The organism is Flavobacterium hibernum (assembly GCF_000832125.1).
GTDB lineage: Bacteria > Bacteroidota > Bacteroidia > Flavobacteriales > Flavobacteriaceae > Flavobacterium > Flavobacterium hibernum.
Genome location: NZ_JPRK01000011.1, coordinates 288,358 through 346,028, shown reverse-complemented (window position 1 = coordinate 346,028; position 57,671 = coordinate 288,358). Strand labels below are relative to the sequence as shown.

Sequence of the window (57,671 nt, the reverse complement as noted above, 5' to 3'; positions counted from 1 at the left end):
AAAATCAAAACAAAATCTCAAAACATTATCAAGCATCTTATTCATAATTATGCTGCTTTTGATATTTCGACCATTGATAAGTTTACGCATAAAGTGATACGGGCTTTTGCGCATGATTTAAATTTACCAATGACTTTTGAGGTGACTTTAGATACCGAAAATTTATTAATAGAGGCTGTTGATGCAATCATTGCGCAAGCCGGACAAGACGAAACGTTAACGAGGTTGTTGATTGACTTTACGATGGAAAAGACCGACGATGACAAGAGTTGGGATGTTTCGCGTGAAATTCTTGAAACTGGAAGGTTAGTTTTGAATGAGAACAATCGAAATGAGATTTTGCATTTTCAGGATAAGTCTATTGAAGAGTTTGTAGAGATAAAAAAGAAAATGTTGGCTCTTTGTAAAGATCTTGAGTCGGAAAATGAGAAGTTGGCTGTTGAATTGCTTGAGGTAATTGATAAAAACGGGATTGATTTAAAGTCGTTTTCGAGAGGAACTTTTCCAAATCATTTAGAAAGTATCCGTGATGGGAAATTTAATCCGCGAAATAAAACTTTTCATGAATTTGATGATATTGCAATTAATAAAACGGCTAAAGATCGGGCCTTAATTGAAAATTTAATTCCAGACTTGCTTAAAACTCTGGAAAAGATCTATAAAAACTTTGAAAAAAGAGATTTCTATAAGGCATTCTTAAAAAATATTACGCCGCTTTCCCTGTTAAATACAGTTAGTAATGAGTTGGCAAAAATTCAGTCAGAACAAAATATTTTGTCGATTTCAGAGTTTAATGCCATTATACATCGCGAAATTCAAAATCAGCCTGCGCCTTTTATTTATGAAAGATTAGGAGAGCGATATCGTTATTTTTTTATAGATGAGTTTCAGGATACTTCAGAGATGCAATGGCAAAACCTAATTCCTTTAATCGATAATTCTCTTTCTGGTTTAGATGATTTCGGAAACAAAGGAACCTTGATGATTGTAGGTGATCCGAAGCAATCCATTTATCGTTGGCGAGGTGGAAAAGCAGAGCAATTTATAGAATTAAGTAAAGATGTGAATCCGTTTAATAATCCGGATAAACAAATCAAACATCTAAATACAAATTACAGAAGTTATAGTGAAGTAATTGATTTTAATAATGCCTTTTTTAAGTTGATCTCGACGGAATTTTCTAATGAAGATTATAAAGATTTGTACGAGAATCATAGTTTTCAAAATTCAAATTCGAAGAAAGGTGGATATGTCAATATTTCTTTTCTTCCGATAATTGAAAAATCAGATTTTGCAGATGAAGAAGATGTTGTCGAAAAATCAGATTTGTATGTTTTAGCAACTTTAAATACAATTCAGAAAGTAGTTCGTGAAGGTTTTGAATATAAAGATATTGTAATTTTGACTCGAAAACGAGATCAGGGAATTGCAATTGCAAATTACTTAACAGAGCAAAATATTCCACTTTTGTCATCTGAAACCCTGATGATTCAAAATGCTACAGAAGTTCGTTTGATTGTTCACTTGCTTAAATATTTAAACAATAGTGCCGATTTAGAGTCGAAAGCTAATTTCTTGCATTTTTTGGCTACAAATATGGTAATTGAGATGCCGATTCATGATTTCATCGCACAGGGAATGGCGCAAAAACTTGAGGCTGATTTCGAAAAATGGCTCTTAACTTTCGATGTCTCGCTTTATTTTGAGGATGTTCGTAAAAAGTCATTATATGAGGCGGTAGAAATTATTATATCAAAGTTTGTTCTTCCTTCGGAAGGTAATGCATATGTGCAGTTTTTTCTGGATATCGTTTTAGAGAGAGATATTAGAAATCAAGCAGGAATTGCAGATTTTTTGAGCTATTGGGATAAAAATGGAGAGAAATTTAGTATTCCGTCTCCTGAAGGAAATAATGCGGTTCGTATAATGACCATTCATAAATCAAAAGGATTAGAATTTCCCGTTGTAATTATGCCTTTTGCAGAAGAGGATTATAATCGAAAGCCAAAAGATAAATTATGGCTCGATGCAGAAGATGTTGATTTAGGTGTTCCAAAGGTATTGGTAGATAATAGTAGTGCGGTTGAAGGTTTTGGTGAAAGTGCTTCGGCGGTTTTTAATCTTAAAAAACAAGAGGAATTACTTGATAATATAAACGTTTTGTATGTGGCGCTAACGCGTGCAGAAGAACAGTTATATGTTATCTCTCAGTCTTTAAAGGAAAGAAAAGACGGTGAATTTCCTAGTAATATGGCGTCGTTCTTTATTAAATATCTAATGCATGAAGGTGTTTATGATGCAGAAAAACTTGAATATGAATTTGGAAATAGTGCCAGACTTTCAGAAGTAACGAAATCGGTAAACTTGGTAAAAACAATACCAGTCGTAGGAGAGGTATTAGAGCCTAAAAATATAAAAATTGCACAGCGCGAAGCTTTAATGTGGGGTACGCACCAACAAGAAGCGATTGCTTATGGAAATATTGTTCATGAAATTTTGGCCTTCGTAAAAGATAAGTCTGATGTAGATCTGGCAATTACAAAAGCAATTGAAAATGGTTTGATAAAGCTTGATCAGGTAGATTTGGTTTTGAAATCATTACAAGAAATTGTGAATCATCCGGAATTGAGTATGTGTTTTAATGGAGGTTATACTGTTTTAAATGAACAAGCAATTGTTCAAAAAGAAGGGCGAATATTGAAACCGGATAGAGTTGTTTTGACTCAAAATAAGGAAGCTTATCTTTTGGATTATAAAACCGGAGCAATAAACTCAAAATACGCAAAGCAAATTCAGGAATATCAAGATGCAATTGAGGATTTGGGATATAAAGTGTTAAAAAAGGCATTGGTGTATATAGGAACAGAAATCGATGTAGTAAATTTGTGAAAAAATTAATCAGATGTTAAGGGTTTAACTTGAATTTTTGAGTTTAAGTTGTTAATATTTAACGTTTTAAATAGATAAACATGTACGGTAAAATTAAAGAGCATTTGCAGAACGAATTGCAAACTATTGAAGACAACGGAATTTTTAAAAAGGAACGTATTATAACTTCAGCGCAAGATGCTGAAATTACAATTTCGACAGGAGAAAAGGTTTTGAACTTTTGTGCTAATAATTATTTAGGGCTTTCATCTCATCCTGAGGTTGTTCAGGCGGCTAAAGATGCTATGGATACTCATGGTTTCGGAATGTCATCAGTTCGTTTTATTTGTGGGACTCAGGATATTCATAAAACTTTGGAGAAAAAAATTGCTGATTTTTACGGAACAGAGGATACTATACTTTATGCCGCGGCTTTCGATGCTAATGGTGGAGTTTTTGAGCCTTTGTTGGGTGAAAATGATGCTATTATTTCAGATAGTTTAAATCATGCTTCTATTATTGATGGTGTTCGTTTGTGTAAAGCGGCGCGTTATCGCTATGAGAATAGTAACATGGAAGATTTGGAGCAGCAGTTAATTAAGGCAAATGAAGCTGGAGCACGTTTCAAGTTAATTGTTACAGATGGTGTTTTCTCTATGGATGGTTTAGTTGCTCCTTTAGATAAGATTTGTGATTTGGCTGATAAATATGATGCAATGGTGATGGTTGATGAGTGCCATGCTGCTGGATTTATTGGTGCTACTGGAAAAGGTACCCTTGAAGCAAAAGGAGTTATGGGTAGAGTTGATATTATAACAGGAACATTGGGTAAAGCTTTAGGTGGTGCAATGGGAGGGTATACAACTGCTAAAAAAGAAATCATAGAATTGCTGCGTCAACGTTCAAGGCCTTATTTGTTTTCAAATTCATTGGCACCTGCTATTGTAGGAGCGTCTATTAAGGTTTTTGAATTATTAGAAAAAGATACTTCTTTAAGAGATAAATTAGAATGGAATACTAATTATTTTAAAGAAGGAATGAAAAAAGCAGGTTTTGACATCATTGACGGTGATTCTGCTATTGTGCCGGTTATGTTATATGATGCAAAATTATCTCAAACAATGGCTGATGAGCTTCTAAAACAAGGGATTTATGTAATCGGATTCTTCTTTCCAGTAGTGCCAAAGGAAAAGGCTAGGATAAGAGTTCAATTATCGGCTGCACATACAAAAGAGCACTTAGATACAGCGATAGAGGCATTTATATCAGTTGGAAAAATGTTAAAAGTTATATAATTCCCACTTCGGCGAAATTTTTGTAGGTTTTTTTTAACATTTCATTTTGTATTTAAAAAATTTGGTGTTACTTTTGCTTGTAATTAACTAAATTGTAATTAAAAAAATTAAGTATGAAACATCTTAACAAACTTTTAGTTGCTGTGATGATGGTGATGGGTTTAAGCTCTCACGCACAAGACAGTAACAATCCATGGGCTATCTCTTTTGGAGTTAATGCCGTTGACACTAGGACTAGTTCTGGTTCAGGAAGTGGTTTCTTTGATCAACACTTTTCTCAGCCATTCGCTGCAAAAGACAACTGGAACATTCTTCCATCTTTATCTTACATTGGTGTGTCTAGATATGTTGGTAGTGGTTTCTCGGTTGGTTTACAAGGTTCTGTAAACAAAATTGATAAATATGTTACTTTTAAGCCAACTGCTGCAGGGCATGATTCAAGAGGTAACGTTGTTACTAATCCTGGTGATTTGATGTATTATGGAATTGATGCTACTATTAAATATAGCTTCCAAGAATTAATCAAATCTAAAGTAATCGATCCTTCGTTATCTGTTGGTGGAGGTTATACTTTCTTTGGTGATAGTAGCTATGGAACAGTTAATCCAGGTGCTGGAGTAACTTTCTGGTTTACAGATGCAATTGGTCTTGAGCTTGCTACAAGATACAAATGGTCAGTTAGTGGTGATAGACAAGATGCTGCTGGTGTTCCAGACGCTCCATCTCATTTCCAACACACTGCTGGTCTAGTTTTCAAATTCGGAGGTAAAGATACTGACGGAGACGGAATCTACGATAAAGATGATGCTTGTCCAGATGTTGCTGGTTTAAAACAATTCAACGGATGTCCTGATACTGACGGAGACGGAATCGTTGACGCTAGTGATGCTTGTCCAACTGAATTTGGTTTAGCAGCATTAAACGGATGTCCTGATAGAGACGGAGACGGAATCGCTGATAAAGATGATGCTTGTCCAGATACTCCAGGATTGAAACAATTCAACGGATGTCCTGATACAGACGGAGATGGTGTTCCAGACAAAGATGACAAATGTCCTACAGTTGCTGGTCCTAAAGAAAATGGTGGTTGTCCTTTCTTAGACGCTGACAAAGATGGTGTAGCTGATAAAGATGATGATTGTCCTACAGTTTACGGTCCTGCTTCTAACAGAGGTTGTCCTGAAGTAACTAACGAAGCTTTAGAAGATCTTAAAGTTCAAGCAAGAGCAGTTTACTTTAACTCAGGTAAAGCTACTTTCAAAACTGGTGACAAAGAAACTCCAGCTAGATTAGATGCAATTAAAGAAATTCTTAAAAACTATCCAAACGCGAAATTCTCTATTGAAGGACACACAGATAGTACAGGTTCTGCTAAATTGAATCAAAAACTTTCTGAAGAAAGAGCAAAAGCTGTATTAGATGCTTTAGTTCAAAGAGGTGTTAATCCAGAAAACTTAGAGTCTAAAGGATTCGGAGCTTCTCAACCAGTTGCAAGTAACAAAACTGCTGCAGGTAAAGCACAAAACAGAAGAACAGAAATTAGACACATTGGTTCTAAATACCAAGGTAAAATCTAATTTACTTTCTAAATAAATACTAAAAGCCATTCTTAATTGAATGGCTTTTTTTATTTTTATCAAATGATAAATATTTCTTTTCTCGAAAAAATTGCAAAGGTTATAATTCAGGATTATTCTGCTAGACTTACTGAAACTACTATCATCTTGCCCAACAAAAGAGCTAAAGTTTTTTTAATAGAAGCTTTAAAGAATGAAACAAAAGAAACAATTCTTTGTCCCGAAATCATTAGTATTGAAGATTTTGTGCAAGATGTAGCCTCAATTAGATCCATTGATTCTATTGAGCTTTTGTTTGAATTTTACGAAGTTTATTTATCGGTAACAGAAAAACAAAATCAACAGTCGTTTGAATTGTTTGCCAATTGGGCAAAGACGCTTTTGCAGGATTTTAATGAAATTGATCGCTATCTTTTAGATCCTTCTCATGTGCTGTCATACCTGAAAGATATTGAAGACATTAAAAAATGGGGAATTGAAGTCGAGAATAAAACAAAACTTTTAGAAAATTATATTGATTTTTGGAAGCTTTTGCCGTTGTATTATGATGCGCTCTATAATCACTTGCTAAATAAATCTATTGGTTATCAAGGATTAATTTATAGAGAGGCCGTAAATAACTTAAATCATTTCTCGAATACAATTTCCAACAAGACTTTTGTTTTTGCAGGATTTAATGCTTTAAATGCTGCCGAAGAGAAAATTGTACAACATCTGTTAGCATTAGACCAAGCTAGAATTTATTGGGATGTAGATCAAACTTTTCTAAATGATCCTTATCATGATGCGGGGCTTTTTGTTCGACGTTTTAAGGAAAACTGGAAACATTATAAGTCAAACCCTTTTGAGTGGATTGTAGATGACTTCTCGCAATCTAAAAATATTCAGGTTATTGGAACTCCTAAAACGATTGGACAGGCAAAATTGGCTGGTAGTATAATTGAAAATATAATCTCAGAAAATCCAACAACAGCTCTTGATAAAGTAGCCATTGTACTAGGTGAAGAAAATTTATTGATGCCGGTTTTATATTCATTGCCGTCTTCTGTTGGAAGTTTAAATATTACAATGGGGTATTCTGGAAAAAATAATCCCTCTCAAATATTGATTGCCAAATTGTTTAAAATGCATACTAATGCCCTTTCGCGAAAAGGCGAGAGTTATGTATTTTATTATAAAGATGTTTTAGATATACTAACGCATCCGTTGGTTGAGCCTTATGCAAATGCTAATAAATTGGTGAGGATTATTAAAGAGAATAATTATACTTTTATTACTCATAGCCGAATTATTGAACTCAATTCAAGCCCGTCACAATTATTTCAAATGTTATTTCAGAAATGGGAAAGTGGATCGATTGCAGTTCTTGAAAATGTTTCGGCGCTTTTACTTTTGATAAAGCAAAATTTTAGTAATGACAATGAAGATGAAAAAATTGCTAAAGCTTTTGTTTATGCCGTTTTTAAAGTAATTAATAAGCTGATTAATTATTATTCACAGCACAATCATATTGATAATACTGATACTTTGCATGCAATTTATAAGCAAATTATAGATGTTGCAGAAGTCTCATTTGAGGGTGAACCATTGCGTGGATTACAGATTATGGGAGTTCTCGAGAGTCGTGTTTTAGATTTTGATACAGTAATTGTGACTTCTATGAATGAAGGGAAATTTCCAGCTGGAAAATCTCAGAATTCTTTTATCCCTTATGATGTTAAGAGAGAGTTAGGATTGCCAACTTTTAAAGAGAAAGATGCTATTTACACCTATCACTTTTATCATTTACTGCAAAGAGCAAAAAATATTTATTTGATTTATAATACAGAAAATGATGGTTTGGATGCCGGTGAACGCAGTCGTTTTATCACGCAGTTAGAAGTTGAAAAACAGCGAAAACACAATTTAACTTTTGATATTTACAATCCTGTTTTGCCAACAACAGCAAATCAGCCTATGGTTGTTCCAAAATCTGAAGCTGTTATGGAGCGTTTAAAAGAAATTGCTTCCGTTGGGTTTTCTCCGTCGGCGTTGACAAGTTATATTAGGAACCCGATAGATTTTTATTTTCAGAAGATACTTCGAATTAGAGAAGTAGAAGAAGTCGAGGAAAATATTGCTTTAAATACTCTGGGAACTATAATTCATGAAACTTTAAAAGCTTTGTACGAACCATTTATTGGTAAATTTATCTCTCAAGCTGATCTCGAAAATTGTTTTAAATTGTTGGATAACGAAGTTTTAAAACAATTTAAGGTCGTTTACAAAGAAGGAGAAATTAAGAAAGGGCGTAATCTTTTGGCTTTTGAAGTTGCAAAGCGAAATGTTTCTAATTTTCTGAGAATGGAGCTAGAGCTAATAAAAAATGGTGATGCCGTTAAAATTATTGCTTTAGAGGAAACATACGAGCGCCAATTGAATCATCCGGATTTGCCATTTCCTGTTTTGATAAAAGGGAATGTCGATCGAATTGAATTGCGCAACGGGAAGATAAGAATTATCGATTATAAGACAGGTAAAGTCGAAAAGACTAATGTTGTGCTTAAATCTTGGAATGGTTTAACACAAGAGCTTAAAAACGATAAAATCATTCAGGTATTGGCATATGCTTTTATGTTTGAAAAAATAGCAGGCGATATTCCTATTGAGGTTGGAATTATTTCATTTAAAAATCTAAAATCAGGCTTTTTACCTTTTGGCTTTAAGGAAGACAAAGAATTGAATATTACAGTTACCAATGAGATTTTAAGAAGTTATCTGGAGGAAATTGTATTGTTGTTAAAAGAAATTTTTGATGTAAATATTCCTTTTGAAGAAAAAATAAATGATTAGAAAACTATCCAATATATTCGAATTTTTTAAAACAACATTAGTGGTTAATCTAATAGTTTGTGCAATTGCTGTCTTACTCGGTGGTTTTGATTATTTTTTTATAATGTTCTTGAGTTTCGGTTTTTTGATGAGTATAGGATTTAAAGAATTATATCGAAAAAACGATTATCTTTTTTACGCAAACAACGGAATTTCGAAAATACAGCTTTTGGTTTTGAGTTATTTTTTGACTTTTTGTACAACAGTTTTAATTGGTTTAGTAACTTTTTTATCTAGTAGAATATTTTGAAAAAACACATTCTGGAAGTTGATGGAATTCGAAAGAAATTTAATGAAAGAGTTGTGCTTTCTGATGTTTATTTGAAATGTGAAACCTCTGAAATTATTGGTTTATTGGGTAGAAATGGCTCCGGAAAATCTACTTTACTCCGTATTATTTTTGGGATTGAGGCGGCGGCAGATAAATGCATTCGAATAGATTCTGTTTCAAAAAACAATAAGAATGTTTTACTGAATGAAATTAGCTATTTGTCGCAAGAGCAATTTCTTCCAAATTATTTGTCTGTACAAAAAGCAATTTCATTATCGATCGACAAAGAAAGTAGAAAAGCCTTTTGTGAAGATGAATTTGTAAAATCTCTTTTAGACAAAAAAATAAGTCATCTTTCTGGCGGTGAATTGCGTTATCTCGAAATTAAAATTGTTCTCTCGAATCCCTCAAAGTTTGTTTTGCTAGATGAGCCTTACAATGGGCTTTCGCCTTTGATGGTAGATAAAGTAAATGAAATGATTAAAGCCAATTCGAATAAAAAAGGAATTATTATCACCGATCATAATTATCAAAACGTAATTAAAATTTCGTCTCGAATTATTCTAATTAAAGAGGGAAGAACACATACGATTGAAAATAATACTGAACTTGTTGAGAAAGGCTATTTAACAAGTTTTTCGGCTTTATAAAGGATTTTATTGTTCAAAAAAGTTCAATAGAATAATTTTTAATTCTTCTTTGTTTTCAATATGGCTCATGTGCCCATCTTCAAACGAAACCAATTCTCCGGTTGTATCTTCGATTTGAGAGATGCTGTCTTCGTAGTTTAAAACAGGATCTTTTTTTCCTAAAATTAATAATACCGGAAATAGATTTTGTTGTAAAAGCGATTCGCGATCTTTTCTGATTTTCATTCCTTCGAGAGAAGCTATAATTCCTTGCAAAGGTGTTTTTAAAGCTTCTATTTTTACATTTTCGATTTTATCGGCTAATCTTGTTCTGTTGTTTTCGCTGAATAAATTTGCAATTGCCAAACTCACAAAACCTACATAGTTCTGTTTTACCGCTTTTATCGCGCGTGTTCGATTTAATTTTTTCTCGGCACTGTCTTCTCTGGAAGTCGAGTTAAGTAAGACTAATTTTTGAATGCTTTCTGGGAATAATTCGGCGAAAGCCAAACTAACATAACCGCCCATAGAATGACCAAGGATTGTTGCTTTCTCTATTTTTAAATGTTCTAACACTTCGTGAACAACATTTGCATTTTCTTCCATAGAATGCACATATCCCAAAGGTTCAGATTTGCCATGACCTAATAAATCGATTGTAATAATGCGATGTTTATCTGAAAATAAAGTAACATAATCCAGCCACATTTTTTTGTTTTCCAGAAAGCCATGAAGTAGTACAATTACAGATCCTGCGCCCGAATCAGTAAAAGAGATTTTGGTGTTTTTATAGAGAATATTTTTCAAAATGATGTTTTAAATTTATTGACGTGAACTGAAAATTTTTGCCACGAATTGCACAAATTTACACGAATCAAATCAACTTCAAAAGTAGAATTCAGCGAAATTTATTTATTTGTAAAATTTATAGATAGAATAATTAGTGAAAATTTGTGCAATTCGTGGCAGCATTTTTAGTGAAACAAAAACGGCCTCCATTTCTGAAAGCCGTTTAGTTTTATTATTTTAAAAAGGAATTTACTTCCGAGAAATATTTTTCTTTAGCATCAAGCCAACCATAATGTCTGCAATTTTCGAGCAGAATTAGTTTTGAGTTTGGAAATGTTTTATGAGCCAATTCTCCAATTTCATTGCTAATAACATCTTGTTTTCCCTGAATAATTAAAACCGGATTTTTAAAAGACTTCAATTTGGGTTTACAATCAAAATTAATCTTTTGCATATCGTCCCAAAGTAAACCGTTTATTTTTGAGTTTCCTTGAGTTAATCTTTCGGCAATTATTGGAACATATTTTTGATCGTAAACATACGCAGGCGCCAATGCTCTACCGCGTCCTAAACGCGTTTCGTGCGAAGTGTCGCCTTTTTCAATTTTAGCATTCCAATAATTTAGTGAATCTTTCTCGGCTTTAGTTAAATTTCTTTCAATAAGATTCTCTGTTTTTAGCAAAGTCAAATCGACTCCGCCAGAAGATGATAAAACCAATTTATTAATGCTATTTGGGTAAACCGTAGCATAATAAGAACCTAACATTCCTCCAAAAGAATGACCCAGAATACTCCATTTTTGTATTTTCAGATGTTTTCTTAACGACTCAATATCATCGGCCATTATTTTCATCGAAATAGTTTTAGAATTCAAGTCCTTTAACTTCGATTTCCCCGTTCCTCTTTGATCGTAAATAATCGTTTCTTGGCTTTCGGCTAGAGTTTTGGCCAAATCTTCAAAGCCATTACTATTCATTCCGGGACCGCCATTAATGATTAAAAGCGGTTCGCCTTTTCCGAATGTTTTGTAATAAGTTTTGCTTCCATCGCTGTTTGTCGAATAACCTTCGGTTTGAGCGAAGGTATTTCCTAAAACCATCAAAAAGACTAATAGAAAAATCTTTTTCATCTCAGAATTACGAGTTCATTAAACTTTCAATTTCGTCAACTTCAACAGGAATATTGCGCATTAAGTTAAAAGGTTCACCTTTTTCCTGAACCACAACGTTATCTTCTAAACGAATTCCGAATTTTTCTGCCGGAATATAAATGCCTGGTTCAACCGTAAAAACCATATTGGCTTTCATTGGTTCGTGAAGCAATCCGTAATCGTGCGTGTCAAGACCCATATGGTGAGAAGTTCCGTGCATGAAATATTTTTTATAAGCAGGCCATTCTGGATTTTCGTTCTGAACATCGGCTTTGTCAAGCAAACCTAAACCAAGCAATTCTGATGTCATTATTTTACCCACTTCAACGTGATATTGTTTCCAAAGCGTTCCTGGAGTCAACATTTTAGTTGCTTCGTTTTTAACATTCAAAACGGCGTTGTAAACTGCTTTTTGACGATCAGAAAAACGTCCGGAAACTGGAATTGTTCTTGTCATGTCGCTAGAATAATTAGCATATTCTGCCGCAACGTCAAGCAAGATTAAATCTCCGGCTTTACATTGTTGGTTGTTTTCGATATAATGTAAAACATTTGCATTGTTTCCCGAAGCAATAATAGGTGTATAAGCAAAACCTTTAGAACGGTTACGGATAAATTCGTGAGCCAATTCGGCTTCGATTTCATACTCAGTAACATTTGGTTTTACAAACGACAATAATCTACGGAAACCTTTCTCAGTAATATCACAAGCTTGCTGAATCAAATCGATTTCTTCGCTTTCTTTTACAGAACGAATACGTTGCAAAATTGGGTTACTTTTGGCAACTTGGTGTGCAGGATAACGTTCTTTCCACCATTTTACAAAACGAGCTTCGCGAGTTTCAGTTTCAACACTTGCGCGATAATGTTCGTTTGTATTAATGTACATCGTATCTGCATACGTCATCATTTCGTTCAAAACTTTATGAAAATCCTGTAACCAATAAACAGTTCTAATTCCCGAAACCTGAAAAGCACGTTCTTTACTAAGTTTTTCACCTTCCCAAACTGCAATATGATCGTTGGTTTCTTTTAGGAAAAGAATTTCTTTTTGATTTTCATAAGGCGCATCTGGAAACAAAAGCAAAATACTTTCTTCCTGATCAACACCACTTAGATAAAAAATATCTCTATGTTGTGCAAACGGCAAAGTACTATCGGCACTAATTGGGTAAATGTCATTTGAATTGAAAACGGCAACAGAATTAGGTTTCATTTCTGCCGTGAATTTTTTGCGGTTTTTTACAAAAAGAGCGCTGTTTATTTGATGATATTTCATAATAACTTGTTTTTTGAACTTCGAATTTCAAAATTACTAATTTTTAGAGAAGTAATACAAAATTGAATTATTAAAGTTTTCTTATTTGTAGAAGATTTTTTCTCTCGCAGATTTGGCAGATTAAGCAGATCTTTTTTTGAACAATTTTGTCATCCTGAGGAACGAAGGATCACACAAGGAACTCGACAAAGATTTGAAAAAAAGACTTTTAGAGTCTTAGCAACTTAGAGCCTCAGATCCTTAGAATCTTAGTAATGGCGTGTCCCTTCGGGTCGGGCTTTCGGCTATATCTTTTGCTCCGTTTCACTTCACAAAAGGATACCGCCTCTATCCCTCACGCAAAGTAGATTGTTTGATATTTTTTAGTTTTAGTAAACCCGACAGGTTTTTAAAACCTGTCGGGTTTGTAGACGTTAAATTATAGACGCAAAAAAAACCGAAGTTTTAGGACTTCGGTTTTTCTATAAATATATCTTTCTCGAAAATTATTTATCACTTAACAACTTTTCTAAAAGAGCAACTTTCTCTCTTTCAGTCTCAACCAATCTTTCATAAAGTTTTTCATTCTTATCAAAAGCTTCCAAAAGTTTATCTAATGGGTTAAATGTACAACTATGATTCACGGAAGTTGAACCATTATCATAAGTATTCCCAATAATATTAAAAACAGCTTCTTCAGAAAAGTTTCTTATTACTTCGGCAGGCACGCCCAAAGCATCGGCAATTGCTTTTAGTTTTTCGTCGTCAACACTTTCGCTTCCTTCAATAATCGAGATAGATTGTTGTGTAGTACCAATTGCTAGTGCAAGAGCTTCCTGCTTCATGTCTCTCAGTTCTCTAATTCGGCTAATGTTTCGACCTATATGTCTTGGTTTTATTTCTGTGCTCATAGTTCAAAGATATTTAAAATTCTTTTACGTTTTTGGTTTTGGTAGAAAACAAGTGTCGGTATGTGAGATACATTTTGTAAATCGTTAACCAGTTTGTAAAAATACAATTTTTCTTACTATTAAGCTATGCTTTTACAAAAGTTGAGAAATTTTTCAAAGGTTTTCTAAACGTAAAGTATGTCTTCCTGAGCGAAGTCGAAGGACACGCAAAGAGCTTGATAAAGATTTTAAAATTTGTTTGCAAAATTACTAGCAAATCCTTCGAATTCGCTCACGATGACAAGATTGTGAAATAATGACAATATTGTGTAATATTGTTTTTAAAAATAACCACAAGTTATGACAATAGAAAAAGCAAATACAATCGATCACGAAATACTCACAGAAATAACCAAAAAGGCAAAAGCATATTGGGGATATTCTGATGAGCAACTTGTAAAATGGAGTAATAATTTAACCATAACTCAAGATTATATAAAACGTAATGATGTTTTTAAATTAGTAAATAACAATATAATTGTTGGTTACTATTCCTATTTTTCTGAAGAAGAAAAGAGTATGAAACTTGATAACTTGTTTGTATTGCCAGAATATATTGGGAAAGGATTCGGGAAATATTTAATGACCGATTTTTTGAATCGTATGAAAGAAATTAAAATCGAAAAAATAACATTGGATTCAGAACCCAATGCGGAGCTTTTTTATTCAAAAATGGGATTTGTAAAAATTGGCGAATTCGAAACCTCAATAAAAAATAGATTTATGCCAATTATGGAGATGAATCTCATTTAAGGTTAAATTTGAAAGTGTAAATTTTATGAAATCAAACGTTCAAATTAGAAAAGTAGAAAAACAAGACTTAGATTTTGTCTATAAAGCGATTTGCGAACTAGAAAATGAAATTTTAAATTTCGAAGTTTTTAAAGAAATATTCGAGGAAAACATTTCGAACCCAAAGAATCTTTACTTAATGGCAGAAAACGAAAACGAAGGTTTAGGATTTATTAGTTTTCATACTCAAAATCTTCTTCATCATTGCGGATTAGTAGGTGAAATTCAGGAGTTTTTTATTTATCAAAATTATCGTAGTCAAGGTGTTGGTCGACAATTAATAAGTGAGGTATTAGATTATGCGAATCAAAATAATCTAAAAAGCATTGAAGTGACAACCAATAAAAGGAGAGTAGAGAATGTTGCGATTTATGAAAATCTTGGTTTTACTTTATCGCATAATAAGTTTACGATTAATAGAATCCAATAATAATGAAGCAACTAAACACATCTATAAAGCAAAATCTAATTATAGGTTTACTTTTTAGTTTATGGATTTTTATTTTCGCTTTTATTATTCGGCCTTTTGACGATGGAACTATAAATTTTCGCGACTGGTTTTTAATCAGTATTGGTTTTAGTGTGTTGGCTTTTTTTTGTTATGGTATTTTGACGTTAGTCCAAAAACTAATCTACAGAAAAATTTCAAAGTGGAACATTGCTTTAGAAATTGGATGTATTGCTTTTTTTTATCTTATCTATTTAATTGGAATTTATACGTTTTATAAAAGTCCGATTTTAAACGGAGGATATCGCTTTTCAGAATTCTTTTCGATCATATTTACTAAAGTTGCTTTGATTTTGACGCCCGTAATTATTCTCGCCAGAAGATATTTAATAAAATTGATTCCGATAAAAGAAGAGGTTTTAATTCTTAAAGGCGAAAATCGATTAGATATTTTAAAAATCAACAAGGCTGATTTAGTTTGTATTTCAAATGCCCAAAATTATGTCGAGGTTTTTTATATTGAAAATGGTAGACTTACTTCAAAATTACTACGAACTTCGCTTAAGAGTATGCAGAAAGATTTTAGTTTTTTACTGCAAATTCATCGTTCACATTTAATAAATCCATCACATTTTAGATCCTGGCGAAATTCGACTACAATTATTCTAACGCAAATTGAGCTTCCGGTTTCTAAAAATTATAAGGAAACTTTATTAGCATTATAATTTCGTACCTAAAACAATGCATTTTGTACCTAAACCTTTAAACTAGGCGTTTAAGCGGGTTTTTCATTTTAGTTTTGCTTTCTAAATTTCAAATAAAATATGAAAACAAAACACCTTTGTCTCCTCGGATTATTATTTTTCCTGATCAGTTATTTATTCTTTTCTAAAGTTTTGCCCAGCTTTCAAATACCAATTGATTTTGCACATTGGTTTAATTTAATTGGAGCTTGTTTGCTGTTGTCATTTAATAATGTTTTTTCAAAAACCACTTGGAGTTTTGTAGCTTCCATTGCAACAAATTTTGGCGTTATTGCGCACATTGGTCTTTGTACAATTGATTTTGTAATGTCGAGTTATGGAAATGACGAAATTTCCAAAGCGGCATTAAGCCATCAGATTAGTAATAGTCCTTTTGTTTTTTATCCCTTTATTGCTATTGGTCCTTCTTTGCTTTTTATTGGTTTAACCTTGCATACTTTGCGCTTTATCAAAACAAATTTCATCATTGTTTTATTGATTGTTTTGAGTTCAGCAGCAATCGGGTTTTCATTTTTTGTTTTGAAAAATGGAATTTACATGCTTTTAAGCTGTTTGGTTTTTGTTTTTGGATTGGGTTTTTTGCTTTGTAAAAAAGGAGTTAATAATTAAAAACAAGCTGTTTGTACGTAAGGTTAACTTGAATGTCTTGTTTTAATTTGTATTTTCGTTTTTCTGAATAACTTAAATCAAAAGATGAATAAATATCTAAAATATCTCCTTTCGCTTATTCTGGTTTTTGCCATGATTGCGAATGATGGTGTTTTGGGTTCTCAATCAAAATCGGCAGATTATTATCAATCTTCATTTGTAATTACAAAGAGAGAATCAGATTTTAAAGCTTTTCGTTTATACAAGTACAATCGATTTGCTTATCGCATAAAAACAATATTCTCAATTGTTTTAAATTATCTGAATGACGAAGATGTTTTTAGTTTTCAGATTAATATAGTTTTCAAATTTCGAAAAGTACTTTATCAAAAAATAAATTCATTTATAAATCAGTCTGTTTTTTTAAATGAAATAATCATTTCCAATAATTTTAAAACAGGTTTATACAGAGCTTAAGTTTTTAAGCTTTTATGCGCTTCAACGCATAACATGATAAAGTAATGTCTAATCATTTATCATTTGTAAAATGTATAAACAAAAAAATAAAACACGTTTAGAGAAATCTAAGCGACCACTTCATTGGATTAAAAGAAAAATGCTTTTAATAATTACGGCTTTTATGTTAGGAATGGCAAACGGAATGAATGCCGAAGAACGGTCTTTTAACGGGACTTTTGTGCAAACGGAACAACAGGATAAAAAGGATTTATTTTTTTGATTGGTGTTTAGCCTTTGTCAAATTTTAAAGCTTTGACAAAGGTTTGTTGCTCAAAATGAGAAGCTTTGTGTTTATGGGAATATTTTGATGATGGTTATTATCTGTTCTTTAACGGTTGTATATCTAAAAAATGAATGCTAAAGCGAAACTTATTTTTACCCTAATTTATTACAAAAGAAGCTTCTAGGGGGTTAAATCTTCTTCGTTCCCTGAGTACTTTTGCGTTTTATTTCGAGTAGTATGAAAATTTTGTCTCGTATATGAGACAAATTAACTTTTAAATGTTCTAAAAAAGAAACGAATAATACGATTCATTTAAAGGTGCTTAAGAAACTGGATAATAAAATACATCAAGAAAAAGAATCAAAAATGAGAAAAATTACATTCTTGCTGTTAGTAATTCAAAGTGGAATTATGATGGCGCAAACCAAAACGGTAGTTACTCCAAATGGTGAACGAGTAACTATAAATCCTTATGCTAATAATGGTTTAACTCTCAACAACGGGTTTGTACAACTTGGGGGAAGTTTAACAAAACCTACTACTATTAAAACGTCTGATGTTAACACTTTGGCAATAAGTGGATTGCTGGGGGGGCTGTTACAGATAATTTGATGATGGTAAATCCAGGAGGAGTCTTAAATATGTTGCCGTCAAGTTCATTATCTATGTGGTCTTTGGGAGGAAATAAAAATGGGGTATTGCAAACATTAGGTACAAATAATGCTTTTGATTTACCGTTTCAAACTAAAAATGCTGAATGGATGCGCATTACGTCAGGTGGAAAAGTTGGTATGGGAACAAGTGCTCCTGCTAACAACCTTGAAGTTAATGGGGCAAATGGAACAGGTTCAGGATTAAAGCTTCCAACAGGAGCCAGTTCAGGAAAAATGTTAACTGCTGATGCTAGTGGTAATGCTTACTGGCAAAGTTCGGCAATTCAATTGCAATTGACTGTCACCTCGATTGGTGCTGCAAGAGCATTTCAAAATACTACAAAAACAGATTGGAAATTGATTGATTTCTTTTCGGTAGTTGATACTGATGGTGCTAAAACAATTTATGGATCATCTTTTGGATGGGATACGGCAACAAGTTCATATAAAGTTGCAAGATCCGGGAGTTATCGCCTTTTAATTAATATGTATGCTTTAGGAACTGTGAGTGCTATAAGTAACGGATTAACAGCTACTGCTGGAGACGATTGGCGTGTAGCTGCAATTCTTAATAATAATAATACACAGTCTAGTGTTATTTCTATGCCATTTATTTCGGTAATAGTTGGGGCAAATGATCAATCAGTATTTGTTTCTGGAGTTGCGAATTTAAAAGCAGGAGATGTGCTTAGTTTTAAGACTGTTAATAATTCAAGTACTACCAGACCAGCTATATTTTATGCGGGGCCTGGTCACTCAATAATAACTATTGAATCATTATAATCTGATTTATAGATATTTAAGAAGGTGCAAGGTTTATAACTTCTGAAATATCGACTTTGACTCAATAATTAAAGGAAAATGAAAAAAAACTGAAATGTGGTAAGAATTTATTTTTGGGTTGTAGTTAGTATGAAATATGATTAGAATGCATTTTGTAATAATAAATATATGCATGTTTCTGAAGCTGCTTTCTTGTAAAGTGAAAAGTCAGTTTGTATTGTGTATGCTAATTTGTTTGAAGAAACAAAATGTAAGATCATATTAAAAGATTTATAATTTAAAAATAAAGAGCCAATAGTAAAACATTGTGCAGTTTTTTAATCTATTTAAAAAGGCATTGAACAAAAAAGAATTTTATAGAAAACAATTAAATATAATGAAAAAGATTATTTACATTTTAATAGTGCTACAAAGTAGCTTTATTGGTGCACAAACCAAAACCGTAGTTACTCCATATGGAGAACGAGTAACTATACATCCTAATGCAAATAACGGTTTAACTCCGAATAATGGATATTTACAACTTGGGGGAGACTTAACAAAAGCTAGTGTTTTAGCAACTTCAGGAAGTAATACTTTGGCAATAAATGGATTAATTGCAGGTGCGCCTACAGATAAGCTTGTGGTATTAGATGCAGGAGGTGTTTTAAAGACATTTTTGCCAAGTTCACTGCCTATGTGGTTTTTAGGAGGGAATACAAATGGTGTATTGCAAACATTAGGTACAAATGATGCTTTTGATTTGCCAATTAAAACTAATAATGTAGAAAGGATGCGTATTACGGCAGCTGGAAAAATTGGTATTGGGACAGCTACTCCGTCGAACAATCTGGAAATTAGCGGAACAAATGGAATCGGTACAGGATTAAAACTCCCAACAGGAGCTGGTTCAGGTAAAGTTTTAACTTCTGATGCCAATGGTAATGGTATTTGGCAAGCTGCGGCAATTCAAATGCAAACAGTTGCGGTTTCAGCAGGTGGTGCAAAGCCATTTCAAAATACTACAGGAACAGATTGGCAATTGATTGATTTCTTTTCAAATGTTGTTTTTGATGATGCTAAGGCGCTTTATGGGGCAGCTTATGGATGGAATACAGCAACAAATTCATATACAGTTGCAAGAGATGGAAAGTATCGAATTTCCCTTAATATGTATGCTTTAGGAACAGTGAGTGCTATAAGTAATGGATATACAGCTTCTGCTGGAGACAACTGGCGTGTAGCTGCAGTTTTTAATAATGTTAATGGACAAGCGGGTAAGTCTACTATGCCATTTATTTCGTTAACAGTTTCTTCAAATGATCAATCTGTATTTGTTTCTGGGGTTGTACTTTTAAAAGCTGGAGATATAGTTAATTTTAAAACTATAAATGCTGCGACTGGTGGGGCTAGTATGAGGCCGGCTCTATATTATGGAGCGAATGGTCACTCAATAATGACTATTGAGTCGTTGTAGTTTTATGCTTAAAATCTGCAATTTCATTGCACACGTCTACAAATAACTTAGTGCAGATTAATAATGTGAGAAGCTATATCATATAAAAAAAACCGAAGCAATTTTTGCTTCGGTTTTTTTTATTTTAGTCAAATTTCAAAACTAGAATTTTATTAATCGATCCATTTGTAATAGCGCGCGCCAATTAAATTAGGAATTTCTTTTTCAATTCGATCTAAAATCCATTCGTTTTTAGGAGTTCGAACGCTCTGCTTTTGTTCTTTTTTATGAAGACTTTCATAAGTTTCAAAACCAATTTCTGTGCTTTCTTTCAAATTCTCAAAAAGTTTAGTTTTTTCTAATGCCGATTGCCATTCCGGTTGAATCGTTCCTTCAAAAACTTTCGATTTCGATCCGCTTCCATAAGCAAGGAATCCAAATTGAGTTCCTGCAACTTCTTGCTTTGTATCGTAATAATGTGCCAAAGTCGATAATAATCCCATGAAAATAGAGCCTGTATAAAGATTTCCTATTAACGATGAAGCCAATTCTGCCGGTTGTAATTTCTCGGTTACAAACGTTCTATACTCATCAGATTTTCCAACTTCTTTAATTTTAGTTTGATAATCTGCCGGTTCAATATTATCTGAAACGATTTTATCGGCGTGATCTAAAGCGTAAATTTCAGATAACATTCTTCGTCCCTGAAAAGAATACGGCAAGTGCATGATAATGCTGTTCCAGGAATTGTATAAAGTTTCAGTTGTGTTTTTTAATTTCTTGAATGAGAAATATGCATTTCGCGTACGATCCATATAACATTGATTCGAATATTGACCATCAAAAACCGGTTGGTCTTTATGAATTTCAATTTCGGCTTCTAAATTGTCAAACCAAGGATCGTTGCTTTCATTTTGTGTAATCGCTTCTTTTGAGATAGTTCTGTAAGGTTTAAAGAAGTCAAAAACACCTTTTGTAGATGTTGCCCAATTTTCATCAAAAGCAATAATTCTTGGATTTGAAGTTACAAGCATTGCAAGAGCTCCAGCGCCTTGAGTGTATTCTCCTGTAGAGTTTAAATCATATTTTGCGAAATCCGTAGTAACAACAATTGCTTTTTTTGTCGGATTTAATTTTACAAAGTCAATACAGTTTTGTAACGCGTCTACACCGCCAATGCAGGCAAATGTAAAATCGACAACATCGCATTCTGCAAGAGAATCTTCGCCAAATTTTTGTTCCATTAAACTAATTAAGAACGAACTGATAGGTTTAGAGCTGTCGATTCCGCTTTCAGTACCAACATAAATTCGGCTAATATCACTTAAGTTTATTTTGTTATCAAGAATAAGTTTAGTCAAAGCATTAGCTCCAAAAACAACGGCATCCTGATGTACATCTGGCAAAGTCATTTTAATTAATCCGAGCCCTTTTTCTAGTTTTTCGGGTTCAATATTTCTGGCAATTGCCAAAGTTTTTATGGGTAAATGTATGTTGGCTACATCAAAAGAAATAGCATCAATTCCTGTTTTCATTCTCATTTTTTTTGAAGCCGATAAAGGTAAAATTATGCTATCAAAATTCACTTGTTTTGGCTCATTAAAATTCATCATGACTTTATTTTTGAGGAAAAGAAGTCAAAAAGCATTAAAAAATAACAATTTGGTAATTATATTAAAACCAAGATTTTGTTAAAATGACTTTATAATAAAACCTATTTTATTGTTTTTAAATAATTTGTAGAATTATCGATGAAAGCTCTTTAAAATCATTATAAATAACAACGAAATGGTTGTAGTTCATGTCTAATTGCTTTATTTTTGTATAATTTTTTAAAACAAACTACTTAAACAATTATGGCACAATCTGCACTATTGAATGCTTCCATCTTAAAGAAAGTGGCTATGGCTCTTTCGGGAATATTCTTAATCACGTTTTTAGCGCTGCATGTTTCCTTAAATTTTATTTCTATTATTAGTGAAAATGTTTTTAACGAAGCATCTCACTTTATGGGATACAATCCGCTGATTCAATATGTAATGCAACCAGTTTTGGCAATCGGAGTAATCTTTCATTTCGTTATGGGATTTGTATTGACTGCACAAAACAGCGCTGCAAGACCAATTGCTTATGCAAAATACAATGGAGCAGCAAATGCTTCTTGGAGCTCAAGAAATATGATTATTTCTGGGTTGGTTATTTTGGCTTTCTTAGGATTGCATTTCTATGATTTTTGGTTTCCTGAAGTTACCTATAAATATATTGCAGGTACAGCTCCAGATGCTACAAGATATTATGGAGAGTTAGTTCACAAGTTTCATGATCCAATTCGTACAGGTATTTATTGCATTTCATTTGTGTTATTAGGGTTTCACCTTTGGCACGGATTCAGTTCTTCTCTTCAATCAGTAGGAATGAACAATAAATATTCTAGATTTTTAAGTAAAATCGGTTATGGATTTGCGGTAGTAGTACCAGCGCTTTTCGTCATAATCGCATTATTTCATCATTTCAATAATTAATATAAATTATAATGGCATTAGATTCAAAAATTCCACACGGCCCAATATCGGACAAATGGACAGATTATAAAGATCATATTAATTTAGTAAACCCTGCAAACAAACGTAATTTAGATATTATCATTGTTGGTACAGGTTTGGCTGGAGGTTCAGCTGCGGCTACTTTGGCAGAGCAGGGATATAACGTAAAAGCATTCTGTTTTCAAGATTCACCTCGTCGTGCGCACTCTATTGCAGCACAAGGTGGTATCAATGCAGCAAAAAATTATAAAGGTGACGGTGACTCAGTTTACAGATTATTTTATGATACTGTAAAAGGAGGTGACTACCGTGCACGTGAGGCAAACGTTCACCGTTTGGCTGAAGTTTCGGCTAATATTATTGACCAATGTGTGGCTCAAGGGGTGCCATTGGCTCGTGAATATGGTGGATTATTAGATAACCGTTCTTTTGGAGGAACTTTGGTTTCTCGTACTTTTTATGCGCAAGGACAAACTGGACAACAATTATTGTTAGGAGCTTATTCTGCAATGAACCGTCAGATTGGTCGTGGAAAAGTAAAAATGTACAACCGTCACGAAATGTTAGACATTGTAATCGTGAATGGTAAAGCAAGAGGTATTATCGCTCGTAACCTTGTTACTGGAGAAATAGAAAGACATTCTGCTCACGCGGTAGTAGTTGGATCTGGAGGATATGGAAACGTATTTTTTCTTTCAACAAATGCTATGGGAAGTAACGCAACAGCAGCTTGGAAAATACATAAAAAAGGAGCATTTTTTGCAAATCCTTGTTACACACAAATTCACCCAACTTGTATTCCCGTTTCAGGAGATCACCAGTCAAAATTGACTTTGATGTCTGAATCGTTACGTAATGACGGTCGTATTTGGGTTCCTGCAAAACAAGAAGATGCAAAAGCAATTCGTGAAGGAAAGAAAAAAGCAACTGATTTATCTGAAGCTGAGAGAGATTATTTCTTAGAAAGAAGATATCCTGCTTTTGGTAACTTAGTACCTCGTGACGTGGCGTCTCGTGCTGCAAAAGAAAGATGTGATGCTGGTTTTGGTGTTAACAAAACTGGAGAAGCTGTTTACTTAGATTTTGCTGCAGCAATCAAACGTTACGGAACTGAAGATGCTTATGTAAAAGGTTTAGATGATAAAGATGCTGCTTTGGTAACTAAATTAGGAGCTGCAATCGTAAAAAGTAAATACGGAAACTTATTCCAAATGTATTACAAAATCGTCGACGAAGATCCTTATACTACGCCAATGATGATTTACCCAGCGGTTCACTACACAATGGGTGGAACTTGGGTTGATTATAACTTAATGACTACAATTCCAGGATGTTTCTCAATTGGAGAATCTAACTTTTCTGATCACGGAGCAAACAGACTTGGAGCTTCTGCTTTAATGCAAGGTTTAGCTGATGGATATTTCGTATTACCTTATACTATTGGAGATTATTTAGCTCCAGATATTAAAATGGGTGAAATTTCTACAGATTTACCAGAATTCGTAGCAGCAGAAAAAGAAGTAAAAGATCAAATCGATAGATTTATCAATAATAAAGGAACTCATTCTGTAGATTATTTCCATAAGAAATTAGGAAAAATCATGTGGGATAAAGTAGGTATGGCTCGTAATGCTAAAGGTTTAACTGAGGCTATCGAAGAAATTGCTGCTTTACGTGAGGAGTTTTATAAAGATGTAAAAGTGCCAGGAAGCGCTAACGAATTTAATCAGGAATTAGAGAAAGCGACACGTGTTGCCGATTTCTTAGAGTTAGGAGAATTATTCGCAAAAGATGCATTACACCGTAATGAGTCTTGTGGAGGTCACTTCCGTGAAGAATACCAAACAGAAGAAGGAGAAGCACTTCGTGACGATGAAAACTTTGCATATGTTGCAGCTTGGGAATACAAAGGAAAACCAAGTGATGCAGTATTACACAAAGAACCTCTGGTTTACGAAAACATTAAATTAGTTCAAAGAAGCTACAAATAAGAATTTGGTCGAAAGCCCAAAGTCTTAAAGTCCAAAAGGCAAATGTGTCAAGTGACTTTCGACTTTTGACTTTATGACTTTCAAACTAAAACGGTATGAAACTTACATTAAAAATATGGCGTCAAAAAAACGCCCAAGATAAAGGGGGAATTGTTGATTACCCAATCGACGGAATCGAACCAGATATGTCTTTCCTTGAAATGCTTGATGTTCTTAACGAACAATTAATCAACAAAGGAGAAGAACCAGTTGCTTTTGACCACGATTGTCGTGAAGGAATTTGCGGAATGTGTTCATTATTTATCAATGGAGAAGCACACGGGCCAGACAGAGGAGTAACTACTTGTCAGTTACACATGCGTATGTTTAAAGATGGTGATACAATTTTTATTGAGCCATTTAGAGCAAAAGCTTTCCCAGTAATTAAAGATTTAGTTGTAGACAGAAGTTCTTTTGACAGAATTCAGCATGCAGGAGGATTTATCTCTGTAAATACTTCAGGAAATACAATTGATGCAAATACAATTCCGATTAACAAACACGATGCAGATAAATCATTTGATGCTGCTGCTTGTATTGGTTGTGGAGCTTGTGTTGCAACTTGTAAAAACTCATCGGCAATGTTATTTGTTGCTGCAAAAGTATCTCAATATGCTTTATTGCCACAAGGTAAGGTAGAAGCAGTTGATCGTGTTTTAAACATGGTACACCATATGGATCTTGAAGGTTTTGGTAACTGTACTAACACTGGAGCTTGTGAAGTTGAATGTCCTAAAGGAATTTCTCTTGAAAATATTGCACGTATGAACCGTGAGTATTTATCTGCAAGTTTAAAAGGATAATAAAATACATTTAGTTAAATAGAAAAACGCATTCATTAATTTGAATGCGTTTTTTGCTTTTCTATTCATAGTATAATTGCGAAGCACTAATTTCCTGCTTTTCTTTTCCTTCCTGTTGAATGAAACAATTTAAAGTAGTTCCTCCAACCTGATCAAAATAGCTAATATTGAATTTGTGAAATCCTTTTTCAAGTTTTACAGCTCCATATGCTTCATTTAACCAATGAATGCCATCGTTGTCGACAATTAATTCATTATCGATAAAAAGCTTCGATCCATCATCTGACAGCGTCGAAAAAGTATAGTTTGCAGTTTCTGGAATAAAGATGTATCCGTCAAATTTTAAGCCGATATAGCGCTCTAATTTCGTTTTCCATTTTTCGCTGCTTATTGCGCCTTCAAAAATTCCTGAAGTAACAGGTTTTGCAAAATCTAAATCTTGTACCTGCTGAAATGTTCCTGTATAATAATTAAATTTTAAACCTTTTTTAGATGGTTTTATGGCTAGTGCCGATTTTAGATCAGGATTTTTAACGATTATTTTATTAATTGAACTTCTTCTGCCACTTGGGCTTATTTGAACTGTTTTAATGATTCTAAATTCTCCTTTTGGAATATTTACTGTTACAGGTTTTGTATAAAGTTCAGCAGTTTCGTCTGGATTATATCCGTCAATCGTATAAAAGATTTGTCCGTTTTTGATTGTTGGTTTTAAATCTAAAATATATTTTGATGCAATTAATGCCGTTTCTTCTGCGCCAACAGGACTCGGGACTTTATACAGTCTTTTTTGTGCTTCTAATTTTTCTAAATGATATGGAATTTGGTTTAGAATAAAACTGTTGTAGTTTTTATTTTTAGGTTCTGTCCAGGCAATTTCGGCTAAAGCAAATACACGCGGATAAATCATATAATTTAGTTTGGCGGGACTTGTTAAATATTCTGACCAAAGATTCGACTGAACACCCATAATGTATTTTTGTTCTTCGACAGTTAAGCTATCTACAGGAGTTGGGTTGTAGTTGTATATTTTTTCTACAGTAGTTAATCTTCCAATTGTTAAAGGTTCTTGTGGAGAATATCCTTGGTTGTAATCTAGATAAAGTACTTGTTCCGGATTCATAATCACAAAATGTTTTTGTTTTGCTGCGCTAATTCCTCCAGACTCTCCTCTCCAAGACATTACAGCTGCGTTTGGTGCAAGTCCCCCTTCAAGCATTTCATCCCAACCTAAAATTTGTCGTCCGTTTGTATTCAGGAATTTCTCAATTCTGGTTGTTAAGTAACTTTGTAATTCATGTTCATTTTTTAAACCCAAATCCTTAATTCGTTTTTGACAATTTGGGCATTCTTTCCATCTGGTTTTTGGGCATTCATCTCCACCAATGTGAATGTACTTACTAGGGAATAAAGCCATAACTTCGGTCAATACATCTTCAAGAAAAGTAAAAGTTTCTTCTTTTCCTGCGCAAAAAATATCTTCAAAAACACCCCACGATTCTACAACTTTATACGATCGATCAGGAAAACAAGATAAATTAGGATAAGCGGTAACGGCAGCAGTTGCGTGACCCGGCATTTCGATTTCCGGAATAATATTTACATAATGGTCTTCGGCAAATTTGACAACGTCTTTGATTTCTTCCTGAGTGTAAAATCCTCCGTATGGATTTCCGTCAAAAAAATACGGAAATCTTTCGAATTTATTTCCAACTAAAGTTTGTGCTCTTTTAGAACCCACTTCGGTTAGTTTTGGATATTTTTTTATCTCAATTCTCCATCCTTGATCGTCCGTTAAATGCCAATGAAAGTTATTTAGCTTATAGCTAGACATTTGTGCGATAAAATCTTTTATAACATCGACTGAGAAAAAATGTCGGCAAACATCGAGGTGAAGTCCGCGATAATTGTATCTAGGCTCATCTTCTATGGTTACGCAAGGCAATTTTATTTCCTGATTTTTTGGCTTATTTGGTAAAAGTTGTAATAAACTCTGAACAGCATAAAATAATCCTTCTTCACTTCCGGTAACGGTGATTTTTTTTGGAGTTATGTTGATTTTGTAAGCTTCTTTTTTTAAAGATTCAGCCGGGTTTTTAGTAATAAACAAAATTTCGATATTGCTTTTTTTACTTGATGTATTTGTGTTTATGGCCGATTCGAAAATTTGAGCAGTTTTGAGTTCTCTTGCACTGAATTTATTTTTTTCGAAAGACACTTTAATCTGTCCGGTCAAGTGAATACTGTCTCCTGTAGTTTTGAATGAATTTGGCGCAGGAATTATTGTCGTATTTTGTGCGTTTCCGAAGGAATAACAGAATAATAAAAGAAGAATAAAACTTTTTTGCATGCTTGTTTCTTTAGTTTGTTAAACAAATTTATAATTTGTCTGTTATGGTTGCATTTTTTTTGCAAATGGGTTTATGTTTAAATGTCTTTAAAATAGGTAAATTAACTTTTTTATTACGTACTGTTATAATTTGTTTCGCAATAATATTGCATTTATTGTTTACATTTGTCAATAACAAAAAAGAATTTGCATGAGTAATGATAATGAAGTGGTAAATTACACTAAGGAAGAACGTAAAAATCTTATTTTAAAGGAAATTAACTTGCATACTCGTGTAAGTTTTGAAACGCTTTCGGCCAAATTATTTGTTTCAGAAGATACTGTGAGACGAGATATTAATGAACTTGAATCAGAATCTTTATTGATTAAAGTAAAAGGCGGTGCGATGACCAAGGCTTATCACCATTCTTCGGCAAATAATCAAACTTATGCGGGCGAAGCAAAACAAACTATTGCACAAAAAACGTTAGGTTTACTTCGTGACGGAATGGTTTTGTTAATTGGTGGCGGAACTACAATTAGAGAATTTATCCGATTGATTCCTGATACTTTAAATCTGACCATTTTTACCGTTACTGTTTTATCTGCTGTTGAACTTTTGGACAAACCCAATGTTAAAATTATAATGATTGGCGGTAGTATTTCCTCTTACAGCCAAATGTGTGTTAGTGGTGATGTCTACAATCAATTGGCTAATATTAAAGTCGATTTATTAATATTAGGAACAAATGCTTTGGATATCGAAGGTGGTTTCTCAGATTCTGATTGGGAAACCGTTCAGGTAAAAAAAGCAATGATTCAGGCTTCTGAAAAAACAGCGATTTTGACTATTTCTGAAAAACTGGATACAGTTCTAAAAATGAAAATTGCCAACTTATCTGAGGTTAATTATGTGGTTACAGAAGTTGATCCAAACGACGAAAAATTACAATCGTACAAGAAGGCAGTTCCAAGTTTAGTTTTTATTTAATCCCAATTTTTTAGCAAGAAGTTAATCCAGTTTTGGTGAAAGATTTTATTTAAATCTTCATCGGAATATCCGTTGTTTTTAAAAATTAAAACCAATTTTTGTAAATCGGCAATGGTATCTAAATCATAAGGACCTTGTTCTGTACCAAAAGCACCATCCAAATCGGATCCTACCCCAATGTGATTTGCATTTCCTGCTAATTGACAAATATGATCCATGTGTTGAAAAACAGTTTGCAGATTGCAATTTGTATCTTTTGGTGTCGAAACGCCTCTTTCCCAATTTGGCACTAACATCCAAGCGTCTAAAGCGCCACCAATAACAGCTCCTCTAGAAATTAATGCTTTTATCATTTCGTCACTATATTGACGGTTATGATTTACTAAAGTTCTGCAATTGTTATGGCTTGCCCAAACTGGCCCATTGTAATGATCTAAAGCTTGCCAAAAAGCATCGTCGCATAAATGGGTTGCGTCCAGAATCATGTTCAATCGTTCCATTTCTTTTAATAAATCCAAACCGTTTTGGTTCATTTTTCCGGTTGCGTCCGTTCCGTTTGCGTAACGACCAGGTCCGTAATGTGCGGGACCAATGGCACGCAATCCGTAATTGTGTGCTTTTTCTAAATACGAAACATCGACAATAGAATCTGCACCTTCCAAACTCAAAATATAACCAATAGGTTTTTTGTCATTTGGTGTTCCGTCATTCCATAAATCAATTTGTTTTAGTAGAGTTTTTTTATCTGTAATGGCTGTGATTTCTCCGGCTTCTTCCATGGCTTTGTACCACGCCAGTTGCCCTTGAGTTTGTGCCCAAGCCTGTTCAGGAGAATTCCAACCCGGAATAATACTGCCCGGTTTTACAAATCGTGCAATTTGAGTGGCTACAACAATACCAATATTACCGCGTCGTAAATCAGGGAACGAAACCGTTGCGCGTTCGCGATCTGGTTTGTCCGTCATTCCTTTTTCGAGATGACGCAAGGTTGGTGCATCATTTCTTAAATCTCTATTCCATTCCATCGCATTCATGCTCAGGTCTAAATGGGCGTCTATTATAAACATATTATTTTTTTTAGGTATAAAGGTTCAAAGGCTCAGAGGTTCTCTAGACAAATGTTATTATCAGGTCTATTCTCTTTCTTCTTCGCTCTATTTTCTATTCTTTTTTCTTTATTCTACTTTTTCTGCTGCTAGATATTAATTTTTCTGCTACGAGCAACGACCAGCCATTGATCGCAAATTTGATGCGCTGCATTTACGACTTGTACAGAATCGTAAAGCGCACATGTTGGGCAAACATGATAAGGTTGAGCATAAATGGTATCGCCTATAGCATACTCGTTTTCCCCTCTGTTTTCTATAATTAAATGTTCTTCTGAATGTGCCGTTGGAATTAGGTTTTCATCATTTAAGATTACTAATCTTTTATCGATTGGGTTTTCAGAAGCCACGGCTTTGTATCCTATATCAATACAAAAAGTAGCACTTGTTGGTTTTGAAATAATTGTCCCAACAATTACTAAAGCAGGTTCAAAATGCTGTTCCGGTAAATGAATTTGATAATTCGAATCCCAAAAAACAAAAGTTCCGGGGCTGCATTCTATATTTTTTTGAGTCGCATAAAACGGGAACGTGTTCGATCCGCCGGCAACAATTTTTAATTCGTAGCCAAGCTTTTTATTGATTGCTTCTATTTCTTCGTTTATGCTAAAAAAAAGGTTTGATGCTGTAGAAATGCGTTGCGTAACATCGCCTTTTAAATGACCATCGTAAATATGAATTCCCGCAAAATGAAGGTTTTGTAGTTTGACGATTTCATAAATTAAAGCTTCCCAATTTTTAGAGATTGAAATTCCGGTTCTGTTCATTCCCGTATTCAAATCCAGATAAACGGTAAGTTTTAAATTGTTTTTCTGTGCAATTTGATCTAAGGCTTTCGCTGAATCTAAATTGTCGACTATGGTCGAAAAAGCAATATTTGGATATTTTTTGAGTAATGAAATCCATCTTTCTTTTTTTACACCAACAGGTTGGTAGGAGAGAAGAACGTCTGGAATTTCGTGTATGGCGGCAAGTTCTGCTTCGGCAATCGTAGCGCATTTTACCTTGTTGATGTTGTAGGTTTTAAACAAATCCAGAATCTCTCCAATTTTATGCGTTTTAATGTGGGGTCTTAATTTTTGAGTTTCACCATTCACTGTCTTTATCAATTGCTTGATGTTATACTGAATACGATCTTCGTAAACAGCCAGAAATGGGGTGTCGATACGGATTTCGGAATTAATTTTCCACCAATTGTTTTGCATAACTTTAGTTTCTAATTTTTTCTACAACTTCAATTAAACTTTCGAAAGCTTGTAATGATTGCTCGTAACTTAAGTTCGAAAGCATTTCTTTTGAAAATAAATTAGAACCAATTCCTACGCAAACTACTCCCGATTTAAACCAAGATTTTAAATTACTTTCTTCAAGGGTTACGCCTCCGGTTGGCATTAATTTTAAATCTGGAAAAGGTGCTCTGATAGCTTTTACATATCCTGGACCGCCAATTTTATCAGCTGGAAAAAGTTTTACAATTTCAGCTCCCAATTTATTGGCTTGAAGAATCTCGTTTAGTGTTGCGGCTCCGGGAATCCAATAAATATTATTTTTAAAACAATAGTTGCCAATTTCCAGATCGGTATGTGGGCAAACGATACAATCTGCTCCAAGAAGATGAAATGTTTGAGCATGATCGACGGTTAGGATAGATCCTACGGCTATTTTTACATCTATATTATTTGCTTTTTTAAAGGCTATCATTTGGCTAAAAACTTCTTTAGCATCACTTGCACGAGCAGCAAACTCGATAATTTTTATGCCAGCATCAGCCGCCGATTGTAATACTATTTGGGCTGTTTCAATGTTGATTTGGGTTACTAACGGAAGTACACCTTGCTTTTTTAATATGCTGTACATGTTATTTTTTTATCTGTTAATTCTATTACTTGAGCCATTTTTAATAAAGTGACTTATTTCGTTTGTGTTTGTTATGGCAAAATCTCCATGGATGCTTTGTTTGATTACGCCACAGGCAGTTGCCCATTTTATGGATTCTTGTCCGGACAATTTATTTGATAATCCATATAATAATCCTGCAGTAAAAGCATCTCCGGAACCAATTTGATCTGTTACGACTTGTATTTTGTGTTCTTCTGTTTGATGAAAATTACCTTCATGAATCAGTAATCCTTTATACAAATGCGCTGGTCCATCTGATTTTCTAAAACTCATTGCGAGTGTTTTTAGATGTGGCATTTTTGCTTTTAATAATTCGAATGTTTTCTGGAAGCGATTTTCGTCGGATTCGTTTTTATCCGTTTTAATTCCGAAATAAATTTCAATAGCATCTAAATCAGCAATTGTAATGGTGCTGTACTGAAGTAAATCGGGCATAATTTCAGAAGGATGTTTTCCGTATTGCCACAATTTGGATCTATAATTAAAGTCAGACGAAATTGGTAAGCCTTTTTTATGTGCTGCCAAAATCGCTTCTTTGCAAGCCAAACCTGCTTCATGAGAAACTCCCGGACTTATTCCTGACCAGTGAAAGTGCGTAACATCGGCTAAAGCCAAATCCCAATTTATTTGATCTTTTTCGATAGTTGCAAAAGACGAATTGCTTCGGTCGTAAATAACTTGTGATTGCCTGATTTGATTTCCGGCTTCAACAAAGTACAATCCCAAACGTTCGCCGCCATAAACACATTTTGAAGTATTTACTTTGTATTTCTGAAGTTCATTTAAAGTCAATTGAGCTAAATCATTCTGAGGTAATCTAGTAATATAATCGGTTTGAATTCCGAGTTGAGAAAGTAAAACACAAACGTTTGCTTCGGCACCACCAATATGTATTTTTATTTCGTTGGCTTGCGTAAACCTGTTTCCATCTGCAATGCTCATTCGGAGTAATAATTCTCCAAAAGTTGCAATTCTAGTTTGTGATGAGGTATTTGTATTCATGTTTTTTGTTTTTTGCCACAGATTATATGGGTTTCTTTTTTTGCCACAGATTTCAAAGATTAAAATGATTTATAAACTGTGTTTTTAGTTTTTTTTTAGCCACGAATTTCACGAATTTTCACTAATTCGATGCGTTAAAATAATTCGTGAAAATTCGTGAAATTCGTGGCTAAAAAAAAAATAATCTTTTTTAATCACGTAATCTGTGGCATATCTTTTTTAATATAATTCGAAAACAGCTTCAACTTCAACAGGAATATTGTCCGGTAAAGAACCCATTCCTACGGCACTTCTTACACCAATTCCGTTTTCTTGTCCCCAAACTTCAGCAAACAATTCGCTGCAACCATTTATAACGTACGGGTGTCTTAAAAAATCGCCATTGCAATTGACCATTCCTAAAACTTTTATAACACGTTTTACTTTATTCAGGCTCCCAAAATTGGTTACAATTGTAGAAAGCATTGTTAAGCCGACTTGTCTTGCTGCTAATTTTCCTTCTTCGATATCCATATCATCACCAATTCGGCCAATGATTAAGGATTTGTCGTCATTAACAGGCCCATGACCTGAAAGGTATAAATATTTACCATCAACTAAATATGGTTTGTATATGCCAAGCGGTTGAGGCGCGGGCGGAAGTGACAAACCAAGAGTTTCAAATTTTTCTTGTGGTAATAAATTCATGATATTAATGTATTATAGAGTTTAAAATAAAAACGAAAATGATTCCTAAAACAGATACTAGAGATTCCATGACGGTCCATGATTTAAAAGTGTCTTTTAGGCTGATATTAAAATATTCTTTGAACATCCAAAAGCTTGGGTCGTTTACATGTGAACACATTAAACTTCCTGCCCCTACAGATAAAACCAATAAGTTTGGGTCGAGTCCGGAAGTTTGTAATAAAGGTAATAAAACGCTGGCAGTCATTAATCCGGCTGCAGTAGCAGAACCTACACAAACGCGAATAATTGCCGCCATCATCCAGGCCAATAAATATGGATGAATGTTTATTTGTGTTAAAGTTGCCACTATAGTTTCGTTTACGCCGCTCACGATCATTACCTCTTTTAAGCCTCCCGCGCCACCTACAATTAAAACAATTAGAGCAACATCTTTTATTGCTGTCGCATAATCGTCCATTACTGATGTGATGCTTCTGTTCATTCTAATTCCTAAAGTATAAGTGCAAATCAATAGAGAAATTAGCATGATCATACTTGGTTCGCCAATTGTTTTGCAGATGTCTATTAAGGTTTCATTTTTTGAAATTATAGGTAATATCGAAGTCAGCGTTAATCCGAAAACCGGAAATAAAGCCGAAAATAAGCTCAATGAGAAACTCGGAAGTTTACCTTCATTCGCGATTTCTTCAACATTTATAATTTCATGATCAGATTCGGTTTTAATGTTTTTTAATAAATTCGAAAACAATAAACCTGCAATAAAAATTGTTGGAATCGCAATGATGATTCCGTAAACTAAAACAAGTCCAATCTGAGCATTTAAAATACTGCTTAAAGCCATTGGAGACGGATGTGGTGGCAAAAAACCGTGTGCTACTGATAGCGACGCCAGCATTGGGATTCCCAGATATACTTTTGAAAGCTTAAATTGATGGGCTACTGAGAAGATTAATGGAACTAACAAAACAAATCCTACACTATAAAATAGAGGTATCCCAACAATAAATCCGGTAATCATTAAGCCAAGGCGAACGTATTTTTTGCCCGTCCATCCCATAACAGTTTTGGCAATAACATTGGCGGCGCCTGATGAAACGGTAAGTTTACCAATACAGGTGCCAAAAACAATAATCAGAGTAATAGATCCTAACATTTCGCCTAGACCTTTTTGAACGGTTTGTGACAAAGTATTTATTGGCAGGCCTAAAAATAGACCTGCTAATAAGGCTGTTATGATAAAGGCAATAAACGGATTGATTTTAAGCCAAGCTATTTGAATGATTAAAAACGCAATGCATGCCGTAAGAATTAATATGCTCATTTATCTTTTTTATTATTAACTCGGTTGAGAGTAATTGGTGAAAATTTGATTAAACACATAGTAACATAGATTTCTTTGCTTGAATTTAGGAGTTTGAAAAAAGCTTGCTTTTAGCACATAGCTATGTTTATTTATGCAAGTGAAACGCCTTTTTTATATTTTAAACTATGTTTCTATGTGTTTAAATTCATTATGTCAACGGTTATTATTTTTATTTATCCCACCAAATTTTTGTTGTAAAACTATCTTCGCCTTGACGTTTAACGGATTCTGCTAAGTTAGTTGAATTCACTGAATATTCGCTGGTTGAGTATTTTATACGTCTCGGAATTGTTCCGTTAGTTACGTTTCCAGGAAAGTTTACCGGTGTTAAAACAGGATAACCCGTTCTTCTCCAATTGGCATAAATTTCTTGCTCATCTACAAATAAAGCTACATATATTTGAGTATGAATTTGATTCATTTTTGCCTCAAAAGATGCCGCTGCATTGTACGGATTTAGTGTTAAATAAGCAGTTGCATCTGTAATTGCATAAGCTGCACCATAAATTCCCATGTTTAAGAAAGAAGCTTTTACTGCTTTTTCGTATAAATCCTTATCCGTTTCCGCAGTATACCATCCTCTTGCGGCAGCTTCGGCTAAATATAAATTTGTTTCGGCATTACTAATCAATACAAGCGGAGCATCGTATTTGAAAATAGTATTTTGGTTTGGCTCAGAATAAGTAGCTTGTTCCAGTGGAGTTGGGGCTACTTTTGTTCCATTCGGGAAACCTTTTTGCGCGGCAAGAGTTGTGTTTTGTACTGTTCCTTGCCAAACTCCTGCATAAACGCTAATTCTAGGATCGGCAGTAGTTTTTAATAAATCGATGAATGTTTTGGCTAGTTTTCCGCCTTCAACATTTTTTTGTCCGTATGAACCTGCTGTAAAATCTTGTCTTCTGGCGTCGAAACCAACTGGATTTCTGTTGAAATCATTTGGTCCATCAGTATATTTCATAATTGCATTATCTGTTCCGTTCAGGATTACGCCGCCGGCAATGGCTTTGGTAACCCATGTTTTAGACAAAGCAGGATCAACTTTACTTAATCTTAAACCTAAACGAAGCATTAATGAGTACGAGAATTTTTTCCATTTCGTAACATCACCATCATAAATAAAATCAGCTTTACCAAAACTTGGTTTTGCTGGATCTAATGCTGTTGCGGCTTCATCCAATTCTTTTAATAAATCTTTATAGATGAATTCCTGAGTATCATATTTAGGAAGAAATACTTGCGTTGAATTGGCTTTTGCTGCTTCTGAGTACGGAATATCTCCATACAAATCTGTAATTCTGTGGTACAAATAAGCTTTCCAAATACGAGCAATGTTTAGTTTATTGCTGTCGGTTGGTGTGCTTTTTACAGTATTGATTACAATTTCGGTTTCGTTTAATGCTGTTGGATAAACCTGATTGAAATAAGCCGAAAAATAAACTTCGTTGCTTAAATATTTATCTCCCACTCCAGAAGCTTCTTTGTAAGTCGCGTAATGCTGAATCATGCCACCACATTCCAGAATATTGGTGAAAAAATAATTGTTGTTTAAGCCGTCAAGTTGTGCTCTACTGAAGATGTAATTAGGATTGGGTTTGTCCACGACATTTGGGTTCGTGTTGATTTCTTCAAAATCTTTGGTACAGGCTGTCATACCTCCTAAAAGTATGCCTGCGATATATAAAATGGTTATCTTTTTCATGTCTTTTAATTTAAAAATTAGAGATAGTATGAGCTTAGAATTTAACATTTAAGCTTAAACCGAAACTTCTGGTTTTTGGCACTCCAAATTGTTCAACACCTTGAGCATTTCCTGCACTAAATACAGATTCCGGATCTACGTTTGGTGTTTTCTTGTAAAGAATGAATAAGTTTCTGGCAATAAATGAAACCGATGCCCCCTGAAGTCTTGATAGTCCTTTTATTTTTTGAATAGGTAAGTCGTAACCTAAAATAATTTGTCTTAGTTTTATAAAACTTGCATCGTAAACAAATGTTGACGAAATGTTTCTTAAACCATCATAATACGTTCTTAAGTTTTCTGGAGCAATCACCATATCAACCGGGTTTCCGTTAGTATCAACACCTTTAATTGGTAAGCCACTTTCACGACCATCAAGTGTTAGTTTAGTTAATCCCATACGAGTTCCGTACAAATCAGTTCCAGAATATAAACTTCCTCCAAATTTACCATCGATCAAGAAGCTGAACGAGATGTTTTTGTATTTAAATTCGTTGCTAAGACCTGCTGCCCAAGGATGAACACCTTGTCCTAATTCCTGAAGTGGTCCTTGTGCAATAGTTGCAGAACCTCCACTTACATTATAAACAGTATTTCCGTTAGCATCAACACGAGGTTTGTATCCTTTAATAATACTGTAAGGACGACCAACATCACTTGTAATTGTAACATATCCGTTTACAGAAGTTGCCATTGTAATAGAGTTCAACTGATCTGTAAGTGCTTCAACTGTATTTTGATTATAAGATCCGTTGAAACTTGCGTCCCAAGAGAAATTCTCTGATTTAATGATTTTACCGCTTAATAAAACTTCAACACCTTTATTTCTCATTTTTCCAAGATTCAATAAAGCAGTATTTGCTCCAGATGCATTAGAAATTGTAGTTTCAACAATGTCATTTGTAGTAGCACGGTTGTACCAAGCAAAATCAAGATTTAAACGGTTGCGGAAAAATCCTAAATCAGCACCAACTTCAAATGTGGTAGAAGTTAACGGACTTAAAGTCGAGTTAGGAACTCTTGAACTCGTTGGTCCTTGTAATTGCTGTCCGTTGTGACCACCCTGAATCATTGAGTACGATTGGTTCAATGCATAAGGATCTGGTGTTGCGCCACCCACTTGTGCCCATGAACTTCTAAGTTTGGTAAATGAAATCCAATCTGGCATGTTTACAATATCCGAAAGGATAACACTTGTTCCTACCGAAGGATAAAATACGGTATTGTTATCTTTTGAAAGTGTCGAGAACCAATCCTGACGTCCTGTGATGTTTAAAAACACAATGTTTTTATAATCCAAATCTGCGGCAGCATAAACAGAATTTGTTTTCGTTTTTCCGTATGGGTAGCTATATGTAAGCGTCGATAAATTGCTTAAAGCATAGAAATTATCCAATACAAAATTTGAACCTTCAACTCTGGTTTCATCTCTCAAAGTAGTACGGGAGTTAACACCCACTAAAGCATTTAAAGAAAAATTATTGTAAATGTTTTTCTTCGTATAATTTAAAATTGCTTCTGAGTTCAGGTTTGACAATTTCATTCTTGAACCCTGCGCATATCCAACAGGATTGTTTAAAGTTGTTTTAGGAATATATCCAAAGAACTCATAATCTGTATAATCCTGACCAATACGTCCTTGCAGGAATAAATTTGGAGTAAAGTTTAACTTTACATTCAACATTCCAATAAAACGATTTTTGGTATCGCTGTTTTTAATTTTATTGACAACAAAATATGGGTTTGTTGCGACAGCAACCGGATTCCAAGCCTCTTCTACGCCATTTTCATCATAACCTGGCGAAAGATTTCTAATGTCAACAGTATTGGCAATCATGTAAGTTCCCCAGTTCGGGTTAGCCTCAGCATCTGAAACCGTAACTCTGTTGTTTGATTTCTCTAAATTGTATTGTGCTACAACATCAAATTTTAACCAGTTTGTCAAGTTTACATTACTTGCCATGTTAATGCTCTTGCGATTAAAATCATTATTGGGAACAACACCTTTATTTTCCATATTCGAAAACGAAAGACGTCCTGTAGCTTTTTCATTTCCTCCTGATAAAGCCAAAGAGTTGATAAAAGTTGTTCCCGTGTTATAGAAATTTTTAATGTTATTTTTTTGTGGTACATATGGTCTCGCTACACCATCAAATTGTACAACATCAGTTCCGTCCATTTTGGCGCCCCAAGACCAACGACCTGCAGCAATTGCTTCAGCTTGATTGGTTGGTTTTTTTCCATTGGCTCCAGAGCCATATTCATATTGCCATTCTGGTGTAATCGATGGCGTTTCAAAAGTAAACGACGTGTTGTAATCAACGCCAATTCCTTTTTGAGCCGAACCTCTTTTGGTTTGAATTAAGATTACTCCATTTGCAGCACTTGAGCCGTAAAGTGCAGCTGCTGTTCCACCTTTTAAAACCGTGATTGTTTTAATATCATCAGCATTAATAACCGATGTTCCATCACCTCGGTCAACATTAATTCTTGTTGAACCTGCACCATTTCCAATGCCTGGTAAATTAAGTTGCGTATTATCAATCGGTAAATCATTTACCACATACATAGGTTGGTTATTACCATTCAAAGAACCATTTCCTCTAATGATTACCCTTGTTGAACCATTTGGCCCTGTTGCAGTGCTGCTTACGTTTACACCCGCAATTTTCCCTACCAGGGCATTTGCGATATTTGTTTCTTTTGCTTTTGTAAATTCAGTACCTTTTAATTCAGTTACCGCATAAGCAACCGCTTTACTGCTTTTTTTAACCCCAAGAGCGGTTACTAAAACCTGATCTAAAACATTTTCGGCAGGTTTTAAGCTAATTACTAAATCTTTGGTACCGTTTAATGCGTATTCTAAAGTTCCATAACCCATGTAAGAAACGATAAGGTGAGTTTCGTTTTCTGGAATATTCAGTTTGAATTGTCCTTTTTCATCGGTTATAGTTGCTGCTTTCTTATTGCCTTTTGCATAAATAGTTGCTCCGGCAATTGGCATTCCATCGTCTTGACCAACTACTTGGCCTGAAATTTCAATCTGACTGCTTTTTTGTTCAAAAAGGTGCTTTTTTATTGCAACCTCTTTTGCGTTTGCTGAGAAGATGATTCCCCCAATAAACACTAATGAAATTAGCTTTGTTTTCATAATACTTTGGTTTTCATGTTTCTTTTTTGGTTTTTATTGGCGACCAAATATATATATTATTTTTACACGTTTGCATTTTTTTTGCACAAAACGCATATTTTTTGCAATATTTTTTCTCAAAGTATTTTTATAATCCAAAAGATATACGGTTTGAGGAGGTTTTTTGAGAAAATTTTGCAGAATACGCTTTTTGAAGAAAAAAATGTTTTAATCTTAAAATTCGTATTTTTGGAATATGAAAATTGCACTTATTCAATCAGAACTATATTGGGAAGACGCTGCTAAAAACAGAATGAGCTTCGAATTGAAAATAAATCAAATCGATTCGGATGTTAATTTGATTGTGCTTCCGGAAATGTTTTCGACGGGATTCACCATGAATGCTTCGGAAGTTGCCGAAACGATGCAGGGAGAAACCGTTTTGTGGATGCAAGCAATGGCAAAACAAAAAGATTGTGCGATAACAGGAAGTTTAGTTATCGTCGATAATAATCAATATTATAACAGAATGCTGTTTGTTTTTCCGTCGGGCGAAATTCAATATTACGACAAACGTCATTTGTTTTCGTTGGCAGGAGAAGACCTATTTTATATTGCGGGAACGCAAAAAGTGATTGTAGATTATTTAGATTGGAAAATCTGTTTGCAAATTTGTTACGATTTGCGATTTCCGGTTTTTGCGCGAAATGTCGAAAATTATGATTTACTCTTATATGTTGCCAATTGGCCAAAAGTCAGAACCAAAGCTTGGGATACTTTGCTTAATGCCCGTGCAATAGAAAATTTAAGTTATGTTGCAGCTGTAAACAGAATTGGTCTTGATGATAATAATTTTGAACATGTTGGACATTCACAATTAATTGACTTTTGGGGTAATTATGTCATAGAGCCACAAGAAACCGAAGGTGTTTTTGTGGCTGATCTAGATAAAAATGCAATGATAGAAATGCGAAAAAGACTCAATTTCTTGAGTGATAAAGACGATTTTGAGATTAAAATCTAGAACGCTTTCCTTTTCTTTTCGTCTTCTTTTCTCTTTTTCTCAATTTGTTTTTTCTCGACTTCTGGATTAAACGGAACGCTTAAATCAATAGGTTGCTCAACATCCCAATTCGTTCGGACATCTACACTTGTTTGATAATAAAAGACTTCTTCGGCGTATGTTTTGGTTAGGTAATTTCCAGAATCGTAGATTTTGTTTTTATTATCGTCGTAGATAATTCGAATTGTAAATTTGTCTGGTAATAGTGTATTGAATTCAATTTTGGTTTTTCCTTCAGAATAATCACTTGCGTAAACTACATCGCCTTTGGCATTTGTAACTTCAACAATTATAGGAAAACGTTTTACATTTTGTAAATTCAGGACTAGATTTCCATAATCAGCATATTCTTTAGTCGCTAATTTATAAGACAAAGTATCGTTTGTTTTTTCGTAAAAATCAGTCAAAGCACCTGGTAAAAAGGTGAAATGGTATTTTTCTACCGGTTCTTTTTTGAAGTCTACATACAATTTTTGCTCAAATTCGTCGTACTCAGTTGTGAAATCTATGGCAAGAGAATCTTTATTCGTTAGCTTGATTTTCGATTTGTCAAATTTCACCAATGGAGTTGCTGATTCTAATGTGAATCGCTCCCTGAAATTTAAAATTCCGCTTTGAGCAGCTGTAATATTTAAAGTGTCTTTCTTTTGATCTTTTATTTTAAAATTAAATTTTTTCTCAAAATGTTCAGCTTTTACATCCATCGATAACGAATCTACCTTGTCGACTTTAAATGGTTTAAACCAAACTTGCAAAGAGTCCTTTTTAGGAAAAGCAGTTACGATAGTTTCAAGAGACTCACCATTGTGTTGTAACGTGATTTTTGGTTTAGAAACTTTAAAGTTTTGTTTTCCTTCATAAGGAAGTAATAACCTGTTTCCTGATGCCTGTATTGGTTTTAATGCCTTTAACGGAATTGTTTCTTTAAATAATTCGATCTCAAAAAGCGTATCATTTGGTACCGTAATATAATGCTTAATGAATCCAATTTTGTCATCTTTTGGATTAAATCTGTTGTTTCCTCCTTTATCTTTTAAGGCCATTAAAAAATATTTACCTGGCTTTAAATTTTCTAATTTAAAAGTCCTCAAACTATCCAATGTGCTTGTAATGTATCTTGGACTTTGTTTGTAGATTACAGAATCTTTAAAAGTATCATTTATTTCATAAAGCATTACTGAGACAAAATTGTCTACATTTTTTTCGTAGGCATCTTTAATTCGTCCACCAATCGAAAGGGAATCAATATATGATCCTGTCGAAAACACATATTTGAATTGATTAATCGCATTTCCTTCGTTATTGTCGGCAATACTTTGTCCGAAGTTAAAGCTATAAGTTGTGTTGGGTTGTAAAGTATCTTTTATTTTTATTGTAATTACTCTACTCGCATTTGTTGGTAAAATCAACGGCTCGCGTTTCATTGGAGGTGAAATGATAAGCTGTTTGTTGAGGTTTTTAAGCTTAACATATTCGTCAAAACCTAAAATAATTTCGTCTCCTTTAAAATTAGTACTAAAGTTTTCAGGAGAACTGTATACTAAAACCGGAGCCAAAGTATCTTTTAGTCCGCCAGTAATGCTGCCTCGTTTGGCGCAACTCATCATTAAAAATACCAATAAAAATGCAATATATCTGAAGTTGTTTTTCAACATAACGGTTTCTGAATTTGATTGCACAAAATAACGATTATATTTGCTTTAATAGAAATTTTTTATCCATTTATTAGGATTTCGAGTGTTGCCTTTTTGTTGTTTTTTTTAAATTTCAAAACATCAACAATATATAATTTCTTACTTTTGGGTTAAATTATAATTTTTCCTAAGTTTTGATAAAGAGATTCGTGATTGGTGTGTTGGCTTTTTTACTGTTTTCGTGCAGTAAAAATGAAAAGCCAACTGTGGCTTTTTATTACTGGAAAACAATCCTACAGTTTTCTCCAACAGAAAAGGAAATTCTTCGAGATAATGACGTTAGCAAACTTTATGTTCGGTATTTTGACATTGGTTTGCATCCGGTAACGCAAAACCCAATTCCTATCAGTCCTATTCGGTTTCAGGAAAATGTCGATAATTTCAAAATAGTTCCAGTGGTTTTTATACAAAACAAAGTCATGTTAATGCCTAATTTTAATGTTGAAGATTTGGCTCAAAAGACAATTCGGTTAGTAGAAGAAATTAATCTTAAAAATAAAATTAATTGTCAGGAAATTCAAATCGATTGCGACTGGACATTAAAAAGTAAAGACAATTATCTAAAATTTATTGAGCGATTTAAGAAGCTTTCGCAAAAGAAGCTTTCGGCAACAATTCGTTTGCACCAAGTGAAATATTTTAAGAAAACAAAAATTCCAAATGTCGATTCTGGAGTTTTGATGTATTACAATATGGGAACAATTGCAACAGATTCTCTAAATTCTATCTACAACAAAAAAATCGCTGAGAAATATCTCGAAAGTTTAAAAAAATACCCATTGCATCTTGATTTTGCATTGCCAATATATTCTTGGGGAGTTCATATTAGAAATCAAAAAGTCATTGGTCTTCGTTCAAAACTCAATTTAGAGGAATTAAAAAAAGATGCTAATTTTGAGAAAACGGGATCAATATTTTTTAAAGTAAAAAAGGCAAATTATAAAAATGGAATTTTTTACGAAGAAAATGATCTGCTTAAAATAGAATCAATTTCTTCAAAAGATTTAGTAGAAATGGCAGAAGATTTGGATGAGAATTTAGTTCAGACTCCAAGAGAAATTATATTTTACGATTTGGACGAATTCAATATTAAAAACTATGAAAAGAATATTTTTAAACAAGTTGTTTCTTGTTTCTAGTACTGTTTTACTTTTTGCATACGGAATAATTTATGCCTGCGGCGGTGGAGATGATTGGGATTTTTTTGGTTACAATTCTAATTTTACACCGGAAACTTTTGCTGATAAATCATATTCGCCGCTTTTTTTGTCGGGTAGTATTTTCTATGGAATTGGTTTTGATACTGAGCATAATTCGCGTTTCAATAAAGATATAAAATCAGATTGGGGAACGTACTTAAAAGGAAAAATAGATACCACTACAGTAAATTATTTTTTAATTGGCGACGAAAAACCAAGATATTACTCTGATGATAAAAATGTAATTAAAAACAAAGAAGAAATTACAAGCCTTCATGTGTTTTATAAAAATAAAAAGGAGAATTCTTCATCGCTAAAATGGGGGAAAAAGATACCGTTGAAAGATGAAAAAGTAAAAAGTTTTGTTGAGTTTTTGTATTTGGCACAAAAGATAGAAACAGTTTCGATCAATAATGATTATTGGAGTTATGAGCCAGTTGTGGCAAAAACATTCAATGATTCTAAAATGATTCAATCAATCGAAAATGTTTACAACACGACCTCAGATCCTTTTCTAAAAAATAGATATTGGTTTCTTACCATGAAAGCTCGTTTTTATAGTAATGACAAGCAAAAAGCAATTGATTTTTTTAATAAAACAGAAAGCTCCGTTCCTAAAAATACGTTGTATTACCGCGCGCTATCATATGTGGCAGGAATTAATCAAAAACAAAAAAAATATGCAGTTTCAAATTATTTGTACGCACAGGTTTTTGATAAATGCCCGGAATTAAGAGTTGTAACAGCGTATTGTTTTAGCCCAAAAAACGAAACAGACTGGAATAAAGCGCTTACAATGGCAAAAAACAATAAAGATAAAGCTGCACTTTGGGCTATTCATGGATATTATAAGGATGAGAAACAGGCAATCGAAAAGATTTATGAATTAGATCCTAAAAGCGAACATTTAAATTATCTGGCAACGAGATTGGTAAATGGACTTGAGCAATCTGTAAATAATTCATTTGAAAAGGATGGAGGAGAAGATCAGCCCAAAAAGAAATTGACTGTTGCCGAAATTAAAACAGAAAACCAGAGCAAAGTTGATAAACAAGCGTTGGATTTAATTGCAAAAATCTCGGCTGCAGGAAATACAGATAGACCATATTTATGGGATTTATCGCTTGGATATTTACAGACTTTAAAAGGAGATTATGTAAATGCGGATAAGAATTTTGATAAAGCTGTAAAAACGCTTCCTAAAACAGAATTAGCAGAAATGCAACTTCGTCTCTTGCGTTTTGTAAATAACTTGAGTAAAATTGATAAATTGACGGATAAAAACGAAAAAACTATTCTTTCCGATTTGAATTGGTTGTATTATGAGCTTCCAAAAAACTATAAAGGACAAGAATTTCGTTATCAAAATGCATCTTCATGGAGCAGAAGTTATTTGTCTAATCTTTATAGCGAAAAAGGGAATTTGGTTTTGGCTGAGATTTTTGGTGAATCGCGTTATAGTTATTGGAATGATGGAAATGCTTTTTATGATGATGAAAAAAATCTGTTAGGTATAAAAACATTTTTATCGAAATCAAATAAAAGTGAAATCGAGAATATTGGTGCTGGAATCTATAGTTTGAAATTAAAAGATATTAATAACTTTCAGGCAGTTCAGGCGACTTTCAAAAATAAAATCCCGGAAGCTATTGAATTTATGAAGCAAACAGATTCTGTTCAGTATTATAAGTTTTTAGGAAATCCGTTTAACGGAAATATAAAAGATTGTCACGATTGTGATCATTTGGCGTATCAAAAAAAGAAATATACGCAGATTGAATTTCTTTCCACCATCAAAGCGATGCAGGATAAATTGGCACAAAAAGAAGATGTTTATACGAATAGTTTATTGTTAGGAAATGCGTTCTACAATATTACACATTTTGGAAATGGAAGAACTTTTTATGAAATAAGTATTGTGGGTTATGGTTCAAGTCCGTATTCATTTAGAGATTCAATGAAAAAAATGATTACCAATTGTGATCTTCCTAAAATGTATTATCAAAAAGCATTTGACGCAGCTTCGACAAAAGAACAAAAAGCAAAATGTATTTATTTATTGGCAAAATGTGAGCGAAATGAATATTACAACAATAAATATAATAACGTAAGAAATTGGTGGAGCGTCGAAGATGACAAAATTAATTTTATTGCTTGGAACGGATTTAAAGCGCTAAAAAAAGATTATTCGGACACAAAGTATTATCAAGATGTAATAGCCGAGTGCGGTTATTTTAATACTTATATCAATCAATAATTATAGAGATGGTTAATAAAATAGAACATATCGGGATTGCTGTTAAAGATATGAATGATGCAAATGTGTTGTTCGAAAAATTATTAGGTGTTCCGTCATACAAAATGGAATCAGTAGAAAGTGAAGGTGTTCTGACTTCATTTTTCCAGACAGGAACAAATAAAATCGAACTGCTCATGGCAACAAATCCAGAAAGTCCGATTGCTAAATTTTTGGAAAAAAAAGGAGAAGGAATTCATCACATCGCTTTTGACGTAGATGATATACATGCCGAAATAATTCGCTTAAAAAGTGAAGGTTTTGTATTGATAAACGAAGTTCCGAAGAAAGGAGCTGATAATAAATTGGTGGTTTTTTTGCATCCTAAGAATACAAATGGAGTTTTAGTAGAGCTTTGTCAGGAAATTAGATAAAAAAATCTGTTTTAATTATTTTAAATAAGATGTTGAAAATCAATTAAGTTTTAAAAGAGTGGTGCAGTCATTTAAAATTAAATAGAAAACATCTCTTAAAATATTTGGAGTGAATTAAAAATAGTAGTAATATTGCATCCTCAAACCGGTCCTATAGCTCAGCTGGTTAGAGCACCTGACTCATAATCAGGTGGTCCCTGGTTCGAGCCCAGGTGGGACCACAAAAGCCTTTACAGCAATGTAAGGGCTTTTTTTATGTAGAAAATTGTTTTTTTACAAAAAACTTATACATTTGTCAAAGAACTAGTTGTAAAGGTTTGTTTTTGTGAGAATTATATTAAAATGTATTGAATGTGTTAATCTAGTTTGCTCTGGTGCAACTTGTTAAAATTATGAAGAGATTAAATACTGCTTTTTTTATGTTTTGTTTGGCTTTAATTAGTTTTACAAGTGTTTTTGCGCAGGAGACTCCTCATCCTAATGCCCCTACTGTTACTACTGATGATGATGAGCCAGTAATAATGGATCCACCTGATGAGACATTACCAATTGATAATCATATTGTGTTCTTGGTAGCATCGGCTGTTGTTTTAGGAGGTGTGGTCATTTATAGAAATAAAATAAAAAAAGCTTCAATTTAAATTGAAGCTTTTTTTATGAAATAGATTTTCGAAATTATTTGTTGATCGAATAAAGTCTGGAGATATATTTTCCGACAACATCAAATTCCAGGTTTATTTTTGTTCCAACTTTAAAATTTTTAAAGTTTGTGTTTTCAAAAGTATATGGAATAATTGAAACGCTAAATTCGTTTTCCTTAGAATTTACAACCGTTAGGCTTACTCCGTTTACTGTAATAGATCCTTTCTCGATCGTAATATTACTTAGGTTTTTATCATACTTAAAAGTGTAATTCCAGCTTCCGTGTGCTTCTTCGATTTTAATGCAGGTTCCTGTTTGGTCAACATGGCCTTGTACAATGTGTCCGTCAAGACGATCACCAAGCTTCATTCCTCTTTCAAGATTTACGATATCACCTTCATTCCAGTCACTAATATTGGTTTTTAAAATAGTTTCGTCAATAGCAGTAACGGTATAAAAAGAGTCTTTTATGGCGACAACTGTTAAGCAGATTCCGTTGTGCGAAACGCTTTGGTCTATTTTCAATTCATTTGTAATAGAAGAGTCTACTGTAATGTGAAGATTGTTTTGATCTTTTCGTATTTCGTGGATTCTTCCTAGGGTTTCTATAATTCCTGTAAACATTGTTGTTTTATTTTACTAAATTTGCACATCAAAATTAGTAATAAATAACCTGAGCTCATGAATAAAAAAGCAGAAAATATAATTGTTGGAATTTCAATTGGAGATTTAAACGGTATTGGAAGCGAAGTTATATTGAAAACATTCGAAGATTCTCGTATGTTGGAAATGTGTACGCCAGTTATTTTTGCAAACGCCAAGATACTTTCTTTCGTTAAAAAGAGTTTTACATCTACAGTTCAATTTCATGGAGTTGATAAATTAGATCAGGTCTTGCCTGGAAAAGTAAATGTATTTAATTTATGGAGAGAAGGAGTTGATATTAATTTTGGAGTAAATGATGAAAAAATTGGCGAATACGCTATAAAGTCATTTGTTGCGGCAACCAAAGCATTAAAAGAAGGTTTGGTAGATGTTTTAGTAACAGCACCAATAAATAAATACAATATCCAATCTGAAGATTTTAAATTTCCGGGACATACAGATTATTTAGATCAGCAATTAGAAGGGGATGCGCTTATGATGATGGTGCAGGATAATTTAAGAGTTGGTTTGTTGACAGATCATGTGCCTTTGAATGAAGTTTCGTCTCATTTAACGGAAGAATTAATAACAAGAAAGATTGAGACTATCAAAAAATCTTTGATTCAGGATTTTAGTATCGTGCGACCAAAAATTGCGGTTTTAGGATTAAACCCGCATGCAGGAGATGGTGGGGTAATTGGTAAAGAAGATGATTTGGTTTTAAAGCCAACTTTAAAGAAAATTTTTGATGCTGGAACTATGGTTTTTGGCCCATTTCCTGCTGATGGCTTTTTTGGAAGCGGTCAGTACGAAAAATATGATGCAATTGTGGCAACATATCACGATCAGGGATTAATCCCGTTTAAAACCCTGTCTTTTGGAAAAGGAGTAAATTATACGGCAGGCTTAAATAAAATAAGAACATCGCCAGATCACGGTACAGCCTATGATATTGCTGGAAAAGACATGGCAGATTTTAACTCATTTAAAGAGGCAGTTTATCTAGCAATAGATATTTTTCATTCGCGTAATCAGTATGAAGAGATTACCGAAAAACCTCTTAAAATAAAAGAAAAACAGTTATAAACAAAAAAAGGTGAATAAGATTATTAGTTTTATAATAATTTTATATCTTTGCACCCCAATTCAGGTATCTGAGTTTTAGATATGAATTGGTCAAATTGATGTTGAAATGAGCAAAACAAAAGAATTTTTAATTCCGTTTATAGGATTAAAACTAGGAAAACACCATTTTGAGTATCAAATAAGTAACGCGTTCTTTGAGAACTTTGATTACGACGAATTTCAAAGTTCGGATATCAAAGTAGGTTTAGTTTTAGATAAGAAGAGCAACATGTTAGAGTTGGAATTCAAACACAAAGGAACTGTAAATGTGCCTTGTGATCTAACAGGCGAAGATTTTGATCTTCCTATAAAAGGGAAAATGAAATTAATTGTCCGTTTTGGAGATGAATTCAACAATGATAACGAAGAGTTGTTGATCTTGCCGCACGGAGAGCATGAAATGGATGTTATACAATACATTTATGAAATGATTGCACTTTCGGTACCGCTAAAACGAGTTCACCCAGGAGTAAAAGATGGAAGTTTGCAAACCGAAGCTCTTACAAAATTGAATGAACTAACGATCAAAGAAGAAAAAAAAGAGAGTAAACAAGAAGAAGATATTGACCCGCGTTGGGACAAATTAAAGCAACTATTAACGGATAAATAATATAGTAAAATGGCACATCCTAAGAGAAAAATCTCGAAAACAAGAAGAGATAAGAGAAGAACACATTATAAAGCTACTGTAGCTCAAATCGCTACATGTCCTATTACTGGAGAAGCACATTTATACCACAGAGCTTACTGGCATGAAGGTAAAATGTATTACAGAGGGCAAGTTGTTATCGATAAATCTGTAGCGGTTGCTTAATACGTTTTCGTAAATGATACTAGAACTCTCACATAGTGAGAGTTTTTTTTGTTGGTTATAATTTTCTTTTTTTAAGAAATTATGCACAATTTCATTTCGTTTTTTTTTGTAATTTTCAAGTCTTTTAAAAATTTTTCAAATACAAAGTATTTGAAACGAAATAATAGAATATAATGAATACAATCACAGCCGCAATTACCGCTGTTGGAGGCTACGTCCCTGACTTTGTACTTTCGAACAAAGTATTGGAAACTATGGTAGATACCAATGACGAATGGATTACCACTCGTACAGGAATTAAAGAAAGAAGAATTCTTAAAGATGCCGATAAAGGAACGTCTTATCTTGCCATAAAAGCAGCACAGGATTTAATAGCAAAAGCTAATATAGATCCCTTAGAAATTGATATGGTTATCATGGCAACAGCAACACCAGATATGATGGTGGCTTCTACGGGAGTTTATGTTGCAACAGAAATAGGAGCTACAAATGCATTCGCTTACGATTTGCAGGCGGCTTGTTCAAGTTTCTTATACGGAATGTCTACTGCTGCAGCTTATATTCAGTCAGGACGTTACAAAAAAGTACTTCTAATTGGTGCAGATAAAATGTCATCAATTGTAGATTATACAGATAGAGCAACTTGTATTATTTTTGGTGATGGAGCAGGTGCGGTTCTTTTTGAACCAAATTATGAAGGTTTAGGTTTGCAAGATGAATATTTAAGAAGTGATGGTGTAGGACGCGACTTTCTTAAAATTCCAGCAGGGGGTTCTTTGATTCCGCCTACTGAGGAAACTGTAAAAAACAGACAGCACAATATTATGCAAGACGGTAAAACCGTTTTTAAATATGCTGTAACTAATATGGCTGATGCAAGCGAATTGATTTTGAAGAGAAATAATTTGACAAATCAGGATGTTAATTGGTTGGTACCACATCAAGCTAATAAACGTATTATTGATGCTACCGCGGGAAGATTAGAATTAGAAGATTCTAAAGTTTTAGTAAACATCGAAAGGTATGGTAATACTACTTCTGGAACTTTACCGTTAGTATTAGCTGATTTTGAAGATAAGCTTAAAAAAGGAGATAATATTATTTTTGCCGCTTTTGGTGGAGGATTCACTTGGGGATCTATTTACTTGAAATGGGCTTACGATAAAAAATAAATCAAAACTAAAAACAAATCATTATGGATTTAAAAGAAATTCAAAACCTAATCAAATTTGTAGCAAATTCGGGAGTTGCAGAAGTAAAGTTAGAAATGGATGATGTAAAAATCACTATTAGAACAACTTTAGAAGGAAACGTAACTGAAACTACTTATGTACAACAATTGCCTGCTCAAGCAACATTGCCACAAGCAGTAGCTCCTCAACAAGCTCCAGCTGTTGTAAACGTAACTAGTGAAGCATCTGTTCCTGCAGAAGATTCTAAATTCATTACTATCAAATCTCCAATTATTGGAACTTTCTACAGAAAACCATCTCCAGATAAACCAGTATTTACTGAAGTTGGAAGCGTTATATCTAAAGGTGATGTTCTTTGTGTAATTGAAGCAATGAAATTGTTCAATGAAATTGAATCAGAAGTTTCAGGTAAGATTGTAAAAATTCTTGTTGACGATATGTCTCCTGTAGAATTTGACCAACCATTATTTTTAGTTGATCCATCATAAATAAATTTAGATTTTAGATTTTAGATTTTAGACGGATTCACAATAAAGCTTTGTTAATCATCTAAAATTATCTAATTATCAAATTGTCTAATTATCTAATTAAAATAAGATGTTTAAAAAAATATTAATTGCGAATAGAGGCGAAATTGCACTTCGTGTAATTCGTACATGTAAGGAAATGGGAATTAAGACTGTAGCAGTTTACTCTACAGCTGATGCAGAAAGTTTACATGTTAAGTTTGCTGATGAAGCGGTTTGTATTGGTCCCCCTCCAAGTAACTTATCGTATTTAAAAATGTCAAATATTATTGCTGCTGCAGAAATTACAAATGCAGACGCAATACATCCAGGATATGGTTTTCTTTCTGAGAATGCTAAATTCTCGAAAATTTGTCAAGAGCACGGAATCAAATTTATTGGTGCGGCTCCTGAAATGATTGATAAAATGGGAGATAAAGCTTCTGCTAAAGCTACAATGAAAGCTGCGGGAGTTCCATGTGTTCCAGGTTCTGACGGATTATTAGAATCTTTCGAACAAACACAACAATTAGCTAAAGAATTTGGTTACCCAGTTATGCTTAAAGCAACTGCTGGTGGTGGTGGAAAAGGAATGCGTGCTGTTTGGAAAGAAGATGAATTATTGAAAGCTTGGGAAAGTGCACGTCAGGAAGCTGCTGCTGCATTTGGAAATGACGGAATGTACATGGAGAAACTTATCGAAGAGCCACGTCATATCGAAATTCAAGTTGTTGGAGATTCATACGGAAAAGCATGTCACCTTTCCGAAAGAGACTGTTCAGTACAACGTCGTCACCAAAAACTTACTGAAGAAACACCTTCGCCATTCATGACAGATGAATTGCGTACTGCAATGGGAGAGGCTGCTGTAAAAGCTGCTGAATTCATTAAATACGAAGGAGCTGGAACTGTAGAATTTCTTGTAGATAAACACAGAAATTTCTACTTCATGGAAATGAATACTCGTATTCAGGTAGAGCATCCAATTACAGAGCAAGTTATCGATTACGATTTAATTCGTGAGCAAATTATGGTTGCAGCTGGAATTCCAATTTCAGGAAAAAACTACTTGCCAGAACTACATGCTATAGAATGTCGTATTAATGCTGAAGATCCATATAACGATTTTCGCCCTTCACCAGGAAAAATTACTACACTTCATATGCCAGGAGGTCACGGAGTTCGTTTAGATACACATGTTTATTCAGGTTATACAATTCCGCCAAATTACGATTCAATGATTGCCAAGTTAATTACAACTGCACAATCTCGTGAAGAAGCAATTAGTAAAATGCGTAGAGCTTTAGATGAGTTTGTTATCGAGGGCGTAAAAACTACAATACCTTTCCATAGACAATTAATGGATGATCCAAGATATATTGCAGGAGATTATACAACTGCATTTATGGATACATTTAAAATGAATCCTATCGAAGAATAATATTTATGAAGGCTGTCAATTTTTGGCAGCCTTTTTATTTTCTATCATATTTAACCCGACACGTTTTTTAAGCCTGTTGGGTTTGCTGTTTTTTAGCAAGTAAACACTTTTTGTGTTTACTTTTTACACACTGATTTAGAATAGTATACACTTTTTATAGTTTTAATTTTTAGTCGGTTTTTGTGTAATTCCTTTAAATAAAGGGGTTTGTGTAGTTTGGCATATAGATTTTTGGTTACGGCATAATAATTTCATTATCTAAAGCGTAAACAACTATTAATAATTTAAAATATACACATTATGAAAAATTTATTCTTATCAGCCGCAATTGTTTTAGGAGGTTTAACATCATTCGCTGCAACTACTCCAATTACAAATACAATCGTAAAAACGATATCTATTGCAGACGAGTACACAGAAATTAAATTGGAAGAATTACCTGCTCCTATCGCTGAAGCTTTGAAAAAAGCATATCCAGATGCAGTAATTACAAAAGCATATAAAAACGAGAAATCAGAATACAAGTTGGATGTAACAGTTGGTGAAAAAGTTGGAAATCTTTTTGCTAATGCAGATGGAACTTGGATTAAAAAATAATTCTCGAATCGTTTTTAGACTAATTAATTGACAAACTTTAATATATACACACTATGAAAAATTTATTTTTATCAGCCGCAATCCTTTTGGGAAGTTTAACAGCATTTGCTTCAACTTCTCCAATTACAAATACAATCGTAAAAACAATTTCAATTCAGGATGAATACACTGAAATTAAAGTAGAAGAAGTTCCAGTTGCTGTAACAGATGCTCTTAAGAAAGCTTATCCGGACGCAATACTTTCTAAAGCCTATAAAAATGCAACTTCACAATACAAACTAGAAGTAACTGTAGGTGATAAAGTAGGATCTCTTTATGCTAATGCAGATGGATCTTGGGTAAAAAAATAATTAAACTAATAACCGTATAAAAACTATCACTATGAAAAAGTTAATTTTATCGGCAGCTATCCTGTTAGGAGGGTTGTCAATGCAAGCAGAGAATGTTGTCGTGACCAGTTCAATGGTACAATCAGTAAACGTTCAAGACGAATATAAAGAAGTTGATGCCGTTCCGGCTGCAATCAAAACAGCGTTAGACAATGCGTATCCAGGTGTAAAACTTGAAAAAGCATATGTGAACGAGAAAAAAGAGTATAAAATAGAGATCACCGTAAGAGGTGAAAAATCTACAGTTTATACAGATGCTACTGGGAACATTCTTAAAAAGTAACTATTAATAACCCATAAAAACTATTTATTATGAAAAAGTTAATCTTGTCAGCAGCAATTGTTCTTGGAGGTTTGTCAGTTCAGGCAGGCAATCCCGTAATTAAAACTTCAGCAATCGAGTCATTAATTGTTCAGGATGAATTTACAGAGATTGGTGCAGATGCGGTTCCGGCTGCTGTAAAATCAACGCTCGAAAAATCTTTTCCAAACACAAAACTTGAAAAAGCTTATAAAAGCGAAAAGAACGAGTACAAACTAGAAATTTCAAGTGGTGATAAAAAGTATACTGTATATACAGATGCTTCAGGAAACATCATTAAAAAATAATCATTAAAAAAAAGAGAGCACTATGAAAAAGTTAATCTTATCAGCAGCAATCGTTTTAGGTAGTTTGTCAATTTACGCAAGTAATTTGCCAACTCCGGAACAGGCTAAAATAACTGTTTCTATTCAAACTGGATATACAGAAGTTAGTGCAGATGCTGTACCCGCTGCTGTGAAAACAGCACTCCAAACTGCTTATCCGGGCGCAAAACTGGACAAAGCGTTTGTAAACGAAAAGAAAGAATATAAACTAGAAATATCGGTTGGTGACCAAAAGGCTACTGTTTTTTCAGATGTCAATGGCAACTGGTTGAAGATATAAATAGGTGAATTTAGATTTAGATTTTTGGTGAAAAAGAGATTGCGATAAGCAATCTCTTTTTTTTTGCATAATTTTGTGAAAAGACAATTTTAATAGTCTTATTTTAGCAAAAAAGTCCCTAAAAACAAATGCCAAAGATATTACTGATAGAAGATGATATTTCGTTTTGCAAATTATTAGAGAAATTTCTAATAAAAAAAGACTACGATGTAACTATTGCTTTCTCTGCTGCAGAAGCAAGATTAGCAATCAAAAAAGAATCATTTGATTTAATTTTGACAGATCTTCGTTTGCCTGATTCTGACGGTATTGGGCTAATGGCCGAAATTAAAGCAGCCTATCCACAAACTCCTGTTATACTTATGACAGGCTATTCTGATGTAAATACTGCCGTTAAAGCTATAAAAAATGGCGCAGCAGATTACATCTCAAAACCATTCAATCCAGATGAGGTTTTATTGGTAATAACAAATGCACTAAAAGCTTCGGAAGCAGAAACAGAAGAAATTCCTGTTAAGGAAAAGAAATCCGTAAAGAAGAAAGATAGTGGAGAAAATGAGTTTGTTAAAGGAATTTCAGTAGCATCCAAAAAATTATTAGATCATATTCAATTGGTAAGTCCAACAGATATGTCTGTTTTAATAATTGGAGAAAGCGGAACCGGTAAAGAAATTATAGCCAAAAGTATTCATCAACAAAGTTTGCGAAAGAATAACAATTTTATAGCAGTCGATTGTGGAGCGATTCCTAAAGAATTGGCAGCAAGTGAATTTTTTGGTCATTTAAAAGGATCTTTCACAGGAGCAATCAACGATAAGATGGGTTATTTTGAAGCTGCAAACGGAGGAACCCTTTTTCTGGATGAAATAGGAAATCTTTCGTACGAAAACCAAATACAGTTATTAAGAGCACTTCAGGAACGAAAAATAAAACCTGTTGGAAGCAATAAAGAAATAAACGTCGATATACGCATTATTACTGCTACAAACGAAGATTTGCGCGAAGCAGTAAAGAATGGCGATTTTAGAGAAGATTTATACCATAGAATCAACGAATTCTCTATTCAGTCGCCATCGTTAAAAGACAGAGACGAAGATTTAATGGTTTTTGCAGATTTCTTTTTGGAGAAAGCCAATCAGCAATTAAATAAAGATATTATTGGGTTTTCGCCAGAAGTAGTTTCTATTTTTCAAAATTACAATTGGCCTGGAAATTTACGTGAACTTCAAAACTGCGTTAAACGCGCGACACTTTTATCAAAAGGTGACTTCATAGAAAGTGACGTTCTTCCAGCTGAATTTTTTCAGATTCAAAAAACGCAAACGAATAACGGAAGTTTTTCATTATCAGAAAATGAAAAAGAAGCAATTATTCATGCTTTGTCAAAGGCACAGAATAATAAATCTGAAGCGGCAAAACTGCTTAAAATTACCAGAAAAACACTTTACAATAAGTTGAAGCAATACAATATAGATTAAATCGCTAAGTATAATTTTTAGACACATAGAAATATAGATTTTGTGCTACTAATAAGGCGTTTCACTTGTATTAACAAACATAGAACTATGTGTGAGAAACTAGTTTCGTTTTTGCATTCTTTAACCGATCTAAAATCTATGATTCTATGTGTTAGATTTTTTTTACTAATTGAACCAAACGGCTATAGATTAAGCAATTTCTTTGCTCAAAGCTTCAAAAAGTAAATCGGTTTTTGATTTTAGAGAGTCGTAAAGCGCTGTCAAATCAGAATTTTCAAGATCTTTCGTTTCTAAGAATTTTAAAATTTCACTAATTTCACGCGTCTGAATTTGTTTAAACATTGGAGCGATTCTGTGTGCGATCGAATTAATCTCTGCAATATTCTTTTCTGTAATTGCATTTTCTAACAAAATCATATTTTCTGTACTGCTTTTAATAAACGATTTCAAAACCTCTTTTAAAGCTTCACTATCATTGCCTAGAAAATCTTTCAAGGTTTTAAGCGAGTATAGTTTTGTCGAAGTGTTTTCTTCCTCTTCGGTAATTTCAACATTTGGTAAAGCATCATTGGCTAAAATATGGTGAATAGTTTCTAGTAATACTTTAGGCGAATAAGGCTTTTTGATTACAGTTGTAAAACCAGCTTTCGTGTAAACTGAAAAATCTAAATCAGTTCTTCCCGTTAAAGCAATTACAGGTTGATTTTTATACGATGAGTTTTTGTTGCTTTTTAATTTTTCAAGGAACTTAAAGCCATCCATTTCCGGCATTTGAATATCGGTAATTACAAAATCATAATTCGTATTCTTGGTTGCCTCTAAAGCTTTTACAGCACTATCAAAAGATAAAACTTCATGTTTTTCCTGCCTTAAAACACCGCTCGTTAAATTAAGAAGATTAACATCGTCGTCAATAACAATAAAAGTCTGTTTTTTAGTAGTTGCAGCAATTGGCTTTTTTGTTTCAATAACTGTGTTTTGACTATGGTCAAACAATAACGGAAGCTCAATTTTAAAAGTACTTCCTTTTCCAAAAGTGCTTTCAAGAGCTAAATTCCCGCCTAAAATAGAAATTATTTTCTGGCAAATCGACAAGCCTAAACCAGTCCCGCCGTATTGTTTTTCGATGTTTTCATTTGCTTGAGCAAATTCTTCAAAAACTAATTTTTGATTTCCTTTTTCAATTCCAATTCCCGAATCCTGAATAGAGATAACAAAATTTTCGCTATTCTCAGATACATATGCGCTGATTTTAATAAAACCCTCGGCCGTAAATTTGTAAGCATTTCCAATAATATTACTTAAAATTTGTTTCAATCGAAACGGATCGCCAACAATTCGGGTATTTAGCTTTTCATCGACATTAATAATAAGGTCAATATTTTTTTGTTTGTAAACAGTTTGAATGCTTTTTGCAACTTCATCAATAATTTCGGGCAATAAAAACGGAACCTTTTCAATTGTGATTTTTCCAGCTTCTATTTGAGAAAAATCCAGTAAGTCCTGAACCAATTGCGTTATATATTCCGATGAATTTTTGATGTTTTTAATAAAATACGATTGTTTAGTATTTACATCAGAATTGCCTAAAAGTTCCGAATAACCTACAATAGTGCTCAAAGGTGTTTTTAAATCATGACTTACCGTCGAGATTAATTGTTCACGGCTTTTAAGCAAATTCTTAGTTTTAAAATTGGCAATTTCAAGTTGCTTCTTGTAAACTTGCGATTTAGAGTAATCACTCACAATTAAGATCGAGAAAAACAACGTCAGAATTAAACCAATAATCGCCGAAGCAGT

Annotated in this window: 52 protein-coding genes and 1 tRNA gene (2 of these 53 only partly in view); 36 read left to right on the top strand and 17 right to left on the bottom strand. The window is 33.6% G+C overall.

Annotated features, from left to right (window positions below; all coding sequences use genetic code 11):
- The 5 genes from IW18_RS14375 to IW18_RS14350 form a co-directional block, all read left to right on the top strand.
- Positions 1-2,889: the 3' portion of a UvrD-helicase domain-containing protein gene (locus IW18_RS14375; RefSeq protein WP_041518569.1), read on the top strand. It extends 270 nt beyond the left edge of the window; the window shows 2,889 of its 3,159 coding nt (coding positions 271-3,159); its start codon lies off the left edge, out of view; it ends in the stop codon at positions 2,887-2,889.
- Between the two features lie 80 nt (positions 2,890-2,969).
- Entirely contained in the window at positions 2,970-4,163 is a 1,194-nt protein-coding gene (gene kbl, locus IW18_RS14370; protein ID WP_041518568.1) for a glycine C-acetyltransferase, read from the top strand.
- Between the two features lie 113 nt (positions 4,164-4,276).
- Positions 4,277-5,740, top strand: coding sequence for an OmpA family protein (locus IW18_RS14365; RefSeq protein ID WP_041518567.1), 1,464 nt, complete (start codon positions 4,277-4,279; stop codon positions 5,738-5,740).
- A gap of 63 nt (positions 5,741-5,803) precedes the next feature.
- Positions 5,804-8,572: a PD-(D/E)XK nuclease family protein gene (locus IW18_RS14360; RefSeq protein ID WP_041518566.1), complete on the top strand. Its 2,769-nt coding sequence runs from the start codon at positions 5,804-5,806 to the stop codon at positions 8,570-8,572.
- A gap of 285 nt (positions 8,573-8,857) precedes the next feature.
- The gene (locus tag IW18_RS14350; RefSeq protein ID WP_041518564.1) at positions 8,858-9,532 is read left to right on the top strand and encodes an ATP-binding cassette domain-containing protein; all 675 of its coding nucleotides are present in this window, start codon (positions 8,858-8,860) and stop codon (positions 9,530-9,532) included.
- Between the two features lie 6 nt (positions 9,533-9,538).
- Here IW18_RS14350 and IW18_RS14345 read toward each other — a convergent pair whose 3' ends face one another.
- The 4 genes from IW18_RS14345 to IW18_RS14330 form a co-directional block, all read right to left on the bottom strand.
- The gene (locus tag IW18_RS14345; protein ID WP_041518563.1) at positions 9,539-10,318 is read right to left on the bottom strand and encodes an alpha/beta fold hydrolase; all 780 of its coding nucleotides are present in this window, start codon (positions 10,316-10,318) and stop codon (positions 9,539-9,541) included.
- Between the two features lie 214 nt (positions 10,319-10,532).
- A complete protein-coding gene (locus IW18_RS14340) occupies positions 10,533-11,429 on the bottom strand; it encodes an alpha/beta fold hydrolase (RefSeq protein WP_041518562.1) in 897 nt (298 codons plus the stop codon).
- A gap of 7 nt (positions 11,430-11,436) precedes the next feature.
- Entirely contained in the window at positions 11,437-12,729 is a 1,293-nt protein-coding gene (locus tag IW18_RS14335) for an aminopeptidase P family protein (protein ID WP_041518561.1), read from the bottom strand.
- A gap of 485 nt (positions 12,730-13,214) precedes the next feature.
- Positions 13,215-13,619 carry a helix-turn-helix domain-containing protein gene (locus IW18_RS14330; RefSeq protein ID WP_041518560.1) on the bottom strand — a complete coding sequence of 135 codons (405 nt, stop codon included), beginning with the start codon at positions 13,617-13,619 and terminating at the stop codon, positions 13,215-13,217.
- A 339-nt stretch (positions 13,620-13,958) separates the two neighbouring features.
- Between IW18_RS14330 and IW18_RS14325 the strand changes: the two genes are divergently transcribed.
- The 9 genes from IW18_RS14325 (at position 13,959) to IW18_RS14285 (ending at position 19,884) form a co-directional block, all read left to right on the top strand.
- Positions 13,959-14,411 (top strand): GNAT family N-acetyltransferase, encoded by a 453-nt coding sequence (locus IW18_RS14325; RefSeq protein WP_041518559.1) that lies wholly within the window; start codon positions 13,959-13,961, stop codon positions 14,409-14,411.
- A 25-nt stretch (positions 14,412-14,436) separates the two neighbouring features.
- Entirely contained in the window at positions 14,437-14,880 is a 444-nt protein-coding gene (locus IW18_RS14320; RefSeq protein ID WP_041518558.1) for a GNAT family N-acetyltransferase, read from the top strand.
- Between the two features lie 2 nt (positions 14,881-14,882).
- Positions 14,883-15,623, top strand: coding sequence for a LytTR family DNA-binding domain-containing protein (locus IW18_RS14315; protein ID WP_041518557.1), 741 nt, complete (start codon positions 14,883-14,885; stop codon positions 15,621-15,623).
- A gap of 99 nt (positions 15,624-15,722) precedes the next feature.
- Positions 15,723-16,271: a hypothetical protein gene (locus tag IW18_RS14310; protein ID WP_041518556.1), complete on the top strand. Its 549-nt coding sequence runs from the start codon at positions 15,723-15,725 to the stop codon at positions 16,269-16,271.
- A gap of 84 nt (positions 16,272-16,355) precedes the next feature.
- Positions 16,356-16,727, top strand: coding sequence for a hypothetical protein (locus IW18_RS14305; RefSeq protein ID WP_041518555.1), 372 nt, complete (start codon positions 16,356-16,358; stop codon positions 16,725-16,727).
- A gap of 70 nt (positions 16,728-16,797) precedes the next feature.
- Positions 16,798-16,989: a hypothetical protein gene (locus IW18_RS14300; protein WP_041518554.1), complete on the top strand. Its 192-nt coding sequence runs from the start codon at positions 16,798-16,800 to the stop codon at positions 16,987-16,989.
- A gap of 369 nt (positions 16,990-17,358) precedes the next feature.
- On the top strand, positions 17,359-17,604 hold the full coding sequence (locus tag IW18_RS14295) for a hypothetical protein (protein ID WP_123902555.1): 246 nt from the start codon (positions 17,359-17,361) through the stop codon (positions 17,602-17,604).
- On the top strand, positions 17,604-18,428 hold the full coding sequence (locus IW18_RS14290) for a hypothetical protein (RefSeq protein ID WP_041518552.1): 825 nt from the start codon (positions 17,604-17,606) through the stop codon (positions 18,426-18,428). Before IW18_RS14295 ends, IW18_RS14290 begins: the two co-directional genes overlap by 1 nt.
- Positions 18,429-18,804: 376 nt before the next feature.
- Complete coding sequence (locus IW18_RS14285) at positions 18,805-19,884, top strand: hypothetical protein (RefSeq protein ID WP_123902553.1); 1,080 nt, start codon at positions 18,805-18,807, stop codon at positions 19,882-19,884.
- A gap of 152 nt (positions 19,885-20,036) precedes the next feature.
- Here the strand turns inward: IW18_RS14285 and IW18_RS14280 are convergent, their stop codons facing one another.
- A complete protein-coding gene (locus IW18_RS14280) occupies positions 20,037-21,398 on the bottom strand; it encodes a hydroxymethylglutaryl-CoA synthase family protein (protein WP_041518664.1) in 1,362 nt (453 codons plus the stop codon).
- 321 nt (positions 21,399-21,719) lie between these two features.
- Between IW18_RS14280 and IW18_RS14275 the strand changes: the two genes are divergently transcribed.
- From IW18_RS14275 to IW18_RS14265, 3 genes are all read left to right on the top strand, one after another.
- Entirely contained in the window at positions 21,720-22,385 is a 666-nt protein-coding gene (locus tag IW18_RS14275; protein ID WP_041518550.1) for a succinate dehydrogenase cytochrome b subunit, read from the top strand.
- A gap of 11 nt (positions 22,386-22,396) precedes the next feature.
- A complete protein-coding gene (locus IW18_RS14270; RefSeq protein WP_041518549.1) occupies positions 22,397-24,397 on the top strand; it encodes a fumarate reductase/succinate dehydrogenase flavoprotein subunit in 2,001 nt (666 codons plus the stop codon).
- Positions 24,398-24,492: 95 nt separating this feature from the next.
- Positions 24,493-25,239 carry a succinate dehydrogenase/fumarate reductase iron-sulfur subunit gene (locus IW18_RS14265; protein WP_041518548.1) on the top strand — a complete coding sequence of 249 codons (747 nt, stop codon included), beginning with the start codon at positions 24,493-24,495 and terminating at the stop codon, positions 25,237-25,239.
- 61 nt (positions 25,240-25,300) lie between these two features.
- Here IW18_RS14265 and IW18_RS14260 read toward each other — a convergent pair whose 3' ends face one another.
- Complete coding sequence (locus IW18_RS14260; RefSeq protein WP_041518547.1) at positions 25,301-27,589, bottom strand: family 20 glycosylhydrolase; 2,289 nt, start codon at positions 27,587-27,589, stop codon at positions 25,301-25,303.
- Positions 27,590-27,779: 190 nt separating this feature from the next.
- Here IW18_RS14260 and IW18_RS14255 point away from each other — a divergent pair, with 190 nt between their 5' ends.
- The gene (locus IW18_RS14255; protein ID WP_041518546.1) at positions 27,780-28,559 is read left to right on the top strand and encodes a DeoR/GlpR family DNA-binding transcription regulator; all 780 of its coding nucleotides are present in this window, start codon (positions 27,780-27,782) and stop codon (positions 28,557-28,559) included.
- Here IW18_RS14255 and IW18_RS14250 read toward each other — a convergent pair.
- From IW18_RS14250 to IW18_RS14215, 8 genes are all read right to left on the bottom strand, one after another.
- Positions 28,556-29,626 (bottom strand): dipeptidase, encoded by a 1,071-nt coding sequence (locus IW18_RS14250; RefSeq protein ID WP_041518545.1) that lies wholly within the window; start codon positions 29,624-29,626, stop codon positions 28,556-28,558. The two genes, IW18_RS14255 and IW18_RS14250, sit on opposite strands and share 4 nt — an antisense overlap.
- Before the next feature lie 128 nt (positions 29,627-29,754).
- A complete protein-coding gene (locus IW18_RS14245; RefSeq protein WP_041518544.1) occupies positions 29,755-30,870 on the bottom strand; it encodes a D-TA family PLP-dependent enzyme in 1,116 nt (371 codons plus the stop codon).
- A gap of 4 nt (positions 30,871-30,874) precedes the next feature.
- Complete coding sequence (locus tag IW18_RS14240) at positions 30,875-31,522, bottom strand: bifunctional 4-hydroxy-2-oxoglutarate aldolase/2-dehydro-3-deoxy-phosphogluconate aldolase (RefSeq protein ID WP_041518543.1); 648 nt, start codon at positions 31,520-31,522, stop codon at positions 30,875-30,877.
- Positions 31,523-31,531: 9 nt separating this feature from the next.
- The gene (locus IW18_RS14235; RefSeq protein WP_041518542.1) at positions 31,532-32,566 is read right to left on the bottom strand and encodes a sugar kinase; all 1,035 of its coding nucleotides are present in this window, start codon (positions 32,564-32,566) and stop codon (positions 31,532-31,534) included.
- A gap of 219 nt (positions 32,567-32,785) precedes the next feature.
- Positions 32,786-33,253, bottom strand: coding sequence for a RidA family protein (locus IW18_RS14230; protein ID WP_041518541.1), 468 nt, complete (start codon positions 33,251-33,253; stop codon positions 32,786-32,788).
- A gap of 4 nt (positions 33,254-33,257) precedes the next feature.
- Positions 33,258-34,577: a GntP family permease gene (locus tag IW18_RS14225; protein WP_041518540.1), complete on the bottom strand. Its 1,320-nt coding sequence runs from the start codon at positions 34,575-34,577 to the stop codon at positions 33,258-33,260.
- A gap of 211 nt (positions 34,578-34,788) precedes the next feature.
- On the bottom strand, positions 34,789-36,318 hold the full coding sequence (locus IW18_RS14220; protein ID WP_041518663.1) for a SusD/RagB family nutrient-binding outer membrane lipoprotein: 1,530 nt from the start codon (positions 36,316-36,318) through the stop codon (positions 34,789-34,791).
- Between the two features lie 34 nt (positions 36,319-36,352).
- Positions 36,353-39,508 carry a SusC/RagA family TonB-linked outer membrane protein gene (locus IW18_RS14215; RefSeq protein WP_041518539.1) on the bottom strand — a complete coding sequence of 1,052 codons (3,156 nt, stop codon included), beginning with the start codon at positions 39,506-39,508 and terminating at the stop codon, positions 36,353-36,355.
- Positions 39,509-39,743: 235 nt separating this feature from the next.
- Here IW18_RS14215 and IW18_RS14210 point away from each other — a divergent pair, with 235 nt between their 5' ends.
- Entirely contained in the window at positions 39,744-40,511 is a 768-nt protein-coding gene (locus tag IW18_RS14210; protein ID WP_041518538.1) for an amidohydrolase, read from the top strand.
- Here IW18_RS14210 and IW18_RS14205 read toward each other — a convergent pair.
- The gene (locus IW18_RS14205; RefSeq protein WP_041518537.1) at positions 40,508-42,205 is read right to left on the bottom strand and encodes an Ig-like domain-containing protein; all 1,698 of its coding nucleotides are present in this window, start codon (positions 42,203-42,205) and stop codon (positions 40,508-40,510) included. The genes IW18_RS14210 and IW18_RS14205 overlap by 4 nt on opposite strands.
- 173 nt (positions 42,206-42,378) lie before the next feature.
- Between IW18_RS14205 and IW18_RS14200 the strand changes: the two genes are divergently transcribed.
- The 5 genes from IW18_RS14200 to IW18_RS14180 all read left to right on the top strand — a co-directional run bounded on the left by IW18_RS14200 (position 42,379) and on the right by IW18_RS14180 (position 46,754).
- Complete coding sequence (locus tag IW18_RS14200; RefSeq protein ID WP_052480173.1) at positions 42,379-43,383, top strand: hypothetical protein; 1,005 nt, start codon at positions 42,379-42,381, stop codon at positions 43,381-43,383.
- Positions 43,343-45,700 carry a hypothetical protein gene (locus IW18_RS14195; protein ID WP_041518536.1) on the top strand — a complete coding sequence of 786 codons (2,358 nt, stop codon included), beginning with the start codon at positions 43,343-43,345 and terminating at the stop codon, positions 45,698-45,700. The genes IW18_RS14200 and IW18_RS14195 overlap by 41 nt, the downstream gene beginning before the upstream one ends.
- Positions 45,701-45,708: 8 nt before the next feature.
- Positions 45,709-46,113, top strand: a complete 405-nt coding sequence (gene mce / locus IW18_RS14190) for a methylmalonyl-CoA epimerase (protein ID WP_041518535.1) — start codon at positions 45,709-45,711, stop codon at positions 46,111-46,113.
- A 147-nt stretch (positions 46,114-46,260) separates the two neighbouring features.
- Positions 46,261-46,334 (top strand) — tRNA-Ile (locus tag IW18_RS14185).
- 171 nt (positions 46,335-46,505) lie between these two features.
- Positions 46,506-46,754, top strand: coding sequence for a hypothetical protein (locus tag IW18_RS14180; protein ID WP_041518534.1), 249 nt, complete (start codon positions 46,506-46,508; stop codon positions 46,752-46,754).
- A 34-nt stretch (positions 46,755-46,788) separates the two neighbouring features.
- Here the strand turns inward: IW18_RS14180 and IW18_RS14175 are convergent, their stop codons facing one another.
- Positions 46,789-47,379, bottom strand: coding sequence for a riboflavin synthase (locus IW18_RS14175; RefSeq protein WP_041518533.1), 591 nt, complete (start codon positions 47,377-47,379; stop codon positions 46,789-46,791).
- Positions 47,380-47,436: 57 nt separating this feature from the next.
- On the opposite strand from IW18_RS14175, the gene pdxA reads away from it, so the two are divergent.
- From pdxA to IW18_RS14115, 12 genes are all read left to right on the top strand, one after another.
- Positions 47,437-48,486: a 4-hydroxythreonine-4-phosphate dehydrogenase PdxA gene (gene pdxA / locus IW18_RS14170; protein ID WP_041518532.1), complete on the top strand. Its 1,050-nt coding sequence runs from the start codon at positions 47,437-47,439 to the stop codon at positions 48,484-48,486.
- A 106-nt stretch (positions 48,487-48,592) separates the two neighbouring features.
- Positions 48,593-49,135: a YceD family protein gene (locus IW18_RS14165; protein ID WP_041518531.1), complete on the top strand. Its 543-nt coding sequence runs from the start codon at positions 48,593-48,595 to the stop codon at positions 49,133-49,135.
- A 9-nt stretch (positions 49,136-49,144) separates the two neighbouring features.
- Positions 49,145-49,339: a 50S ribosomal protein L32 gene (gene rpmF / locus IW18_RS14160; protein WP_007137315.1), complete on the top strand. Its 195-nt coding sequence runs from the start codon at positions 49,145-49,147 to the stop codon at positions 49,337-49,339.
- Between the two features lie 173 nt (positions 49,340-49,512).
- The gene (locus IW18_RS14155; RefSeq protein ID WP_041518530.1) at positions 49,513-50,511 is read left to right on the top strand and encodes a beta-ketoacyl-ACP synthase III; all 999 of its coding nucleotides are present in this window, start codon (positions 49,513-49,515) and stop codon (positions 50,509-50,511) included.
- A 23-nt stretch (positions 50,512-50,534) separates the two neighbouring features.
- Positions 50,535-51,020, top strand: a complete 486-nt coding sequence (accB, locus tag IW18_RS14150; RefSeq protein WP_041518529.1) for an acetyl-CoA carboxylase biotin carboxyl carrier protein — start codon at positions 50,535-50,537, stop codon at positions 51,018-51,020.
- Between the two features lie 109 nt (positions 51,021-51,129).
- The gene (gene accC / locus IW18_RS14145; RefSeq protein WP_041518528.1) at positions 51,130-52,479 is read left to right on the top strand and encodes an acetyl-CoA carboxylase biotin carboxylase subunit; all 1,350 of its coding nucleotides are present in this window, start codon (positions 51,130-51,132) and stop codon (positions 52,477-52,479) included.
- Between the two features lie 300 nt (positions 52,480-52,779).
- Positions 52,780-53,076 (top strand): hypothetical protein, encoded by a 297-nt coding sequence (locus IW18_RS14140; RefSeq protein ID WP_041518527.1) that lies wholly within the window; start codon positions 52,780-52,782, stop codon positions 53,074-53,076.
- A gap of 53 nt (positions 53,077-53,129) precedes the next feature.
- Positions 53,130-53,426: a hypothetical protein gene (locus tag IW18_RS14135; RefSeq protein ID WP_041518526.1), complete on the top strand. Its 297-nt coding sequence runs from the start codon at positions 53,130-53,132 to the stop codon at positions 53,424-53,426.
- Between the two features lie 31 nt (positions 53,427-53,457).
- Positions 53,458-53,748, top strand: coding sequence for a hypothetical protein (locus IW18_RS14130; protein ID WP_041518525.1), 291 nt, complete (start codon positions 53,458-53,460; stop codon positions 53,746-53,748).
- Positions 53,749-53,777: 29 nt separating this feature from the next.
- Entirely contained in the window at positions 53,778-54,074 is a 297-nt protein-coding gene (locus tag IW18_RS14125) for a PepSY-like domain-containing protein (RefSeq protein ID WP_041518524.1), read from the top strand.
- A gap of 22 nt (positions 54,075-54,096) precedes the next feature.
- On the top strand, positions 54,097-54,393 hold the full coding sequence (locus tag IW18_RS14120) for a hypothetical protein (RefSeq protein WP_041518523.1): 297 nt from the start codon (positions 54,097-54,099) through the stop codon (positions 54,391-54,393).
- 128 nt (positions 54,394-54,521) lie between these two features.
- Positions 54,522-55,871, top strand: coding sequence for a sigma-54-dependent transcriptional regulator (locus tag IW18_RS14115; RefSeq protein ID WP_041518522.1), 1,350 nt, complete (start codon positions 54,522-54,524; stop codon positions 55,869-55,871).
- Between the two features lie 189 nt (positions 55,872-56,060).
- Here IW18_RS14115 and IW18_RS14110 read toward each other — a convergent pair whose 3' ends face one another.
- Positions 56,061-57,671 carry the 3' portion of an ATP-binding protein gene (locus tag IW18_RS14110; RefSeq protein WP_240475562.1) on the bottom strand. The gene runs 810 nt beyond the window's last position, so 1,611 of the gene's 2,421 nt are visible here — the last part of the coding sequence; its start codon lies beyond the right edge, outside the window — the gene reads right to left on this strand; the stop codon is at positions 56,061-56,063.

What these genes read in the sequence shown, in the direction of transcription:
- IW18_RS14120 (WP_041518523.1), top strand. Translation starts at nt 54,097, where the DNA reads ATGAAAAAGTTAATCTTATCAGCAGCAATCGTTTTAGGTAGTTTGTCA.
- IW18_RS14295 (WP_123902555.1), top strand. Translation starts at nt 17,359, where the DNA reads ATGAGAAAAATTACATTCTTGCTGTTAGTAATTCAAAGTGGAATTATG.
- IW18_RS14155 (WP_041518530.1), top strand. Translation starts at nt 49,513, where the DNA reads ATGAATACAATCACAGCCGCAATTACCGCTGTTGGAGGCTACGTCCCT.
- kbl (WP_041518568.1), top strand. Translation starts at nt 2,970, where the DNA reads ATGTACGGTAAAATTAAAGAGCATTTGCAGAACGAATTGCAAACTATT.
- IW18_RS14365 (WP_041518567.1), top strand. Translation starts at nt 4,277, where the DNA reads ATGAAACATCTTAACAAACTTTTAGTTGCTGTGATGATGGTGATGGGT.
- IW18_RS14305 (WP_041518555.1), top strand. Translation starts at nt 16,356, where the DNA reads ATGAATAAATATCTAAAATATCTCCTTTCGCTTATTCTGGTTTTTGCC.
- IW18_RS14130 (WP_041518525.1), top strand. Translation starts at nt 53,458, where the DNA reads ATGAAAAAGTTAATTTTATCGGCAGCTATCCTGTTAGGAGGGTTGTCA.
- accC (WP_041518528.1), top strand. Translation starts at nt 51,130, where the DNA reads ATGTTTAAAAAAATATTAATTGCGAATAGAGGCGAAATTGCACTTCGT.
- IW18_RS14260 (WP_041518547.1), bottom strand. Translation starts at nt 27,589, where the DNA reads ATGCAAAAAAGTTTTATTCTTCTTTTATTATTCTGTTATTCCTTCGGA.
- IW18_RS14125 (WP_041518524.1), top strand. Translation starts at nt 53,778, where the DNA reads ATGAAAAAGTTAATCTTGTCAGCAGCAATTGTTCTTGGAGGTTTGTCA.
- IW18_RS14135 (WP_041518526.1), top strand. Translation starts at nt 53,130, where the DNA reads ATGAAAAATTTATTTTTATCAGCCGCAATCCTTTTGGGAAGTTTAACA.
- IW18_RS14310 (WP_041518556.1), top strand. Translation starts at nt 15,723, where the DNA reads ATGAAAACAAAACACCTTTGTCTCCTCGGATTATTATTTTTCCTGATC.
- IW18_RS14205 (WP_041518537.1), bottom strand. Translation starts at nt 42,205, where the DNA reads ATGTTGAAAAACAACTTCAGATATATTGCATTTTTATTGGTATTTTTA.
- IW18_RS14275 (WP_041518550.1), top strand. Translation starts at nt 21,720, where the DNA reads ATGGCACAATCTGCACTATTGAATGCTTCCATCTTAAAGAAAGTGGCT.
- IW18_RS14280 (WP_041518664.1), bottom strand. Translation starts at nt 21,398, where the DNA reads ATGAAAACAGGAATTGATGCTATTTCTTTTGATGTAGCCAACATACAT.
- IW18_RS14195 (WP_041518536.1), top strand. Translation starts at nt 43,343, where the DNA reads ATGAAAAGAATATTTTTAAACAAGTTGTTTCTTGTTTCTAGTACTGTT.
- IW18_RS14180 (WP_041518534.1), top strand. Translation starts at nt 46,506, where the DNA reads ATGAAGAGATTAAATACTGCTTTTTTTATGTTTTGTTTGGCTTTAATT.
- IW18_RS14335 (WP_041518561.1), bottom strand. Translation starts at nt 12,729, where the DNA reads ATGAAATATCATCAAATAAACAGCGCTCTTTTTGTAAAAAACCGCAAA.
- IW18_RS14255 (WP_041518546.1), top strand. Translation starts at nt 27,780, where the DNA reads ATGAGTAATGATAATGAAGTGGTAAATTACACTAAGGAAGAACGTAAA.
- IW18_RS14285 (WP_123902553.1), top strand. Translation starts at nt 18,805, where the DNA reads ATGAAAAAGATTATTTACATTTTAATAGTGCTACAAAGTAGCTTTATT.
- IW18_RS14270 (WP_041518549.1), top strand. Translation starts at nt 22,397, where the DNA reads ATGGCATTAGATTCAAAAATTCCACACGGCCCAATATCGGACAAATGG.
- IW18_RS14330 (WP_041518560.1), bottom strand. Translation starts at nt 13,619, where the DNA reads ATGAGCACAGAAATAAAACCAAGACATATAGGTCGAAACATTAGCCGA.
- rpmF (WP_007137315.1), top strand. Translation starts at nt 49,145, where the DNA reads ATGGCACATCCTAAGAGAAAAATCTCGAAAACAAGAAGAGATAAGAGA.
- IW18_RS14340 (WP_041518562.1), bottom strand. Translation starts at nt 11,429, where the DNA reads ATGAAAAAGATTTTTCTATTAGTCTTTTTGATGGTTTTAGGAAATACC.
- IW18_RS14230 (WP_041518541.1), bottom strand. Translation starts at nt 33,253, where the DNA reads ATGAATTTATTACCACAAGAAAAATTTGAAACTCTTGGTTTGTCACTT.
- IW18_RS14265 (WP_041518548.1), top strand. Translation starts at nt 24,493, where the DNA reads ATGAAACTTACATTAAAAATATGGCGTCAAAAAAACGCCCAAGATAAA.
- pdxA (WP_041518532.1), top strand. Translation starts at nt 47,437, where the DNA reads ATGAATAAAAAAGCAGAAAATATAATTGTTGGAATTTCAATTGGAGAT.
- accB (WP_041518529.1), top strand. Translation starts at nt 50,535, where the DNA reads ATGGATTTAAAAGAAATTCAAAACCTAATCAAATTTGTAGCAAATTCG.
- IW18_RS14225 (WP_041518540.1), bottom strand. Translation starts at nt 34,577, where the DNA reads ATGAGCATATTAATTCTTACGGCATGCATTGCGTTTTTAATCATTCAA.
- IW18_RS14290 (WP_041518552.1), top strand. Translation starts at nt 17,604, where the DNA reads ATGATGGTAAATCCAGGAGGAGTCTTAAATATGTTGCCGTCAAGTTCA.
- IW18_RS14165 (WP_041518531.1), top strand. Translation starts at nt 48,593, where the DNA reads ATGAGCAAAACAAAAGAATTTTTAATTCCGTTTATAGGATTAAAACTA.
- IW18_RS14360 (WP_041518566.1), top strand. Translation starts at nt 5,804, where the DNA reads ATGATAAATATTTCTTTTCTCGAAAAAATTGCAAAGGTTATAATTCAG.
- IW18_RS14250 (WP_041518545.1), bottom strand. Translation starts at nt 29,626, where the DNA reads ATGTTTATAATAGACGCCCATTTAGACCTGAGCATGAATGCGATGGAA.
- IW18_RS14210 (WP_041518538.1), top strand. Translation starts at nt 39,744, where the DNA reads ATGAAAATTGCACTTATTCAATCAGAACTATATTGGGAAGACGCTGCT.
- IW18_RS14140 (WP_041518527.1), top strand. Translation starts at nt 52,780, where the DNA reads ATGAAAAATTTATTCTTATCAGCCGCAATTGTTTTAGGAGGTTTAACA.
- IW18_RS14220 (WP_041518663.1), bottom strand. Translation starts at nt 36,318, where the DNA reads ATGAAAAAGATAACCATTTTATATATCGCAGGCATACTTTTAGGAGGT.
- IW18_RS14240 (WP_041518543.1), bottom strand. Translation starts at nt 31,522, where the DNA reads ATGTACAGCATATTAAAAAAGCAAGGTGTACTTCCGTTAGTAACCCAA.
- IW18_RS14300 (WP_041518554.1), top strand. Translation starts at nt 16,798, where the DNA reads ATGTATAAACAAAAAAATAAAACACGTTTAGAGAAATCTAAGCGACCA.
- IW18_RS14235 (WP_041518542.1), bottom strand. Translation starts at nt 32,566, where the DNA reads ATGAATACAAATACCTCATCACAAACTAGAATTGCAACTTTTGGAGAA.
- IW18_RS14315 (WP_041518557.1), top strand. Translation starts at nt 14,883, where the DNA reads ATGAAGCAACTAAACACATCTATAAAGCAAAATCTAATTATAGGTTTA.
- IW18_RS14325 (WP_041518559.1), top strand. Translation starts at nt 13,959, where the DNA reads ATGACAATAGAAAAAGCAAATACAATCGATCACGAAATACTCACAGAA.
- IW18_RS14175 (WP_041518533.1), bottom strand. Translation starts at nt 47,379, where the DNA reads ATGTTTACAGGAATTATAGAAACCCTAGGAAGAATCCACGAAATACGA.
- IW18_RS14320 (WP_041518558.1), top strand. Translation starts at nt 14,437, where the DNA reads ATGAAATCAAACGTTCAAATTAGAAAAGTAGAAAAACAAGACTTAGAT.
- IW18_RS14215 (WP_041518539.1), bottom strand. Translation starts at nt 39,508, where the DNA reads ATGAAAACAAAGCTAATTTCATTAGTGTTTATTGGGGGAATCATCTTC.
- mce (WP_041518535.1), top strand. Translation starts at nt 45,709, where the DNA reads ATGGTTAATAAAATAGAACATATCGGGATTGCTGTTAAAGATATGAAT.
- IW18_RS14115 (WP_041518522.1), top strand. Translation starts at nt 54,522, where the DNA reads ATGCCAAAGATATTACTGATAGAAGATGATATTTCGTTTTGCAAATTA.
- IW18_RS14245 (WP_041518544.1), bottom strand. Translation starts at nt 30,870, where the DNA reads ATGCAAAACAATTGGTGGAAAATTAATTCCGAAATCCGTATCGACACC.